The organism is Photobacterium sp. HL06, from assembly GCF_059552575.1.
Window position 1 is genome coordinate 2,076,174 of sequence record NZ_CM183915.1, and the last position, 56,798, is coordinate 2,132,971.

Below are 56,798 nucleotides of genomic sequence, written 5' to 3' on the forward strand. Positions count from 1 at the left end.
CTTCGCCGCATAAGCCACAGCCGATACAGGCGGCGAGGAAGTCTTCCTCGTCCTCAAGGGCTCCTGGCGGGCGTAGCTTATGGTGGTTAATACGCGGGTCACGTGTTAGCGCTGCCTGAGTGTTTCCGGGAACCAATAGCCGGCTCAGGCCATAGGGAAGTGCCGCCAAGACCAACAGGGCCACCGCCCGGCTGATCCGGTAAATAAAAGATCGCCTGTTCATGACTCACCATCCCTATCAGGGGTATTCGTATCGTGATGGGTTTTACGGTAGTGGCGACTGTGGTGGCCAACACCTTGATCCGGCTGATCTTGGATGGTGATAGCAAAGGTCATGGCCTCTTTGGGACAGGTGGCAATACAGGCACTACAGTTATTGCACTCCTGGCCAAAGTCATCCCGCATGGGGTTGAGATCAAATTCGCACACGGCATTACATTTGCCGCAGTCGTTGCAGTTTTCCACCACACGTTGAATGCGAAACAGCCGGTATCGCCCCAGCAGTGAATAGAGAGCCCCCCCAGGGCATACATAACGGCAGAAGCCCCGTTTGGCGACCAACAGGTCAAATAGCAGTGTAATGACAAAAAACACCGTACCGCCACCAAAGCCCCCCAAGGCAATGCTGAAATAGAGTTCCCGGCCAATCACCGCGGGGGGATAAATACTGGCCATCAGCACAGTACCGCTCATCATAGATAAAATTAGCCCTACTGCCAGCACACCGTATTTGAAGCGCTTGTCGAAGCGGCGGTGGCTGATCCTCAGTCCCAATTTTTCCAACCAGACTCCTAAGTTACTGTTTAACTCGTAGATTAAAGTCGCAGGGCAGATCCAGCCACAGAAAAACCGCCCAAATAAAAGGGTAAACAAAACAGGGATCAGTGCGGTCAACACAAAGGGCCAATAAATCTCCAGTCCGGCAGCAACCTGATTTATTACAGCTAACGGATCACTGAGTTTGAGACCAAAAAGCTGCCCTGACCAGGTCGTTCCTTTGATGATATCGAGATCATGTTCAGGGTTTGTGGTAAAAGGGGATGTGAGTGTCTCCATGACGTTATAGAGCAGCTTTTCTGAAGTTGTGAGATGGGTATAGGCATGAGCTGCAACATAATTTTGGTAGATACTTAGCAGTGGTAGCAGTATCAACATCAAAAATACCACGCTTAAGCTGAGCCAACGTAATTTGTTGAGATGCCGCAACATAAAGGAGAGTTGCCTATCAGCACTCTTTCCATCTGGCTTTGCTCGTCTTATTGACTTAGGTGCTTGCTCTGTTGGCTTAGGTTTGGAGGTTTGAGCCATTATGCATCCCTCCCTCTGCTTAAGGTGTGAGCCGGTATGATCCGGATCGCCTGCGGGATCTGGATGCAGCTTCGCTCACATAAGCCACAACCGACACACGCATCGGTGACATGGGGTTGTTCGAGTCGCCCGATCTTAATCGCGACATCCGGCAATGGACAGGCGCGATAACACACGCCACAGGTTTTGCCTTGAAATGAGAGGCACAGCTGCTCATTAACCCGTGCTATTCCCATGTTGACTTGACTGATAATGGGTTCTAGCTCTCGCTTAACAGGCTGGATAGCCCCTGTGGGGCAGGCATCACCACATTTCATGCAAAGTATGCACGCCTTTTCTCGTGGTGTGATATAAGGGGTGCCAAGTGAATCTATCCCGTTTTCTGAGCCAAAAAATTTGATGCAGTTATTCGGGCAGATCTCTGCACATTGGTTACAGCGGATACAACGGCTGATAAATTCAGCTTCATCAAGGGCGCCGGGCGGGCGCAGATAGCGCTGCCGTAGTTGTTGTACTTTATACACTGCCTTGGCAAGCGAAGCCTTAAATAAGGTCCCCGCCGCCAATAACAGAGAAAGCTGTTTCACAAACACTCTGCGTTTCAATCTTTCCCCCTCCCTGTATGGGGCGTCACACTGTGTAGACGAGAATGATTAGCCAGGCAGCCTGTAAAACAAGCGGTGTGGGAGGCAATTATCCTTTGCCTCCCAGTTTCTTATCACCGCAACGAGTGCCGACTACAAACCTTCATAATGATACTCACGAGATTTTCTCAATCCGACAGGCGAGCTTTTTAAAATCTACTTGCCCGGAAACCGGATCCCAACAGCGACTACTGATCCCATTGGCCAGCCACTTGTTTTTCTTTGGATCGGCACTGTCGGCAACCGAGAGGTTCCAAGGACCGAACATATAGCCACGAGGCACACTGTTGCGTGCTGGTTTTACCAGGCTGCCAGCTCCTCCCACTTGTGCTCGGGCTTCTAAAGAGCCGCGCCGAGTAACCACCCGAACCCATTCGCCATCTTTAATACCAAGATCTTTGGCATCATCGGCATGGATTTCGACATACATCTCAGGTACCAGACGGCGGGTAGTCGGGCTGCGGTTGGATTTGGCGGTATGGAAGTGTTCATACACTACGCCCAGTCCCATCCAATAGGGATATTTGTCTTTTGGGACCTTATCCCATGGGATCCCTAAAAACTCCTCATCTGGCAGATCAGGGGTTAAGGCCATGTCTCTTGCCTGGGTGATCAGATCCAGGTTATCAATGGTGAAGTGATCTTTCTTAACCCCGAATTCCATTAGCTTTTGGGTGATTTCTCTACGCTGGCTATAGTCCTGTTTGCACAGCTTCATATGAACTTTGCCGTCTTTGGTACGGAAGTAACCGTAAGGGCGAGTTTCCCACTGTCCTTCCTGCATCATATAACGACGCTGTGTCCCCCCATTCTTGGCCGATTCATAGCTCGGGGCCGGCCATTGGATACCACGCAACTGATTGAGTTGGTCATAAGGGCTGATACCGTCAAGTTTCTCACGTTCTAAAATACCGCTAAGGTCGGCATCAGTTCCCGCAGAGGCACGACATACATCACGGAACACCTCTTCCGCATCATACTCACCATCTGCTGCTCGCTTGTAAGGGAAGATCTTATCGCCATCCAAACCGAGCAGGTGAGCGATCTCCTTACCTTTGTCTATTACCATGTCCATATCGGGACGGCATCCCTTTGGTCCTTGCGCAGCTTTACCAACAACGTTGATACGCCGCTCTGAGCTGATGTAAACCCCTTGTACCTCCCCCCAGGTAGAAGCAGGAAAAATAACATCGGCATAGAGATTGTTAGGTGCATGGCGGTAGATTTCCTGCACCACATTAAAGGTTTTTTTCAAAGCCGGGCGGACGAGATTGTACAGATCCGGTAAATCAATATGGGTGGCATAGACCAAGAACATCGCTTTTACATCACCTTTCAGTGCCCGCTCCATCATACCCACGGCGTAGCCCGGGTTTTCTGAGCTGGCGGCATTATCGAGGTTTTTCTCTGGTACACGCCACATCTTAGCCATGTGGGCACGGTGTTTGAGGTTGTTAATCCCTTCGTTAAACGGCAAACGCCCGGTGAGGCCGCCGGTAAAACGTTCGCCCATTGCGTTGGGCTGACCTGTCATTGAGAAAGGACCACACCCCGGTTTGGCCAGGTTACCGGTCAGGGTGAGCAGGTTAATGATGGAAATGACATTATACTGGCCGTGGACATGTTGGTTATAGCCGATCCCCCACATGATAATAACGCCACCATACCCTTCACCATCCTGTTTACCCTTGCTACGCGCCAAGCGCTTGCGGGTAGCATCGGCAAACATCTTTGCAACATGGCGGATTTTTTCTGGTGAGACATCGTGGTTTTTGCCCCCCATGCGATCTTGTACTTGTTCAGGGCTATAGTCGGCAAGTACACCATCCACATATTCCATCCAGCCGGAGGCATGGGCTTTTAAGAAGTCCCAGTCAATCACATCTTGGTGATCTTTGAGTAGCACGTGAGCAATGGCATTGAGGAAGCTGATATCACCGTTCAAGATAGGAACATGAACGTGGTTCTTATCATTGATATCTGCGTACCCTTTGCTGGTGCCAGTTAAACGGGGATCGACAACAACTGTCGGAATATCATTTTTCTTTTTGTGATCCGCTATCCGCCAGAAAATGATCGGGTGGGACTCTCTGGCATTATGGCCAAAATGCATGACCATGTCGGCCAGTTCGATATCATCATAGGCCAATGGTGGGGTGTCAGAACCCAAAGTGGCAAAGTAACCCGTCACAGCTGAAGTCATGCACATACGCGCATTGGCCTCAATGGTGTTAGAGCCCAGTACCCCTTTCATAAATAAGTTTTCGAGATATTGCCCTTCCATGGTGAGCTGGCCAGAGCCATAGAGGGCAATGGAGTTACCGGAATACTTTTTGGCAAAGTGAGCAACTTTGTGGGCAACCATCTCCGAGGCCTGCTGATAAGGCACACGAACAAAATGTTCCTCGTCAAAAGAGTCTTTGGTTTTACTGATGTATTCAATATCACCATGATCGGGTTTGTTCCACTCCTCCCAAACATCTTTGCGTACATAGGGGTCGCCTTCCATCCGATCGACGTACATTGGCTCGGCAGCCGTCAGTCCCTTGATACACTGCAGGCCATAGTTGGTAGGGTGATCTTTATCGGGGCGCATTGAGACAATTTTGCCATTTTCGGCCTGAATGATAGTACCGCAGCCTACGCCGCAGTATGGGCATTGTGCTAGCGCTGTGGTGCGCGTGGTGCCTGCAGAAGTGGGTGCAGCTTCCAGTTCTGGGTTGCTGGCAACAAATAGACCGGCTCCGGCGGCCGTGCTGGCGATAAAGCCACTGCCTTTGAGAAAGCTGCGACGGGATACTTTATTCCGTTTCATCGTATTGATCCCCTTTACTAATTAAGTGTACGCATATAGCTAATAATGTCGTCGATCTCTTGATCACTCAGGTTAGCCAGGGCTTCAGGCCCTTGAAATGGCAACATACGGGTATTGGAACGCCCTTGTTTTATGGTCTCTCGAATAAAGCCATCGCTGGCTTTACTTAAAAAACCTTGTTTACCAACCGCCGTACCTGAGCCACCCGCCAGGTAACCATCCCCTTTGACGCCATGACAGGTTGCACAAATGTTGTTAAACCATAACTCTCCTTTGCGCGGATCGCCTTGGGCATCTCTTTGCATGTCGACGTCTGCAGAACGATCCGGCAATGTTGCATGGCTGCGCAAGTAGGCAACAATCGACTTGATCCCATTCCGCCCAAGGTGTGCATACGGCGCCATTGCCGTGCCTGCACGGCCGTCACGGAGAGTGCTCATCAGGAATTTATCCGAGGAAATAGATAAGAATTCTGGATTGGTCAGTGATGGGGCAAATCCGGGTTTGCCTATCGCATCTGGTTGGTGACAAAAAACACAATTTTGCTTGTAAAGGGTTTCGCCTTCGGAAATCAAATTGTCATCTGCAGCATTGCTGACAGCACTATAAGAAAAACTGAAAGCGGCGGTGAGTAGTAGTCTGGAAAGCGGCCTGATCCTTCCCATGAATTCCCCCTCATTGAGATTATTGTTATTTGAAACTGCAAAATGAATCCTTCATTTTGTGCTTAAGAATTCATGTCGCCACGAAGCAGGTTGTGATCAGTTTAGTAACAAAAAAACAACACGATCGCATAAATATTCAATAACATGCCGATGAAATTGATTTGGATCAATATTAATCCAAATAGAAAGGGAGGAAGTAATAATGACGGCAGGAGAATTTGAAGGGGGACAAATATTTTTGCTGTTACCTATCTTCATACCCCAGCCCAGCATGGCAATTGCTGCAAGGTATATTATCCTTCTCAAAACGTGCATGCTCGCTATCGAGAAATGCCTCTGGCAGTTGATGAGCAATCCCTTTATGACAGGTTATACAGGTGATTTTCTCCTGTTTAGCCTTTTTGTGTGCTTGTCTGACACCCATCTTGTTGCGGGGAGTGTCCATAAATGTAAACTGATGACAGTTGCGACATTCAAGTGAATCATTCGCCTCCATGGTACTCCAGACGTGTTGGGCGAGCTCAAGCCGTTTGTTGAGAAACTTCTCGCGGGTATCAATCGAACCAAGCACTTTATGCATCAGTTCGTTGGAGGCGCCAATTTTTCGTAACATTTTGCTGGGCCACTCTTTTGGAACATGACAGTCGGGACAGGTTGCCCGAACTCCGCTTCCGTTGGCGAAATGAATCGAGTTTTGGTATTCGGCGTAAACGTTATCACGCATCTCATGGCATGAAATACAAAAACGTTCCGTGTTTGTTAATTCCATACTCCAGTTAAAGCCTCCCCAGAAAATAATACCGCAGCCCATAAAACCAAGGACGGTCAGTAAGGGAGCTTTTGTGCTACAGCCAATGATCCGCTGTTTGATCCAATCCGTGATAGCCAAAAGGTGTTTCATAGCAAGGCCTTAACAGGAAGATAAAAAAATAATCACTGCAACTCACAAGTGTGCTTATCCATACCCTAGGTTATTAATGTATCAGCGTTAGGAGTAATAGCGTTATTTTCATTATAGGAGATGATATTAAGAGAAAAATAATTACTACTTTATTATTTCCACATTTAAACGATGATCCTCAATAATTATTAAGGACTCAATGAAAAAAATAATGATAATTGATTAACCTGTATTCCGGTATATCACTGATTGGCATTTTTAGATTCGTTGATACGTTAGTATCAATAACTATACCTGCACAAACGGCTCACAGTTGAATGCAGGTAATCCAAAGCCTCTGAGAGCATCAATGTAGCAATTTTTTGTGGTTTGCCCTGCTGGAAAGCTGTCAGCAGACAAGCCGTCATCAACCGCACAATGGTTGAATAAAATAGGAGGGGTATCTGCCCTTTGTTGTAATGTTTCAAACAGGATTTGTGAACGGTGGACATGAATAGATGCGCTGACAAGCGTTGCTATTTGAATTCGCTGTTGCCGGAGCAGATCCAAGCTTAACTTTGCGTTGTCGATGGTATTAGTAGCCTGATTTTCTTCAATAATCTTGTTTGGTGCTATGCCTCGTTCAATTAACCAGTATTTCATCTGCTGTGATTCTGTCTTTCCCTGCTTGGCAAGGCCGCCGGTAACAATTATCAGGCTCTCGGGGAACGTCTTTGAAAGCTGTAGGGTGAGTTCAAGCCGTTGAAGCAGAGGAGGGGCCATAGAACCGTCGTCATTGAGTACGTAGCCGAGGGTTATAATGGCATGGGGTTCATGTAGTCTGTTTGCTCCAATGGCTGGAGGTAAGTTGCAAATCGGCTGTGCCAATATCGTCAAGAGAGTTGTTAGCAGGCTCTTTACAGTAGCAGCATATTGGTGATTAAGCTGGTGCAGTCGATTCAGGTAATATCTAACTTGCTGGTCATTTCCGGCATACTGATACCAAACAATCAAATAGGTAAGTACTTGGCATTTTTCTGTTTCAGTTCGGGCCGTACCTAAGCAATGATGAAAACCATCCAACGCCTTTACAATCTCACCCCGGAACGTCTGCATATTGGCAATGGTCATTGGCAAGCCTAAATGGGTCGGTATCTGTGATGTGGCTTCAGCGAGATAATATTCAACCGCTTCTAAGTTTGTCACAAACTCACCATTAAGCGGGTAACACGATCGGTTCGGGCTGTTATAGGCACTAAGAGCCTGCTGCAGGTTTGCTGTTACCATTGCCTACTTATCTATGCGTTTTTTCGATTAAGAAGCAGGATGCTACAGGTGATACATGAATTCAAGTTGTAGTGATACCTAAAGAAAAGTGGTTGAAAGAGATGCTCTAAAACAAAGAAAGGCGATGATATCAACTACTGTTAACGGTACAGAAGCCTATGTTGACAGAAGAAGGAGCAGAGAGTGAATAACCTATTTAAGTAGCATGGTGCGTTTAGCTGGTCTGAACTCGTTACTGATGAGCCTGAGAAAGCCATTGCATTTTATACTGATGTGATAGGTTGGGAAGTGGAGGCGATGCAGATGCCGGAAGGGGTTTATCATGTATTGAAAGCAGGAGGAGATCCGGTAGGCGGCATTATGGCCAAACCGCAAGAGTGTGGTGAAATGCCTAATTATTGGGGAACCTATATTACTGTTGATGATGTCGATGCGACGTTAGCTCAAGCCGAGTCGGCGGGTGGCAAAGCGGTGTATCCGCCAATGGATGTTCCCGGTGTAGGGCGTATGTGTGCGATTTCAGACCCTGGTGGTGCGATTGTCTCAATCATTACTTATGAAGAGAGTGAGTGTGAATAAGAGAAAACCGCCTGTGAGTCCAGGCGGTTTAGGTTAGTAAGTGTTAACTTGGCTGATAGCTAGAAAGTAACTTAAGAGTATTACTCTTCCCACTGTACCAATTTGTCTTTTGGCCAGTGCGCACCCACATCATGGTATTTCTTCTCAAGTAGATGACGTTTGATTTTCAGCGTTGGTGTAAGAATGCCGTTCTCGATACTCCATGGTTCTTTTATCATGAGTACCCCTTTGATCTTGGCGTGAGATTCTAGCTCTTGATTGATAGTCTCAATGACTTGATGGGCTTTACGCTCATAACGTGCAGGATCGAAGTCCGGGAATTCATGCGGAACCGCAAGCAGAATAGGTGCTGGCATACCGGAGCCGACAACACACATCATCTCAATATTACTGAGCTCAAACAGGCGTTTTTCAATCGGTACCGGGGCAACGAATTTACCTTTGGCTGTTTTGAACGTATCGTTTTTACGGCCTTGAATTGAAAGGTAGCCCTCGTCATCAATGGAGCCGATATCACCGGTATGCAGCCAGCCTTCCTCGTCAAACGATGCCTTGCTGGCTTCTTCATTTTTGTAGTAACCGGCGAACATACCGGCACCGCGTACCAGAATCTCCTCATCATCTGCAATTTTGATTTCAACACCGGGACCTGCATTGCCCACCGTGCCGATTTTATCGCTTCGGAAAGGGTGGTTGATGGTACTGTAGGCGAAAGACTCTGTCATTCCCCATGCTTCGGTGATATTCAGGCCTATATTCTCATACCAACGTAGTAGGGCAGGTGAAACCGGTGCTGAGCCACAGCCTAGCATTCGCGATTTATCCAAACCGAGTCCCTTAGCCAGCTTGCGTTTGATAACCCCCGAAATAAACGGGATTTTAAGCAGTATATTCAGCTTGGCTTGCGGCAGTTTTTCAAGAATGCGTTGCTGGAACAGGGTCCAAAGACGTGGAACAGAGATAAACAGGGTCGGCTGGTGCATTTTTACATCATCAATAAACGTATCAAGCGACTCAGGGAAGGCAACCTGCATACCTGCCAGTACGGAAGAGCCTAAAATGTATACTCGTTCGGTGATGTGGGCCAATGGCAAGTATGAAAACAGCCTTTCGCCATCTTCCATGCCGATATGGTCGATGATCCGCTGGGCAGACCAAGCAAAAGCACCGTAGGTCAGCATGGCACCTTTAGGCAACCCTGAAGTCCCTGAAGTGTATACGATAGACATCAAGTCTTCTGGGTTGTGCTTGGGACGCTCCTCGGAAGGTTTGCTGTCAGCAACAAGGGTATCAAATTCAAATTTGCAAGGGGGAGCACTTGGGTATGAGAAAGAAATCGTTGGTAGGTTAGGATGATCGGCTAGCACTGAGTTGATTGCTTTGTCGTCATCAAGTTTACCGATGAGAAGTGCTTTGGACTCACTGTGGGTGATGCAGTGCTCGACAGTTTCAGCACCTGCTGTCGGGAAGATGGGGACACTGATATAGCTACCCAACATTAGTGCTAAATCGGTAATAAACCATTCTGCACAGTTTTTTGACATTAACGCGACACGATCTCCCGGCTTAATTCCCATACTGCGCAGCGCACTGACCAAACGTAATGCTTTATCCGCAACCTGCGCATAGGTAAAGTCAACGAATTTCCGGTCAATAATCTGGCGAAGGTAAACCTCGTCCGGGCGCTCTTCTGCCCACTTTAATATCATTTCATTAGGTAGAGGCTGCGTCATGAGTGTTTCCCTTAAGCGATCCGTGGGCAGAGGTAAAGTCATAGTCTCGTCCTTGTTAATGTTATTGTCTTGTTAAGATAAATGTTTCTCAACTGGTCCGTCAAGTGCCTATTTTTCATTAAACTCCTGTAATTAAGTATGAAAATAGACGGCAAATTGTCAAATAAAAGCTTCTATCTTGAAGAAATTTAAGCACAAAATTTAAACATGTGTATGATTTTTTTGCGCTCGAAAGTATGGAGGGCAACATGTCTTAGCGTAACATATTGTTTTTGTTTCACTATTGGTAAGTTTCGAGAGGATTTGAGCGTTGATGATAAATTGTTATTACTTATGCATCGTAGTGACTGAGAAAATGATGGCATGTAGCTAGTGGGCTGAATTTGTGACGATTTTCGACATTTCCCGTATTTTAGCCTGGGTTTTATCTATTAAGGTTTGAAAAGTAAAAAAAATCAGCAAGAATACTAGTTAACGGGATAGCATTTTGTAATACTGCTAGCAAATCAAAAATCAGAACCGTTACAACATGTCATCGGAAAGCTGTCCGGTGGGATTTTTGTTGATGTAATAAAAAATATAGAGTCAACTCATTATGCCAAAGCGTAGTAAAGAAGATACAGAGATTACCATCCAGAAGATCATGGATGCCGTTGTTGATCAGATCCTAACACTGGGTTATGACAAAATGTCATACACCACCCTGAGCAAACAGACGGGAATTTCACGAACTGGTATTAGCCATCACTTTCCCAAAAAACAAGATTTTGCTAATGCGTTAGACGGTCGTATTTTTCGCCTGTTCGTTGAGATGCTTGATCTAGATAACGGTCTTGATGGGTTTGTGAGTAGCTGGCTGGCTGCGCTTGATAATGAAAAATTCCGTGCGACTCTGCGTTTGCTATTCCACCATATTGCAGCAGCTGAAATTACGAATGAGTTTGCCAAGCATGGTATTGAACGCCTGTATGCAATGTGTAAGGAACGTTTTGGTGAAGGTAGTGAGAAAGAGCTTGAGTGGCTGCTTGGGAAATCATTGATCAGCCTAGTGAAATAATGGTCTTAGTGAATTGCAAAACAGCCTCTGAAGAGTAATGCCGATCAGTTAAGACAGAAATGATCAGTTGAACGATCCTTTTAGGTTGTCAGAATCCGAGTCTATTCATACACTCGGATTTTTTATGCGCGTTTCTCAAGCTCTCGATGTCATCAACTACTGGAAATCAAGGCCACAACGATATGCTAGAAATAAAAATGCCGCTCACCTTAAGTGAACGGCATTAGGTAATATCGACTTTTCAATTCATTAACTTGAAGAATATAACTACAGTGTTTCGACCGTTATTTCATAACTGGTGAATTTGCGGATATTGATCACCCCGGTATCGAAGATCAGGTATTGGCCCTTAATACCGAGCAATGTTCCTTCAACGACAGGCTCTTTATCAAAGTTGTGTGGGCTAATTTTTGTCGGGTACTGGGTGACTGGATACTGGATATTTACCAGCTCCTCATCGAGCCGTTCGACGGCATCCTCCCCGTAGAGCGCTAATAGTTCATTGATCCGTGATTCGATAGCAGGCAGTAAACGCTCCGCTTCTGCTCTCAGGTCAATGTCTTCATTAGCGCCTTTTAGCATTGCACGCCAGTTTGTTTTATCAGCCACCATCTCGGCAAGGGCTATTTCAACCAGCCCAGATAATTGCCGTGTCTTTACTTTTAGTATTGCCAGCGCCTGTGTTGCCCCTTGATCTATCCAACGAGTTGGTAGCTGGGTATGGCGGGTGATACCAACTTTTAAGCCTGATGTATTTGATAGATAGACATAGTGGGGCACCATACAATGCGTATCACCCCATTCAGGCTCTCGACACGTCCCTTTTGCATAGTGGCAAGTCTCTGGTTTCATGATACACATGTCGCAGCGGGCCAGCTTTTTCATGCATGGGTAGCAATGTCCCTGGGAGTAACTTTTCTTTGTTTTCTTTCCGCAGGCATCACAAAAGATATTGCCGGTGTGAGTTAGCTTCAGCACCTTGCCAATCAAAGGGTTTAAAGGCACCAAATCATCGCCGACAGGAAGTTGGTACTCGACCACTTCACCTAGGGTAGATTTCATTTTACTCAGTGTTCCTAACATTGCATCCTCTTGAAGTTGTTATATTTATTTTAGTTATATATTTAAATGGGGCAGGTTTGATAAGCGTTACTGCGGCGGCTCCCACAGCGCTCCTGATTGATTTCAGATAGGTTAACCAAAAATTCTCTCTGTGGATACATACTACTGATGACTATTGTGCTCTTAACACTTCAATAGCCGGGGCTAAGAGCGAAATCGAACGGGGGCCTGCTCTTGTCTTGGGCTCTTTATAGACATGTTGCGGAGTAACACTTCGACATACGTGAATGGTTCCTTATTCTAAGTCTATATCTTCCCAAGCTAGCGCACATAGTTCATCATGACGAAGACCTGTATACAACGCTATAGTCTATAGGTTGATCTCCTGGGGAAGTGCGTGACGAATCAAGCGAGTAAACTCATCCACCTCTAATGGATCAGGTTCTGTTTGTTCTTTTTCAATGGCTTTATATAGCGAAAGGGATTGGTGTCAAAATAACCAGCTCGCATGGCGAACTCGAAGACTTCCTGCAATTGCATCATATAGTGGCTCACAGTGCTGGCTTTACGGGTGGTATAAATATTATTACTTTGCTTTCGGTGGTTGTTTTTTAGTAGATCAGCCTGAAGCTTTTAGGCAGTTGCATGGGTTATGCTGTAGTGTTCTGTCAATGGGTTAGGGGAGTTTGGTTGGGGAATTGGCTATCTTTGGTGTAATGATGAACGGTTGGTGGGGCAGTAACGCAATGCTTAAGCAGTAGTATTGCGTCGCTCTTGAAGGCCTACTTATACCTATTTTTCTATGATTGGTACATAGATCTCCAAAATGGATTCTGGACTTTCTGGGCCCTTAAATCTTTCATCATACTTCTCAAAATCAAACGGTCCCGCTGCGATATATTCAGAATTGGGTAGCCACTCTCGGTATATATAACCAAAGGTTTCTCCCAACTTAGGGCCAATAGCCCCGTGATATTCGAATACAGCGTACTTAGACTTTGGAAGATAGAGTGTTTCCATGCCGTTTGGGGTAATGATGCCTGTTTTACTTTCAACTCCGGCAGTGTATTTCCATATGCCTTTTTGCATAAGCTCTCTGTCATAAGATTGAACCCCATAAGAAACCTTTTGGCCGCTTGTGGTATCAATTTCATGACAACGCTCAAATAGCTTAGGCCAAGTTCTTCCAAACTCGCCTGATTGAGGGGAGGCTATTACTTGAACGCCAGTAACCTGAAGCTCATTTAGCTCGATGATTTTAGGTTTCATAAATTTTCCTTAGTACCATAGAGTGGTTACAAAACATGATTTTATTTCAGCGAGTTTGGGTTGGGAAATGTGTCATGTCACATCTTTGATGTGACAAATGTCAATTTTAGTATGAAATCAACTTAATGGACTATATATCACTGTCTGTATAACGCCACTTCCAAGCTGTTTCTTGTATTCGCTCATGGATTCGTTAAACGACATCATTCTTGAACTCCTTGACGTAGCTGTATTAGGTTACCTAGCTAAACTGGCATGATCTGACTTTAGCATTGAAAAGAAATACTCATCCCACCACACACCGTTATCCCTAGGAAAACATTGTCGGAAATGACCTTCTCTCACCATACCTAACTTTCTCATTAAGCGATACGACGGTAGATTCTCTGGCTGGCAAGTAGCGACTACTCGGTGAAGCTTTAGTTGGGTAAATCCATAATTGAGTATCGCGTTAGCGGCCTCATAACCATAGCCTTGGCCCTGGAACCTTGGGTTGATGATCCAGCCAACTTCATAGGTATGATTGCCAAACCAAGGATAAAACTCAACGTGGCCAATTAATGTTTGGCAGGACTTGTCTATCACTGGGAATGCTTTAGCTTTATCCCCTGAATTGTTCGCTATAAAGTGAACGACTTGGTCAGTTGAGAGTTGGCCGCCACCTAAGTAAAAGGTGGCTACGCCATCTGTCATATACTCAAGCACTGCTTCATAATCAGCTGATTTAAACTTACGAACTTGAAGGCGAGACGTCTCTAGCATCATTTAATTATCTCCCTTTAACCAAACATCTGAGACTAACGTTCAGTACTCAATATCAAACTACTGAAATTAACATGTAACCTTGATGCTAGTTTAGTTCGAAAAACGAAGTTTGATGCGGGGTAAGATGTGACGAAGCCCCAAAGATGGAGATAGTTGGGTGAATTGAATTCGAGACTTACCAAAATGGCCACCACTAAGAACTGCTCCGGAGTGCCACAATCAATGCAATTAGCGCTCTTTGCGTATCTTCCGGCAGCTCATCAATAAGCCTCAGAATTCCTCTGGTACTAATCGAACTTAACTGCTCTTCCATGGAGAGCAACAGCACATCGATATTTCATCATTTTAGGGCGTGATTTTGAGGAGGTCTGGGGCGGTCAAAATGGGGCTATTTGTGCACTTAACACTCTTAGCGGTACAAGGCAGTGTATTATGGCTGGATATGCAATTTGTGATCAGCGAAACAATTTGCAAATTGTTTTTTTGTAAATTCAAAAATAAATACTAATAAATCATCATGTTAACATGGTTTATGATAGTGTGATCTCAAAGGCATACGAGCCTTGATCGTGTAATTAAGTGTTCTGAACTCATATCTTCAAAGGGAGATATAAAGATGACTTACTCTGTTCTTAAAATAAAGTGTGAAGAGTGCAAAAGAAATATTCCAGCGTACAAAGATGGTATAGTGGATATATTAACTGACTACGAGATAACTTGCCCTAAGTGTAAAAAGCAGACAGTTTTCCGTGGTAAACCGGCATCTCTTGAAGCAAAAGCTCCTAAAGGGGCAACTCCAATTTTAAGTCTTGAGAAAGAAATGGCCTGTTGAGTATCTTGCTAAAATGTAAAGGCGGCATAATGCCGCTTTTATGTGGCTTTACGCAGCCACTGAAGTCTTAAGCCCTCTTGGTGATTAGAAGTAAGTGTCGTTGGATAAAGATTAATGGGAGATGAAGAAGTTGATTGGTAGGTTTAACCAGAACTACGACAAATTGTCGAGCGAGATTATTTAAATAAATTGGTACGGAGTCTTTTCTACTACAAGCGCCACTCTGTAATAATAAGTAGAATGGCGCTATGCATGGGCCTTTATTACTGAATATTGATGTACTTGCCGTTGGTCAATAACTCAATAACGATATTTACGTTATCGCTCACTTGTTTTGTTACACGGCCAGGGAACGCTTCCTCTAGCTTATCCAACTTGTCAAATTCAGTATGCCAAATTTTACCCCACTTAGTTTCCGTTGCTCGGTCACAAGCTGTCTTGGTATCAGAATTATAACAATCCCACATTTCCGGATTAGTGGTTTGCGAGTAACCATCGTATCCATACTTACCGTTAATATTAAAGTTAGTTGCTTCTACATAAGCAATAGGTATTCCAGCACAAGCAAAACCAGCGTGATCAGACCATGAGCCTGTCTCTCCTTCTGGATAACCTTCAAGTGCTGGATGGATAATATATTTATCATCCTCACCATTTACATCGATAGAAGCTTGTAACATGGCATCCCGGATTTTTGTCTCTTTATTGTAATTGGATTCGTTGAGCCTTAGAGATTCACAATACGATTTATACTCTGCATAGTCAGAATGGGCAGCATGAACATAAACGATATCTCCGCCTCCAACAGTGTCATAGTTAATCATAGCGATAACGTTATCTAGCTCGTCGTCGATAAGTGCATTTTTGACATAATGCAATGAGCCGTTCAGGCCATTCTCTTCGGCACCAGGGAATAATATACGGACATTATATGGCAGATCGGTTAGTTGGAGTTTTTCAGCAATTGCAATTGCGGCAGCAAGACCTGCGCCATTGTCTGTCGCGCCTAAAGAGCCATGGTCTGATCCTGTGGAGTCATAGTGCGCGGAAAGTACAATCGTTTTATCCTGTGCACCTTTCTTTTCAATAATATAATTGTTAGAAAAAAATGTGGTATCAACGTTATCCACTTTTTTGCTATAGCTAAAAGGCTGAACTGTCACATCGTAACCAAACCCTGTTAGCTTATCGTATATCCACATACCTGTTTCAATTTCTTGTTGTGTACTTGCTTCACGAGCTCCTATACCCTGAGTTTCGTCGGCAATTTCGACCAAGTAACCCATAGCTTTAGCACCATAATCAATCTGTTCGCCAGCGTTATCGTTATCAACTTTTCCATTAGTGCTTTCGTTATCAATATTTGTATTGTTGTTATCACTATTACAACCTGCGAGAGTAAGTGCTATCACTAATGCGGAGTAGCAAAATATTCCATTTTTCATGATCATACCTCTTAATAATATTGGTTATTGGTTATTGGTTATTGGTTATTGGTTATTGGTTATTGGTTATTGGTTATTTTCTGGCTATTATCATCATTATTTTTTATCTAACTGTGATATTCATCTTCTTTTGATTTAAGAGTTATTTTTTATTATTAATGTGTGTAAGGTGTCACTTTTTTGATTGTTTGCTCTATTTTTGGTTTTTTATTTTCTTTGAAAGAATATTCATTGATTATTCAATCTGTGGAAATAATATAAAGAGCAGTAATTAATAAAGGAGTTTTTTATTACTTCATTTACATCAGAGTCAGTCTTTAAGTTGTATGCACTTTGGCAATCAATAGAAATAAAAAAATGACGGACTACCTGATTCTGTTCCGACGTGGGTCATTGAGGGCTTAAGTTAATTCAAGGCAACAATTAGAGGTTAAGGAAGGAGCTGTTGATAGAAAGAGCTAGAGAGGCACACGGCCTCCCTAAGCCCATGGGAACATATCCCCTCTGAGTTTCCGTTATCCACGAGTTGATTTCACCTCACGGACCCACTCACACTTGATTCCAGCCTTCTCATGATGCTTATGGATCGCTTCAGCGTTCGGGGCTTCCAGTACACAATAAATTTTGTTGTCCTTTTCGCTGAACAGGATGTCGTGATGAGTGACCCCGAACTCATCTGGTGGCGCATTCTGTAACTTGTTCAGCTCGTCCGCTGTGAATGGCTCCATAGGATGGGTATCAATGAACTTCGGCATGGTTGTGACCTCATCCCGCCTGGATAATATGCACACATCGATCGCCTTGAGGCGGGAAATGAAAGGCGCTCGATTTTAGCTTCCTTGTTGCCGATTTCCATTACAACAACTATAGAAAGGATAAGTCATATAAGCGACTTGGATCCGTTAATCTCCGCCGTTGCTGGAAAGCGATGTATCGTTGATCCCTTTGGCTTTCAACGTGCGCCTGATTGTGATGAGGGATGCATATCTTTCTGCCAGGTCTGAACTGGAATTCTGTCGGTTACAGTATTGTAAATGTTTGTAAGTTGTGGGTTGTTTATGTTTACTAAGCTTTGCGTGTTGGTATCATTTTTAGCCAATAACAACAACGAGATGGAAAAATAATGATGAAGAAAGTACTACTCGGCAGTGTGATGTTAGTGGCAACCAGCGTGTCGGCCACTCCATTCGAAAAACCAGAAGATGCCATTCACTATCGCCAGTCGGCCTTTTCCATGATAGCAACAAACTTTGGTGACATGGCCGATATGGTAAAAGGCCGTAAAGACTGGGATCAAGCGGTATTCAGCCAGCGTGCGCAATTTATCTCTCAACTGTCGCTAATGCCTGAGGAAGCCTTTAAAGTTCAAGGTTCTGAAAAAGGTGATACAAAAGCTAAACCTGAAATTTGGACTGACTGGAACGGTTTTACAGTGAAGTTGAATAAATTTCAGATAGATATGGCCCAGCTGGCAAAAGTATCTGTTGAGGGCGACGAACGTTCGACCAAGCGCGCGTTTGGGGTGGCGGCGAAAAACTGCAAATCATGCCATAGTGATTATAAATTCCGCTAACCGTCGTTTTCAAACAGTGAATAGCTTTGAAGGTAAAGTCGCCTGGCTTTACCTTTTGTGCATTTTAGCTTGATGAAAATTAAAATAAATAAGCCACAATATCTTGTGCAAAATAGATGTAGATAACACCACCTATAATTGCAAAGATCGCCCAGCCTACTAAACCGTTAATGAGTTTGGGGGCTATGCTTGCCGGAAGTACTTTACTGCCGCTGATCATAGGTTTGATCAGGTTCTCTTTCCTAACCAGGTAGAGAATGACAGCGCCAAGGTGGATTCCTATTGCAGCCAGAAGCAGGTTAAAGTTTATGGCATGGACTTGTGTCAGTAAGCTACTGACTTCGCCACTCACGTACAGGGCAAATGGTCCTTCAGACAAAATGTCATCGTTAGCAAATAAACCCGTAGTCAGTTGCACACTCAGTAAAAGGAAGAACATTAACACCATGTAGCCGCCTGCCGGATTGTGCCCAGGGTGTTGCTTTGTGCTGTTGTCTTTCTGGCGCAAAGATTTAAAGTAGCTAATCACAGTAGACGGCGAGTGAATGAAATGGCGAAATTGGGCTGTCTCACTTCCTATTACTCCCCAAATTAGTCGGCTAAGCAGCAGCGCTAACAGCATGTAGGCAATCGTGAAATGCCAGTCCATCAAGCCTTCAGTTCCGGTATACCATAACCCAACGACAGAGCCAGCCTGTAACCAGTGGTAGCCTCGTACAAAACTATCCCAGATCGGAGTTGGTGTATTCATTGCTTACATCCTGTGTGATTGTTAATTGAGTGTGATTATCTTTACAGAATTAGCAATGCCATACCATGTTAGTTAAGCTATCTTTTCAAACATTTACAATTGAATTAAAGCAGCAGAAGAAAACTAAGCCTGCATGATGCAGGCTTTCTGTTAATAGGATGCCGTTAACGGTTTTCTAGTCGGTTATAGTCCAGTAGCCCGGCTTCAATAGGGTAGTTTTCCTGATATAGCTGGTTGAGCTTGTCACTGAAAGACCAAAAGTCGGCACTGGTGCGACGAACCGCATATTTATCGAGTAGCCCACGGTAGTCTCGTTCGGTCTGGACGCCCTGTATCTGAGCTGCGAGCTGCGGCAGCTGTGATTCCTGCACATGCCAAAAGGCCCCTGGGTAGCTACCAAGCAGGCCTTTCACTAAGGTCATATCATCGTTCGCAAACTGACGGTTCGACTCCTCATTGAACAGGCTTGAAATGTTCTTGTGGGCACTATTTCTCACCAGAGTGAACAGTTGCGGCTGTAAATTATGATTGGTTGGTTCAACCATAATAAAAGTTAGCTCAGGAAACAGGGTTGCTTGTTCGCCTTTTAGCTGGCCGATAGAATTAAGTGCGGCAATTCCCGCAGGAGCTAATTGAGCGTTGGATAGCGCATAGCGGTTTGAATTTGCAGTGCTCAGTTGAACTTGCAATAGATCTAGCAGTTCTTTTTTGGGGTTATCAGTGCTGAAAGTAATGCCTGTTGGTTGGTTAAACGCATTGATATCACCTTGTAAGAACTGGTTAAGCTGCAGGTTTGAGTCTTGGTACCAGTTAGCCAGTTCTTGGCGTCTGATTTCAGTTGGCAATAAAGATAGGAAGTTGGATTCACCCTCCATGCGAAGGAAGTCCATGTACATACGAGTTATAAGCTGGTGGCCAAAGTTGCCATAGACATCAAAACCGGCCACTAGTAAATAATGAATACGCTCGAGCAATGAATAATCAAGTACCCAGGCTGTTTTAGGGTGGTTTCCTACAAGCCCTTTCGCGACAGTCGCACTGTCGAAATGACGGAAGATGGTTAACGTGGCATTGTCGTTGCTGCCGTCTCCGTTCCAAATCAGATCGGTAGTGAGGTGCTCGCCATTTTCGAATGCCTTGTTCATCAACTCATTTTTTGCACGTAGGAAGCGCCCCTGCTGGTTGGCATAAGAGATCCAGTTAGCAAGCGGCAGGGTGTTGCTTTCATTTTCAGCCGGTAGGCGAAGGTTGTGTGCCTGCGAGTCATAGAAGCTGTTAACACTCGGAAGGTTAGCCATATCGGGATCAACGAAGAAAACCCAGAATCTGTCGTTAATTACATTTAAGGCTAGCTGGCCGCGACAAACCGGTCCTTTGATAAAGCCCATAATGGTATTTTGTGCATTATCAATCATAAAGCGGTAACGGGCATTTACCGGCAGCTGACTGAATGACATTAAAGGGTTGGCTGCAAGATCTGGCTCATAACCTGGCAGGGCAGAGACAGTATATTCAGGTTCGAAAAAGAGTTCGTCCAGCCTCGCCATTTTCTCATCGCTTAGGGCATAAGGCATATGGGTTTTATCAACGATGGTTTCGCGCACTTGAATAAACCGGTAGTAAACACGATCAACGCCTGGATCATCAAACGGGCGTCGGGTTGCTATGAGTTCAACTGGCTTGTCTGGTGCGGTTACTGAGCGGACTAATTTAAAGAAGACCGGATGTTCTTCGCCAGAAAAATAAAGGTTCGATACAAATAGGTGTTCATACAGATACCGGCTAACAAGTTGCTCTTTCAACGAATTGCCATTTAAAAATGTTTCCCATTCGCTAATTTTTGCTTTAATGGCTGCAGACGGTGGTTCAACACCCGTCATCGGTGCACCTGCAGCCAGCCACTCCATCAATGTGTCATTCTCGTTCTGCGCAATTTGAGGTAATCCGTAAGGCATCCCCCATTTAGGGTACTCCTGCTCAAATTGGTCCATTTCTTCAATCGTAGGGCATTGCTGGTCCCGATCCAGAGAAAAATCCCAGTTGTCAGGATCGAGGACGGTATTTGTTGGCAATGGGTGAGCTTGTTTGAGCTGAAGCATTCTGGCCATAACTCCAGCCTGAGTATTGGCTTCCGGTGATTGATCTCGCTCGTTCAAAACAGGGGTAAAGCCTTTTTCACGCCATTGAGCTGTTGTTTGAGCATCAATAAACATTCGGGTTGTATTGGCAGCCAGGAGGCGAGTGCCTTCATACACTTTGTCTTTGTTCGCGCCACGATCGACGCCCTCAGCGGAAGATAGCTTAAGCTGGCAAGGTGCGTCGTAACAGGCATGGCAAACGACGCAGCGATTTTCGATGATTGGTTTAACTTCAGTTAAGTAGCGCTGAGCGACAGGGGTTGTAGTCGGTAACATACGTTCTCTAGGCTCAGGCATGCCATAGAGTTGATCATAGTTATAACCGGCATAAACGGCACAACCGGAAAACACGAGAGTGATTAGGATCACTATCACTCGTTTACTGTGTTTTAAAAAGGGTAAGCTCATGAAAAAAATTATAATTAGAAGACATTAGTACATTGTATAGGTTGCCTATTCTGCATAACAAGTTCTTAGTTTAACAATGTTAATTGCTGCATAGCTATTTAGGCCCAGGTGTATAGCGCTTGTAATCAAACAGTTTAGTATTTTCGACACTGTTATGAATCCAATATATACCTACATTGGGATAAAAGATTAAATCCAAGTACGGCTGCTGGTACAGAAGGTAGCTATAAACAATACGCTTAGCTTTAAAATCTTCCCTCATTCTAGCTTCGGTTATCAAGGCCGTTGATTTCTCTTCGTCAAATATATCATTAGGTTGATAAGCCCAGTGAAACATATCCGGCCTGAGTTGAGCCGTGGCGATAAAAGGTGAATCATTTTCAATAATAGATAAGGTGGCTGATCGTATTGACAGCGCATGATATAAGTCAGTGTCTTTCTCTGTAATGAAGGACATATAAGAGTAGTTTAAATCGCCAGATTCATCTTTAGAAATATAGTGGTGTACGATCTTTGATTGAACACCTGAACCATCAAGGTAGTTCATGAACACTTGTGAGGTTGGCTCCCGTGCTAACTCTGTTTGGATAACCGGATCGCTCCGGTAAGCTTTAGCTTTGGAGATAAGGAAGTTTGAAAAAAGCTCCCAATCTTGATACCCAAAGCTGTAAGAAAAATCAGTATTTGGCAGACAGGTGTGGCTTTCATCGACACGGCACCAGGCAATTGAGTAGATCTCGTCACCTTTAAAAGCAAAAATCTTTAAGTGTTGGATGGAAGGAGGGTTTACCTGCTGGGTGTGTTGCTGGTAAGCACGATTAAGCTGTTGGTTCAGATCGTCCAAATCTTGCAGGTTAGTCGCAATAGTAGTCAGCGTGTTACTTCCCAATATCTCTGTATTGGTTAGATAAGGAACTTGTTCTGGGTGTTTATAATGATTTAACCAGAAATAAGTGCCGATACTTACCGCGATAAGTGAAAAAACAAAGGCTAAAAAGAGAAGGGGGTTGATGGCCGGTAGTTTGATTCTATTTTTCGTGTCTGAGTCTAAGGGGGACTCTATTCGCTCAAACTGGGAGATCTGGTAACCTACACGAGGCAGTGTTTCGATTACGTCCCCTTTTCGCCTTTCCTGTAGTTTGACCCGTAGTGCACGTATCACCTGAAATAATGAGGCCTCGGTAACAATTCGATCAGGCCAGCCCGCCTGAAGTAATTCGTTTTTTGTCACAGGGCGGTGGTAATTGGCTATCAGAAAAGCCAGGATATTTTGTTCTGAAAGGTTAAGCTTTTGGGTTGAATCTGGAGATTTGATGATGCCTAGGCTTGGAATGAAGTAAACTTCAGTTCGAAATTTAATCTGTTCATGGCTTGACATTCATACCTCTGATCACTCAAGACAAAGTGCAACTATTCCCTTTAAGAATCAATAGTTCTGAAGGGTATCTATGGTGGTTACTTGTGATTTCACGACGAAAAGTAAGTCTACCATGAAAAATGAAAAAGAGGAGGTTGGAAAGGTAATTCGATAGATATAGGGAGGTTGAAACCTCCCTATGGGGATCTGCAAGATTATTTCTTGAAGATTTCCTGGAACTCACGTTTCATTGGTGGATTACGGCGTGCTTTCTTTAGCTGCTTACACATGTCTTTCACGCAGTTGTGAAGCACTTTATCCAGCATGACTGCTTTGTAGTCCGTGTATTCTTCTTCGGTCATATCATCAGGTTTTTGTGATTCCTGCATTTCACCAAGGAAGTCAACACCTGAATAGCTCTGGCTAAGAGCAATTAGCGCGTGAAACTGCTCAAAGTTATCTAGTACATTCTGTGCACTTGCTGGTAGTTGATTCCATGCTTCGTGAGATGTTGGTTCAGATGCTTTATAAACGTTGATTAGCATGTCCAGTAGTTCTTCTGGTACTTCTTCAAACTCAACAACTTGGCGTAGTTCTGGTGAACAATCATCTAGAGTAAATTTCACTTCTTCAATGATCTGTTCTTCTTTGTTTTCGATTTCAGACATAGCTATTTCCTACAGCATGAATAGTTAAGGAGGGGAATCCTATAGCCCTACGTATAAAAGTCAACTTTTCTCCGCTCAACCATAAGTTAGGCGTACTTCTCCTAGTTAACCTGGATAATATATCTTCTGATCTGCAATGAAATGCCAGTTATGTTTCAAAACTTGCTAGCAAAGTCACGTTCGTTCTTATGTGGTGAAATTATGCTCATATTAACGCTAGGTTAATCGCTCAGCTATGCTATAAATAAAGACAGTACAAATGTTTCTATATCAACAGGATGCTTTCATGGAAGCAATGCGTATCTTACTGGTCGATGATGTTCACTTAGAGCGAATGCAGCTCGCAATGAGGTTGCAGCGCTTAGGTCATATTGTAGAAGCTGTTGGTTCAGGGTATGAAGCAATTGAGAAATATCCGCTGTTTGACCCCGATTTAGTGCTGCTTGATGTCAGTATGCCGGACATGAGTGGTACTGAGGTTGCTGAACAGATTCGACTTAAACACCCCGATTGGGTACCGATTATTTTCCTCAGTGGTCATGATGAGCCTGAAATGATTGCTCAGGCAATCGATATGGGGGGTGATGATTACCTGGTGAAACCTGTTAATAAGATGGTGTTGGTCTCCAAGCTGAAAGCGATGCAGCGTATCGCTCATATGCGACATAAGCTAAAGGAGGCCTCGGTGCAGCTGGAGCTAGCGAATGAGCGCTTGTCGCAACAGGTCAATGAAGATGGCTTAACCAAGTTGGCCAATCGTCGCTATCTTGACCAAAAGCTTGCCGAGTTTATTTCATGGCATGGACGCAATAATTTCTCATTAACGATTATTATGATTGATGTCGATCATTTTAAACCTTTCAATGACTATTATGGTCACCTTGAAGGCGATCGTTGCCTGCAGGCAATGGCTAAAGAACTTAAACAAACATTCAGCCGCGCTGGTGAACTGGCTGCTCGTTATGGCGGTGAAGAGTTTGTGGTATTGCTTAGCCATTGTGATAAGACCAAGGCGGTGAGAGAGTGTGAACGGCTGAAAGCCAGCATTCAGGCGTTGGAAATCCCTCATGCAAAATCAACAACGTCAAATGTGGTGACTGTGAGCCAAGGAATGGTGTCTTGGATCCCGACCGGCCTTGAAACAGTTGAAAATATGTATGAAATTGTTGATAAGGTGCTGTACAAAGCAAAAGAGCAGGGACGTAACCGTTTCGTTGTCGCTGAGTTTACCTAAGTCCTCCTCTTGGCGACCGCTGAAATGGTATGACTTCGCAAGATTGAAAGCTAATTGATTGATTTTCCAACAGTCGGTTCGACCAACGCTTGTTGTTCGGGCAAGGCATGCTAATCTCCCTACAGGTCAGTGCTGATTCCAGTCTTTGCTATCGCAGCAATACCAGAGACTGGAATCAGTATTGGTATCAAATAAAAGGGTGAGGGAAGATCATGGATATTTGCTTTTCGCAGAATGAAGCGCGTGTGGTTGGTTGTTTTCTTGAGAAAGAAGTCACCACTCCGGATCAATACCCATTAACATTGAATGCACTGACGACGGCGTGTAACCAGAAGAGTAATCGAGAACCTGTAATGTCGTTGGATGAAGCGACAGTACTGGATACAATCGAAGAGTTAAAATCTAAACGGGTTATTCAAGAAGTTACCGCGGGGTCTGGCAGTCGGGTAGCGAAGTACCAGCACCGATTCTGCAACACCGAGTTCAGTACTTTGCAGTTTACTAAGCAGGAGAAAGCTGCGATCTGCGTGATGCTGCTACGAGGGCCGCAATCACCGGGTGAGATTCGTACGCGCACCAATCGTCTTTGTGATTTAGCCGATGTGAAAGAAGCTGAAGCGGTGTTAAACGGATTGGCAGAGCATGCCAAAGGTCCTTACGTCGTGAAGTTACCGCGAGAGGCTGGTAAACGAGATTGTCGCTATATGCACTTGTTCAGTGGTGAAATTGATTTAGAAGCGCTTGCAGAGCAAGCTGTTGCTCCCGTTGCTGGTGGCTCGTCACCAACCTCTGCGCGAGTAGCAAAACTCGAAGAAGAGGTTGCTACAATGAAACAAGAAATAGCGGAGCTAAAAGAACTTCTTGAGTCACTGACTTCTTGAATAAAACTAGCCAGCAGTAGAATGCGTAACAGAATAACGGCTCAGCTTTGGCTGGGCTTTTTTATATGATGATGAAAAGTAAAGATAAACCTATCCCTACGATAGAAGTGGCTGAAACAACGAGTAAGAAAACGGTGAAATGGTCGGTCTACTTGATCAGAACAGTCTCAAACCATCTTTACTGTGGGGTGACGACAGACGTCGAGCGCCGGTTGAACGAACATCGAGGTAACAAGAAAGGGGCAAAGTACTTGAAAGGAAAAGGCCCGTTAACCCTCGCATGGGCTGAACTGGTGGGAGATAAAAAAACAGCTATGCGGTTGGAGTATAAAATTAAAAAGTTATCGAAGGCGAAAAAAGAATCAATTGTGAGTGGTTCTTTGAAATTGGATTCCCTGTCGGAATAAAACAATGTTTTAACGGTGGGGGACAGATCACGAAAAACGATAAGCACAAAATAGGCAATCACGTATTATTGGGACAATTGTGAGTCTGATAGGTTGTTTGACAGTGTTCAATAGAGCGTGGTGTCTTGTATTTTCGTTGTTATTTACGTCAGCTACGGCTGAAGCGTCTGAAGTGACAGCTTCCTCGTATCCCGGAGCCCCAAGAGATGCGATGAAGGATAAGTTAGTCGGCATTTATACAACGTTCCAGTTAAAAGATGCCATGATCCGTGGCTGTAATCGACTTGAGAGTAGTATTAGCACCGATGTCAAAGCCGCCTTTGATGATTATGCCAAGGTCGCCCGTGATTATATCTTGGAAGGAAAGAGGTTGTTGAACGAAGAACTACCGGCTGTAGAAGTGATTGAGTGGAAAACATCATTGGCCAATGCTGGGCAGCACTATCAGCAAAAATTCAATCAGCTGCCTTTGGCGGAACTAAAGCAAGAATGCCAGCAACTGGCAAGAGAAATGACCACCATTAACCAGCAAGTTATTGCTTTGAAAAGCCAATAGAAATTGAACTCTTGTCTTATTCTTACTACACTTCAGGCATCTTAAACCCAGGTATTTTGTTATGGCACAGAAAGCCACCATTTATAAGGCCCAGTTCAATGTTGCAGATCTGGACCGTCATGTTTACATTGATAAATCTCACACATTGGCATGCCACCCATCAGAGACGCTTCAGAGATTAATGCTCCGTCTTGTCGCTTGGGGGCTAAATGCAGATGAAGAGCTGCAATTTACCAAAGGGTTGTCTGACACCGATGAGCCAGATCTCTGGACAAAGAGCCTCAGTGATGAAATTGAACTTTGGATCGAGTTAGGTTTACCGGAAGAGAAGCGAATTCGCAAGGCCTCTCACCGTTCTAAGCAAGTCATTATTTTTGCTTACGGCGATAATGCGGCACCAGTATGGTGGCAGCAGAACAAAAGTAAGATCACTCAATATGACAACGTATCGGTAGTGTATATCAGTGATACTACACTCGCTGAGCTTGAAGAAATGATAGAGCGTACTATGCAGCTACAGCTGACTATCGAGGGCGATCAAGGCTGGTTGAGCTCTGGGGACAGTAGTTGCAATATTGTTCCTGATTGGTGGCACCGCGCCTAAACAAGAATGCTAGCGCTAACTCATTTTTCAAAAGGTAATCTCGAACTGAGATTACCTTTTTTTGTCATGTTAGCTTTCGCTAACGTGTAACCATTTTTCGGATCTCTTTTGCCTGCTCTTCGTCACTTAATTCGGATGGTGGAGGGACAACTATCCCTATCTGGCAGGCAGGGCGCTCAGCGAGTTCATTTAGCCATCGCAGAAGGTGCTCTAAACCATCGATGTCGATACCACTCCACTCGTGAATACGTACCCATGGCCAGGTTGCGATATCGGCAATGGTGTATTCGTCACCAGCAAGGTAGGCATGTTTCGCTAGCTGACTGTCCATGACTTCAAACAGGCGGCGTCCTTCGTGTTGATACCTCTCAATTGCTGAAGGTATCGTTTCTGGGAAATAGCGATAGAAAACATTTGCCTGTCCCATCATTGGCCCTACGCCACCCATTTGGAACATAAGCCACTGCATAACCTGTGATCGCTTGTTGGGATCTTCTGGTAGAAATTTACCCGTTTTTTCAGCTAGGTACAGTAAGATTGCACCAGATTCGAAAACGGCGAAATTGTCGTTATCGGTGTCAATAATCGCAGGAATTCGTCCGTTTGGATTAATGGCGATGAATTCCGGTTGTTTTTGTTCTGCTTCCATTAAATCCAGTGCATGAACACGGTATTCAAGTCCCATCTCTTCCAGTGCAATTGAGATCTTGTGGCCATTTGGGGTTGCTGCTGTATATAGTTCGATCATGGTTAACTCCATTTAGCCTTTCATCGACGGGCGTTGGCTAACAAGCTGATACCATCTATTTAGATTAGGCGAGGTATCATCAATATTGATTTCGAGGTTCTTCATAAAATCACACATAATGACAGCGGTAATATCAGCAATGGTGAATTTATCACCCGCGAGATAAGGGGTAACTGCCAGCTGGCTCTCTAGGGTTGGTAAGAATTCGATCAAACGCTGGCGGGATTCTTCCCCCCATTCTGATATACAGCGTTCGCGATCCTTGTAGATGCCGGAGATATTGCGAAATGCTTGCATTGCGACCAATAGCCCACGCAGTTCAACAAGGCGCTGCCACATTTCAACTTGTGCTTTTTCAAGTGCCGTATCACCAAAGAGCGAGTGTTCGGTCGGGTATGCTTCATCAAAGTAGCGGCAAATAGCGATAGACTCACAAATGGTTGTTCCGTCATCCAGTTCAAGTACCGGGATCTGCCCATTTAAACTTTTTGCTTTAAAGTCATCGCTTAGGTTTTCGCCACCACGGAGATCCACCTGCTGGCGTTCAACCTCGATTCCTTTTTCGGCTAAAAAGACACTGACACGACGGGCACTTGGTGCAGGCCCCAATTCGTAGATTCTCATGGAATTCCCGTTATATGAATGACTGTTAAGTTTAAAATCTAAGCAATAACGGAACGATCAGCCAGGTATATTTTGAGCTCTTTTCCAAAAAGGCTATAAAAGTGTAGGCAAGGCGAGGCAATATACCTTGATTGATGATGCAATATCGGGGCTACTGATGACGCTAGAGGCTCAGGAAATGTCAGGCTCCCGCTGAGCAGGAGCCTGATAGCATCGCTGGGATTAGTTATCTGAGGCGTTTAGGCCTTGCTGCCAAAAAGCGACTTCCATTCGTGTTGCCGTTTTGAATATTTCGCACAGGCGTTGCCCACGCAGGCTGTTTAAGGGAATTTCAGCCAGCATATCATCAAGACGCTCAATGGTTTCCTCTACACCTGACTGGAACTCTTCGCCACTATATAGCTCAATCCAGCTACGGTAGGGGTTGTCTTCAAGCTGTGTCTCCGCCGAGTTGATGAGCTGAGTGCCAATAACAGCATAGCCAATTGCACAAGGTGCAAGCGCAGCAAAGAGATCGACACGATCCCCGGCCATGCCGGTATCCAGTACATAGCGGGTATAACTTACCGTACCGAAATCTTCAGGCTCGCCTTCCATATCAGATTCGGTTAGCCCCCATTTTGAACAATACTCAATATGGTGGGTCATTTCGGTATCTAGTAACGCGGTTAGACTAGGCAGCGGCTCGCGCATTTCTGCCAGGGTACGAGATTTAAAAATTGCCAGCGCATAGGCGCGGGCATAATGCTTCAGGAATAAAAAATCCTGCTTCAGGTAGTGAAGGTAGGCGCTCTTGTTCAATTCACCGGTTGCCAGCTGGGTAACAAAGCTGTGCTCCGTGTAATCTTGCCAGTCCTGCTGGCAAGCTTTGATTAAGTCTTGATGGTTCACGTCAGTTCCTTGATAAATCTTATGAAGGCAGGGATCAGTATGTCAGCACGTAATCTTTGGCCTGAGGCAGCGATTTGATGATGTTGTGCTTTTTCATGAATTCGGCGTATTCATCGTAACGCTTCAATTCAACGGCACCAGGACGAAGGGCAAAACGGGTAAGGGTATCTTCCCAGGCATTACGGTTCAGCTCGTTGTTTAATGTATCGGGCGAATACGCGACAAACTCCTGCCATGCTTTTTCCGGGTGGTTAATCAGGTATACGGTCGCCTTCTCGATAGCACTGTTGAACTTTGTAACCGTTTCTGGATTGTACTTGTGCTTGTTGGCGACAAAAATCAATTCGTCATAAGGAGGTACACCGTGCTCTTCCGGGTAAAATGCGGTTGCTTTGTAGCCCTCAAGCTCTAGCTGGTTTAGCTCAAAGTTTCTCAAGCCCCCCCAGATAGCATCCACTTTTCCTGAAGCGAGTGACGAAGACAGCGCCCAGCCAACATTGATGATTTTTACGTTGTCCATGCTGACATTGGCAGAATCAAGCATCGTACCGATGGTAGCATCCTCGCTGCCGCCAATGGCGACACCAATTTGTTTGTCTTTGAGATCGGCCAGGCTTTTGATCCCAGACTTATCTAGTACGATCAAAGAGTTTAACGGGCCTGAAATCAGGGTGGCAGAGCGAACTACCGGCAGCCCAGCTGCAGTGCTCGAAATTAGGGTGCTTTGATAAGACACAGCCATATCAATTTTACCTGCGGCAACTAGTTTGTCTGGAATGCTTGGATCAGCTGGCTCCTGAATATCAATGTCGAGCCCTTGTTCGGCAAACCAGCCTTTTTCCTGGGCCAGAATGATAGGGCCGTGGTTTGGGTTGACGAACCAGTCCAGCATTAGGGTCACTTTCTCTGCGGCCGCACTGAATGAAGCGGCGGATAGGGAAAGGGCAGCAAAGCCATGTAGTAAGTGCTTTTTCATTAATGATTCCTGTTAGTCTCTTGTTATCGTTATTGTCTATAGAGCCTGAGGTAGCAGGCTCTGTTGGGGGGAAGTGTTATTTGCTTTGCCAGGGGATTGCTTTTTTTAGCAATACATCAGCAATGAAATAGAGGCTGACAGAAAACAGTGCCAGGATGAAAAGGGCGGCAAACATTTCGTCAACAAACATGCGGGCATTCGCTTGTAGCATTAAATAGCCAAGACCTTCACTTGATCCTACCCACTCGCCAATAACCGCGCCGATAGGAGCAACAACCACGGCTACTCTAATACCGGATGCCAAGGCGGGCAGGGCGGCAGGTAGCCTAATTTGCCATAGTAGCTGCCAGCGTGTTGCACCCATGGTTTTAGCAAGATCCAGGTAACCCGCAGGCGTCTGGCGAAGACCGTCATAACAACATGTCGTCACTGGGAAGAAGATGATCAGGGCGGCCATTACGACTTTTGACGCGATACCATAGCCAAGCCAAAGCATCAGAATTGGTGCGATTGCAAACACCGGAATTGCTTGGCTGGTGATTAGAATAGGCAACAGCCAGCGTCGCAGTGGGGCAAACAGCAACATTTGCAATGCGAAAAACAGCCCCATAAACAGTCCAAGTAACAGTCCAAGAATGACCTCTGAGCTAGTAACAAGAGTATGGTGCCATAGGACATCATATCGCTCGATGAGCTTGCTAAATACGGCGAGAGGACTAGGCAGTATGAATGGTGGCATGTCAAAGAACACGACTGCCGTCTGCCATAATCCCAAAATCACACAAAAGCTAATGAGGATGCGCAATGCACTCCTTGGTAGCCCTCGGTGTTTCTGTTGAAGCACTCGTTGAAGCTGGAATGATGCCTTCATGTTGTCGGATGTTTGAAGATCAGCCATAGTCCTGCTCCAGTTGCTCGATAATGGTTTGCTGATGAGCCGCCATTTGGGCATCAAATTGCCGAGGTGGTGTCGTGTCTGGCACGCCAAGGTTAAGGAGCTTGGCTGGCTTTCCCGACATAATGTAGATGTTATGTCCTAGGCGCAGTGCTTCTTGGGGATCATGGGTGATCAGCAATACTGTACAGCCTTTGAGTAACTCAGACGAAAGCGTCTGAAGTTTATGGCGTGTAACCGCATCCAGTGCCGAGAAGGGTTCGTCCATCAGAACCAACGGTTTATCCTGCATCAGGGTCCTGGCAAGCGCCACACGCTGCCGCATCCCACCAGATAGCTGATCCGGCGAGGCCGATGCGTATTCTTCAAGTCCTACAGCTTGAAGAAGCTTCATTGCTTTGTCAGTCTGCTGCGGGTTTGGTTTGGTACCGAAGCGCTGGCTGAGGCAGACATTGTCAAGAACAGATAGCCATGGCAACAGCAGATCTTGTTGTGCCATATAGGCAATGCGCTCAGACAGAGATTTGTTGTCTGAGGTGACAAGCTTGCCATGCCAGCTGGCACGGTCTTCGAGAAGGCCTGCAAGGTGGCGTAGCAAGGTCGTCTTACCACAGCCACTTTTACCGAGCAGGCAAGTCCATTGGCCTGCAGGCAAGGTTAAGTCAAGATCAACAAACAGCGCTTCTCTGGCATCTTTGAATGTGAGCGAGGCATGCTGTAGGCATACCTCGACAGCGGCTGGCTGCTTGGTTATTGATGACGTTAGCATATCCATGGCACTTATTCTGGTTGGTAGTGACCAGCAAAGAAATGATGAACAGGGCCATGGCCAGAGCCAATCTCAAGTTCATCAGCCTGACTGATTGCCTGGGTGATATAAGATTTTGCATGTTGGACAGCGGTGGCCATTTCAAACCCTTGTGCAAGGAAAGAGGCTGTTGCGGCTGACAGTGTACAACCAGTACCGTGGGTATTTGGGGTGGCAATCCGAGGCGTAGTCATCCGGATCACATCGTCTGCTAGGATCAGTAGGTCGGTACTGTTGCTATCTTGTTCTAGGTGGCCGCCTTTAAGTAGTACAGACTGCGAGCCAATTTGGCGAAGGCCCTCAATCATGCTGGTCATTTCTTTTTCATTTTGCGGAATAGTGGCACCAAGCAAAGCGGCGGCTTCTGGTAGGTTAGGGGTGATAACGTCAGCCATAGGCAATAGGTCGGATTTTAAAGTGGAGATAGCCTCTTCCTGTAGCAGGAGATCACCACTGGTTGCTACCATGACAGGATCAACAACGAGGTGCTTAGGTTGGTATTGGCGTAGTTTGGCGGCAACTGTCCGGATAATACTGGCATCACTTAGCATGCCAATTTTAACAGCCTTGATATCCAAATCTGAGAATACGGCATCAAGCTGCTGGGCGACAAATTCAGGCGCAACATTTAATATGCCTGAAACGCCCTGTGTATTTTGTGCTGTCAACGCTGTGATGACGGAGCAAGCATAGCCCCCTGTTGCAGAGATGGCTTTAATGTCGGCCTGAATACCTGCACCGCCACCGCTGTCGGAGCCTGCAATCGTTAGTGTGATTGGTGTTTTTGATGGAATGGCCATAACTACCCCTAAAGTTACGCGCAGGGTAGCAGGTGTCAGAGAATAGGCGCTTAGTAAGGCCATCTGAAGACACGATTGCTAGTTCCCTACGCCATTATTAAATGGATCAGGTTCAACGGGTCCCACCGAAGTGGTCTCAGCCAAAGGCTCCCCGACTAACTCACTAAATCATTGTAAATTCTGTTCAATTTGACAGCAGTTAATGTTGCTATCAATTGGTCAGCTATTCTAACCATGTTTTTTGCCATTGGGCAAACAAGAAAGTAAAAAAATCTGGTTGGTGGTAGGATTTTTGCTAAAAACGAGTAGATTTTATGTTCACTGAAAAAAGATTAAGGGCGTATCATAATTAGCTTTATCATTACATTTAAAGAGGTGATGTATGGAAAGTTCACAGAATACAAAGCATGAGAAAATTAATTATGTGGAGTTCCCGGCCACAAACTTAGAAGCAACGAAACAATTTTTTAATCAAGCATTTGGTTGGAGTTTTGTTGATTATGGTGACGACTATTCGGCATTCTCCAATCAAGGATTAGATGGTGGCTTCTTTCAATCGACATTAAGCTCGTCAACGGAAAATGGTGCAGCGCTTATTGTGCTTTATAGCCAAGATCTAGAGTCAACATTATCAAAAGTTGAAGCCTCCGGTGGTTGCGTTGTTCGGCCAATATTTTCATTTCCAGGAGGACGGCGTTTTCATTTCAAAGAGCCTAGCGGAAATGAGCTGGCAGTATGGTCTGATAAGTGATAAGTGATAAGTGATAAGTCATGATTACGCCCCGCGCGAAGCCGTACGGGGCTTGGTAAGAAGTCTAGTTTGACTGGCATGAAAATGAGTCCATGCCAGCCATTCAAGGTTAATGCTCTGGTGTGTATTGTGCTGAATCCTGACATGAAAATTGTTGTGATGGGACTTGTATGGAGGTATTTCGGTTGTATTCAAGCCAATATTTATCAGGTGATAAAATATTATTTGGATCAAAAGCAGCCTTCAATTTGCTAAGCAACGCTAGGTTATTCTCATCAATAAACGGTTTCACCGTATCAAACATGCCTGAGCCGCTACGATATGGGCAATAACCCGCGGAGATCAATGCATGATCCAGCTCTTGGTGAAATTCGGTCGCTTTATCAATTTCTGCCTGGGATTTCCCGAAACGAATGTTTGCAATGAGCACGACAGCGCGTTCACTGACATTTGTCATACTGTAACGCTCATCATATCCAAACTTGTGAAATGTTTTCTTGCAAATACTCAACATCTCTTTGATATCAGCCTGCGAGAAACTACTGACAGCGCATATCCAGCGAAAACATGCTGGGAACTCTGACGTTTTCATTTCTGAGTTCGCTTCACGATGGTCAAGCAATGTTTTAATCGCCTCATCAGAGGGGATGCCCTTTTTGAGGTCAATAACCAGCTGCAGCCCTGCGAGCGCAGGTGACTTGATATATTGATTCAGTTTGCTGAGAATACTCCAGCGAAAATCATCCAGCATGATCACTTTTGCGTTGGGAATCGCATGTTTGATTGTTTGTTTAAAGTACTTGAAACGTGCTTTTACGATACCCTTTGGCCCCGATAACGAAGTGGTGAGTACCCAAGCTCCCGCTGCTTTTATTGCTTGTTCACCCATTGCACGAGTCATACTGACGGTATGCACGCCGCTGGTAACAACACCTTCAAGCTTTAATTTGGCAATCGTCGCGACCATATCTGGCGCGTCGGATTCTTCCTTACATAGCACTATCACTGTTGCTTGGTATGCTGGTTTGGGCTGTAACGCGATGGTCATTTCGAGTACGATGCCAAGGTTGGACTGTGAAAATAAGCCAGAGAGAACCGGGCCGATCCCATACGGATAAAGATGTTTAGCCCTGCTTGTGCCAAACATGCCCATGCCAGTTGTGATCACTTCACCTGTTGGTAGCAATACACGCATTGATAGTATATTGCCGAAACGATCACAATAATCAGTATGTCCAAAACCTCGTTCCAGGAGGTTACCAACTACGCTGGTGTGCAGTCCTGCCGCCGTAATATCGAGTTGTAGCGATGAGCTATTGTCCACAAGTGCATGGTAAAGCTGTGATTGGGTTATGCCTGGCTGAACACGCACATAGGCATGCTCATCATTGATTTCGTTAACCTGAGATAAACGGCTGAGGTTTACAATGACTTGCTGAGATTTTGTTCCCTGCGCTGTGCCATAGCCCCAATTCCTTCCTTGTGCGACTGGATGAATTTCAAATTTGTATCTGTTGGCTGCTTTAATGACGGCAATAAGCTGCTCTTCAGTTTCTGGCCAGACTACAGCTGAGGGAACTTTGGTACTTCCATTTAAAGCGAAACCAAACTCCTGTAGCTCTTTGGGATCTTGAGTGATTTGGTGGTGTAAAAAGATCTCGGAAAGAGCTGTGAGCAAAGAAAAATCCATAGCCAATGTCCCTATTGGTGATTAATGCGATTTGAAGCATCGTTTAATATCAGCTTATTTAACAACGAGTTAATCGTTATATATTGCAGCAAAAAGAGGGAGGAATTGTTAAAAAAAGATGCTTATGTGAACTGCGTTGAATAATTGATTGTTAACTATGAGTTCGTCATGGTTCAGGCTTAATCTGCGGAATGTTTAACGATAGGGTAATAGAGAATAATGATCACTTTTTACCTTTTAAGCCTGCTGAACAGAGTTGTTCATAGGTACTGACTAACTGGAACGTTTATGCAATATGACCGCCTATCGAACCATCTTTGCCTTACAGAAGAAGAAAAGATCACTGCTTATAATATCCGATACCAAGCTTATACAACGGTTGGATATAACCCGGTATGTACCCGTGGCTTATTTACCGATACTTACGACGAGAAGCCAAATAATATTTCTTTCTTGCTTAAAGATAACGGTAAGCCTATTGCAACAGTTAGAGCGAGCATATTGCATCGTCCTTTGGGATGGGTGGATATACCGTGTAAGGCAGGGTTTGAACCTGAGTTTGCCGAATTAGAAAAAGAATATGACACCATCATTGAGATGGGGAGGTTAGCGGTAATCCCTGAGCTTCGGGGCCTTGAATCAGTGGCGCCACTAGCCCTGTTTAGTAATATCTATATGATTGATGAACGCTTTGGCAGAACAGCAATAGTGTGTGGTTCGAGTAAAAAGCACAAACGGTTTTACGAACGATTAGGTATGAAGAGCTTATGTGGTTTTGCCCCACGACCAAATACAGCAATAGATCTAACCTTGATGGCAAAATGCCTTGATTTAAAAGAATTTATTGATAGTGGATATCTGGATGAAAAAACGATTAGACGGCTTATACCAAGGTTTCCAGAGGATCTGCTAGAACAAGCCATGTCCGAGACAATGGCAAGTTAATTTGAAATCAAACAAAGGCGCGAAGTAGCGCCTTTGTTGTATTGTTTTGACTGGAAAAAGAGATCACATCTTTTTGCAGTAAGCTGCGATGATCACCATGTTGGTACCGGCCGCTTTACCTGTAATGTGTAGAGGGTTATCTGTTAAACGGATGCCACGAACAGCTGTCCCTTGCTTAACCACTAGGCTGGAGCCTTTTACTGGAAGATCTTTGATGATGGTGACGTTGTCACCAGCTTGCAGTGGGGTGCCGTTTACATCTAGTGTTTGAATAGAATCTAAAGCTTCAAGTGCGATGCCTTTTTCAGCCCATTCAATCATATCTTCTTCCATGTACAGCATATCTAGCAGATCTTGTGCCCATGTTTCTGAAGAAAGGCGCTTCAACATACGGTAAGCCATGACCTGAACGGCAGGAACCTGGCTCCACATGCTATCGTTCAGGCAGCGCCAGTGATTCTGATCCATTGTATCGGCATCTTCAATTTGACTACGACAAGTACCACAAACCATAACACAGCTACCTGCAGTTGTGTCTGGAGAAGCAGGTACTTCATACACGCTTAAATTGTCTTCAGATGAACATAGTTCACATTTTGCGTCAGAGCGCTGCTTAACGATATTTTCAATAGTCATAAGGATTTGTCCGTAGATTTGTTGTGGCGACATTATGCCAGTATTTCTTGATAAGGAAAGAAATCCTGCTTTGGATCACACTGAAGCCGTTCATAGATGTTCAAAACAGTATAGTAAATGAACATTATTGGCACTTACAGCTTATAGTTGATTGAATGATAAATAACTGATGGTTATGGATTGTGGCATTAGAAAGGAACTGTTTTAAGGGGAAGATATTCTATTACCTGCCTACTTATAAAATATTTTTGATAGGCAAAGAGGCTAATTTATCAACAGTTATAGATAAAACGCACGCTTTGTTGGAGGAAATTTGGATTAATGTAACAAAAGGGCTAAAATCATAACTGTTTTAATAAGTATTATAAGATTATACCAAGGATTTGTGATGAAAAAGGCTGTGTTTTTGCTGTCTGCGCTGGCGTTAGTTGGGTGTGATGAAGATGATGTTAAGGATTTAGCAGAAGGTAACACAAAAGTATTCACGGTAACTGGGGCACGTCTCACCAGCTCAATTGGTACTTTGCAACCTGGTTATTACGATATTAACCAGATTACAGCTCAAATGGGAAGCTCTTCTCCTGAAAAACTACCTGTAGCATCTAAGACTATACTTGAGAATTTAGGAATTGATGTCGAGGGTGAAACATGCGGTAGAATAGATAATGCAAATAATATTTGCTTTGAAAGTGGTAATGCGAACAGTTGTATACCTAACGAAATTGATATGCTGGGCCTAGCGGTTTATACCATTGATCTCGATAAAGTTAAGATGGCGGCTTCGGGAGGCTTTTATCCGAAACTGGCAGCTGAAGTTGGTGGCCTGTATGTTGATATCGCCTACCAGGAAGTTAATTGTTCTTCATTATAGGCGCGGAAAATAACTACTTGCATAAATCCGGTAAAGCTGGATATGTGATAATGACTAACCGGATTTGTTTGGCAGATCCGGCTTTTTATCTTCTGATATAAATAACTGAATTATTAAAACTCGACCTATTTAACTGATACAAAGTATATTTCTTAGCATTATAGCGAAATAGTACGAATTCACTCGCATAACAATCTTTCCTCCATGTTTGGCTTTATAGTCAGCTGATACATTGCTTTTATTTTTACTCTGCCAAGGATTGTGCATGATAAGGATGAGGCATCTATTCGCCACAATGAGCTTGTGCCTGGTGTTATTAAGCCAGGGCGTAGCCAGCGAGATCGATAATTATGTTGTGGGTGGCACACCTGTTAAGCCAACAGATGATCAAAGTTGGATGGCTTCGATCCGTCTTACAGCCAACCAACTTAGCCATAGTTGTGGTGGTACGGTAGTCAACCAGCACTGGGTGCTAACTGCTGCCCATTGCGTTGTACATGAAGTAGGTTCTGGTCAGTACCAGGTTACGGCTCCAAGCCAGTTGAGCGTCATGGTAGGTACTAGCAATAGTACCGTTGAAGATGTTGCGACACTTTATGCAATCTCTCATGTTGTGGTTCATCCGAAGTATTCCCCCCAGGCTATTGTTCAAAAATCAGTACAGCCAGATGGCTCTACTCTCACGGAAGTTGTTAGCACTGCATTGGATAACGATATTGCGTTACTAAGGGTAGATCGCCCTTTTGCAAACAACATTACGCCAGTTAGGTTGGCCAGTGACAAAGATGCCGATGATCTGGATCAGCAGCTAGGTTTGCAGTGGTCAGATAAGGAGCGGCCAGAAAATACCAAAGTTTCAGGCTGGGGATCGACGCAAACAAGTGGGGTGGGGATATCAGAAAGGTTAATGGAGGCAAAATTATCATTTGTTCCGATGGAAGAGTGTTTCAATCGGTTAGAGCTCGGTAATGAGGTTCACTATATTCTCGATAGCCCGTTTAATCGCACTAAGGTTTGTGCCTTACCACCATATGTGATTTTTGATAGTGACGGAGAGTCGAAAGAGTTTGGCCCCAATGCGTGTAAAGGTGACAGCGGGGGACCGTTAAGAGCGAAGAATGAAGAGGATCATTGGGTTCAATTTGGCATAGTGAGCGGCGGGCCGCTGGGCAAACTTGTGTGCGGATCGCTAGTACGACCGACATTCTATACACGTGTAGGGACATACTATTCTTGGGTTGAATCAAACGTGGGGACAATACCGGATCAGCCTGTTACCAAGCCTGATTTTATCATAGAAACAGAAGCGGATACTGATGGCTCTGAAAACGCAGGTGGTACTGGAGGTGATAGTGATGTCGGAGCCGGTAATGGGAAAGAAGATGAGGTGGATACAAGCAAATGCAATTCGAATGCCAGTGGGATCTCCCATATTAACTGTAATATGAATACAGCCAGTGGTGGAGCGAGTACTTGGTACGGCTTGCTCTCGTTGGTGCTTTTAGTTTTTTGGAAACGTAAAAAGCAGCAATAATTCCTGATATTGCTCTAACACTATAAAGCCACCTTGTGTCTAAGGTGGCTTTGAAATTAGAGAATCGAATTCTTAACGACGGAAGGTGACGTCTTCGCTACCATCATCTAAGTTGATTTGTGTTGTTGCCGGTTGAGTCTGGGCAACAACATGGCCATGGCGAATTGAATAGCGAACGGGCACCTGACGGCGAACCGCATCAAATCCATTATCAGCAGGCAGAATAAGCAAGCTTCCCGGTTTTCCTTCTTCAATACCATATCGGTCTTGAATGTTCAGTGTATGGGCAGAGTTGGTACTGATCAGATCCAATGAGTCATTGATCTGATCATACCCCATCACCTGGCAGACATGCAGCCCCATATGCAGTACCTGCATCATGTTCGCAGTTCCTAGTGGATACCATGGGTCAAAGACATCATCGTGACCGAAACAGACATTAATGTCTGATGCCAGCATTTCCTTCACGCGGGTGATACCCCTACGCTTAGGATAATCGTCAAAGCGGCCTTGCAGGTGAATGTTAACCAGTGGGTTGGCAACGAAGCTAATACCGGACATTTTTAGCAGGCGGAACAAACGAGAAGCATAAGCACCATTGTAGGAGTGCATGGCGGTTGTGTGGCTTGCTGTTACCCTGTCACCCATATTAAACTTATGGGCTAGCGCTGCGAGAGTTTCGACAAAACGAGATTGTTCGTCATCGATTTCATCACAATGAACATCAATAAGACGGTCGTACTTTCTTGCTAGTTCAAACACATAGTGTAAAGACTCAACGCCGTACTCGCGGGTGAATTCAAAGTGGGGGATTGCACCGATAACATCGGCACCAAGCTTTACCGCTTCTTCGAGCAATTCTTTACCGTTCGGGTAGGAAAGAATACCTTCTTGGGGGAAGGCCACGATCTGGATATCAACCCAGTTTTTCATTTCTTCTTTCACTTCCAGCATCGCCTTCAGTGCTACCAGAGTAGGATCTGAAACGTCAACGTGGGTACGTACATGCTGGACACCGTTCGCAATTTGCCATTTTAACGTCTGTTTTGCGCGACGCTTTACGTCTTCAACCGATAGCATTGATTTACGCTCGGCCCAACGTTCGATCCCTTCGAATAAGGTGCCTGAGATGTTCCAACTTGGCTCACCTGCCGTTTGTGTTGTGTCTAGGTGAACATGAGGTTCGCAAAAAGGAGCGATGGCCATACCGCCTTCACCATCGAGAACATCGCCGGTATAGCTCATAACTTCGTCCATTAGAGCTATTTTTTTGAACTGACCGCTTTCGATCAGGATCTGATGCAGGCCTTCCTTGCCTTGAAGAGTAACATTTTGAATCAGCATATCTGAGGTTTGCATCTTAATTAATCCTTATGCTTTGGCTGTTGCAGCATTGGCTTCACGATTTAGAAGAGGGTTTAGCACTAGGTAGCTGATTGCACCACCAAGTACGGCATTCAGAGGAACGATACCTGGAAGAAGGTGACCTGCTGCCACACCAACCGCGACGCCGATAATGGCTGCCCAGTTGACAGTTTTAAATTCAGCGTTAGCGAAATCTTTGTAACGATGACGGTTTTTTAAGAAATCTGCAATAATAATCCCCCCGATTGGTGGAATTGCTGCCGAGAGAAAGGTTAACCATCCAACGAAGTTATTGTATAGCCACAGTGCACATAGCGTACCTATGACACCGTTTGCCATGGACAAGTATTTGCTCGATATACCCGTTACATTCGAGAAGCCAAGGCCTGATGCGTAAAGGGCGTTGTCATTGGTCGTCCAGATGTTTAAGCCCAATACAATGACGGCTGGAATGAGCAGCCCTTGAGCAATCATGACTTCTGAGATATCTGACTGGCCTGTTGCTGCGGCACCTGCGGCACCAAAGATAAACATCAATGAGTTACCGATGAAAAAAGCAATCATAGTAACAAATACCGCTCCCATGGGTTTCTTGCCAAAGCGAACGAAGTCAGCCGTTAACGTGCCTGCAGATACGAAAGATCCCACGACTAAAGCCAGTGCTGTCGAGAACTCAATTGGATTTTCAGGGGTAATGGCTTTAAGCCCGTTAATACCACCGGCGCTGCCGACAGCTTCAAAGACTGAGTATCCACCTAGCAGTGCAATGGCTGGAACAGCGATAGCGGAGAGAACCATCAGTGCTGAGATGCCGAAGTATACGGTTGCAGTCATTAACAAGCCGGAAACGGCAATCAGAATGTTGGTATCAATGCCGGTTGCCTTGTGAACAGGAATGGCGAACATTGCAACGCCGACACCAAACCAACCAACTTGTGTACCACCAAGAAGAAGGGAAGGAAGCCAAGAGCCTTTAGAACCAAAGGAAAATCGAGCAAGAAGGTGAGTAGAGAGGCCAGAAGAGGCACCGATATAGCCGAGAAATGAAGTGTAAATACCGAGGATTAAATTACCAATAAGGACTGCTAGAAAGAAATCATCATAGGAGAGGCTTGTCCCGAGCGTTCCTCCTGTCCACATACTGGCTGAAAAAAAGGTTAACCCCAGCATTACCATTGTCAGAGATACAACACCTTTACGTGCCGGTTGCGGCACGGGCCCAAGACTGTAGTTATTATCACCTGCCATTATACACCTCGAAACAACGTCAATAAAAAATAATAAGTAGCCATCTTTTAGGCAAACGGCGCGTATTCTAGTGGTTAAAGTAAGGGTGTCAATTGATATTTTATCAACATTGTGTTCTTTTATCATTTTTTTGGTTTTTTAATTTAAAAATCAATTATTTAATATTTCTATATGGTTTGGGGGTTGGTCAGTAAAACGATTGCCTTGGCTGTTTTTGTTGCGTATGGTTGCTGAATGTATTTATAACATATGTAAATGCTCTAAATGGTAGGGTACTGAAGGTAGTGCCGCTTCTTATGCTGCTGTACGCTGAGTGCTGCTCGTAAAAGGCACACTTATTTACAGAATAACTCGCTTTATGTTCTTTTTTATTGGGTAGATTGGTATTGATGGTGAATGTGCTAAAAATTACAGTTTAGATGAAGCTTTCAACGGAGCAGATACTAGCAGTTGGCTTGGGGATAAGTTGTTTATCCACAGAAGCTGTGAATAACTCTGTGGGAAATGCTGTAAGGCTAATAGCCATGCTGACTTCACCAAAGTCAATACTGTGTTTTATGAAAAAGTCATGTAATCTCAGATAGATTGATTTAGTTCAATATCAAAAAATTGCCAGTAAATGATTAAATAAATGTGCTTAGGAGAGTTCTTTCTCGAGCCAGCAGGCGAAATCCAAAAGCACTGTATGTTTGCTACTGAAGTCTATCATCATGGTGCAGATCACTGGCATTACTGATTTGGCTTGAAAAGGAAAGCCAATCATTCTGTTGCAGAATTTATCGAATAAAGCACTATAGCGTTGGGTAGTGTGACATTGAATGTAGGCGATAGTACCTTTAATAATATGAATACTTAGATTGACTCTTCCCCATGAGAAATGGCCCTCTAGTTGGTGGGTAAAGGTTGGGGATTGACCATAATTCCAGTCCCAGCTTGAGATAAGGTGCAACTTTTCTCCCACCCCTTTAAATTCTGGGAGCGGATTTATATTAATCTGGTTGACTTTAACAGCGGAGCCATAACACTCGCTAAAGGCTCCAATGAGTGCTTGTTGTAAAGTGCCGTGAGTGACAGCGGTGCTTAATTCACATAAGTTTGAGTAGTTGTCGGTGATGTTTAGGGATGTCGTGACTCTCTCATTATTCATATATTCATCAACAGTTGATAAGTTGGTACTTACTTTTATCGCAGAATGAATAACTGTACTTCCGTTAAGCGTTTTAGTTGCCGTATTTGAAATTTTTCTGTTGCCGGTAATAAGCTCTAGTTGTTTATTGATACCAGCATTGATCTGTAGGGATGTGAGAGCCTTTTCCAAGATTACCTTTATCTCACCGGACCCTACATGCTTAGCACTTCCAATAAGTGAGAAGTTTGTATGGCTAGGATCTTGATAAATTGCTCCTCCTGGTGTTTGGCGTCGAATGATACTGACACTGTTTTTATGTGCGTGCCTAATATTGCAGGCGCGCCATGGGTTTTGGTCTCTTCCAATACTGATAGATTGACGGTTTTGCCATATGAGCATTATTATCTTATTGCTCAGTACATTGTCGAAAATGACTTCTTCAACGGCTTGGTTAAACCACGGATTTTTAGACTGTGATAGAGTGGCCAGTAGTTCCATCTTAGTGTCTTATTTTTTGGACAAGCCTGCCATTCTACGGTATAAGGCGTTGGTTGCATATTGCTTTATGCTTAAACAGTGATCGAAACTATTCTTGGTTAGAGATAACTATGCCTATTTGTAACGAAAGGCTTTATCGCATGTTCCGATGTTATATTTAGCTTTCGAATAGATATTATTGCTACGTTATGGAATTGAATTGATGATTAACTCGAATGATACAGGTATGAGTGCTCATTTAGTTCAAAGTATAATATTTAATAAATATATTTACGTGAGAGATAATTAAGGCAAGGGTTGGTTGTATATATCATAGCCAGTTAAATGTTCAGAGAAGGCTTTATGATATTCGTTATTGAACTTAATCTTAATATTGATAATAATGAGAATGGTTTTTGTTTTGGTGTTGTTTTGTGTCCCAGATTCTTGTTGTTGATGATGATGTTCAGCTGTGTGAACTGCTTGAGGAAGTGCTGATTGAAGAAGGCTATGATGTGCATTGTGAGCACTGTGGCGAAACAGCCCTTACGTACATGCAGAATAATGCAGTCGATCTTGTATTGCTTGATGTTATGTTACCAAATATTGATGGGTTGCAGGTTGCTCGTCGTATTTGCCAGCGTTTCGCAACGCCGATATTGATGTTGACGGCGCTAGGTGATGAGCCGTCTATGCTTGAAGGGTTACAGGCAGGGGCTGATCATTACTTAGCTAAACCATTTAGGGTGCCCGAACTTTTAGCCAGAATAACCGTGATATTACGGCGGGTTGGTTTGGAACGTCAGAGACAGAGTATGAGTCATTGCCAGTCGGGTCTGATACATCATATTTCTCGGTTACCTTTAACGGGGACAGAGTCTGAGCTGCTTGAATATTTGATTAAACACAATGGTGTTGTTGTGTCAAAAGCCGAGTTGCAAAAAGAGGTAATAAAGAAGGAGCTTAGTCCGTTCGATCGTAACTTGGATATGCATATAAGTAATATTCGTCGTAAGATGGTACAGTCTGGGTTGTCAAAACAGCATATTAAAACAGTGCGCGGGAGAGGGTATAGCTTTCTTGAGTCTGCAGGCGTAGCCTAAACATAGATTTGAAAGTAGTGGCGCTTAAAGCGCCACTGTTTGATTTTACTTGCTGTATGAACTAGCGATATTATCGATTCGCTGGTTCGCACGCATTGCTTCTTGGTAAGCCGCGTCAGAAGCAGCACGTGCATCGTTAACTGCACCTGCCATTTGGTCTTGCTGACTTTGCAGAGCACCTACCTGATCAGAGAGCATATCAACTTTATTGGTGAGTTGCTGCATCTGATCAACTTCATCAGAGCTTGAACAGCCAATAAGTGTCGCACTCAGAATAATACCGGTAAGGATAGATAATGAACGGTTCATTTTTCTTTCTTCTCCTTTGTTTGCCACTACAGACCGAGTGTTAAATGTTATCAGTCGGCAGAATTAGTATGGCATATGCTGCTCAAATTTCTTCTTCTTCACCTATTTATCACTAAAAAAGATCTCTCAAAATCGAGAAAACCCGCCTGGGCGGGTATAAAAACCTAGGTTTTAAATTTTATCAGGATTCGGATAATAGGCGATCAATAGCCTCGATGATAATTGCCGGATTCAAAGTATGCTGAACTTTATCAACTAAAGTACCGTCCGGTTGTAGGAAATAGAAATATGAACTGTGGTCTACTGCATACTCAAGGGCAGAGTCTTTTAACTCTGTTCGCATATAAAGCACACCATATTTTTCTGCTAGTGCTTTCGTTTGCTGTTCTGTTCCGGTCATTCCAATAATATTTTTGTGGAAATATTGTGCGTATTCAGCGCTTTTTTCCGGTGTATCTCGCTGCGGATCTAAAGTAATAAAAATCGGCCAGAGCTTTTCTAGTTGTTCATTATCTAGTTCTTGGAGCGCGGCGGAAAGTACGGCTAGTGATGTTGGGCATACATCTGGACAATGGGTATAGCCAAAATAGATCACTCGAATACGTGGATCTTCTTTGTCATAGAGGTCGATGGCTTGCTGGCCACTTTCAAGAATATTTAATGGGTAACTGGCGGTGGCTGCTGCCGGATCTTTTGAATCAACAATGTAGCGTGTAAGCAACCCCGCAGCCAGGGCTAGGGCAAGTATAATCCATTGAAATTTCACTTGATCATCCTTAATGAAATGTTTAAAGGTGTTATTTGTCCTGAATTAGAGAGGGGTTTGATGTTCCCTTGCCAGGTCATTTCGTTTGATGTACAAAACGGAAGTATTAGGTTACCAGAAAACAGACCGTCTGCCGTTCGAGCTAATTTTAGCTGATAAACGCCCATCATCATTTCCTGACCTTCAAGAGAGAGTATCAAACTATCAGTTTCTACAGGTAGCTCGGGCCATGAAACACTGATTTCGGTGCTTTGCATCGGCCGGATGACATCATTGCTGAGCGCTACTGATGCATTATGTTGCTTGCACGGTTGAACGCCGAGCTGACAATAATCAGTCGGCAATTGTGGCTTGTTTGCCTGTTCTTTGCTTAGCCCCATGAGCTGGAAGCCACCCAAACCGACGGCAACTGCGAGCAGAATATTGGTTATCGGCTGCCATTTCTTATGTTTCAGCATTCACATTAGAACCGAACTTGTAATAATTTTGTGAATAATATCACTAATGTATACGAATCAAGTGGCTGGAAGAGAATTTTTGTGAGGAATATAGGTAAAAATGGGATGTTTGGCTTATTTTTGTCCACCTTGCCCTGGGAGAACAGGGCAAGGTGCAAAGGGGGTTATTTTTCTGCGATCTTTTCTAATCCCCAGACAATACCGATGCCCACTAACATTGCTGCGATAGAGTAACCGAGTAGAGCGGGTTGGCCTGTTATCTGCTCAAAATTGAGTGGAGATAGGTTTTGTTCTAGCAGCGGAACTTGCTGACCACTTGAGTTAGTTCTCCAGGTCAGGGTTTCTTTCCACGGCCAGATTTTACTTAGCGTACCAATCATGAGGCCAGTCAGGAAGGTCAGGGCGATGTCACGATGGTGACGTAGTACCCATGACAGAACATGGGAGAAGCTCAGAAGACCAATTACACAACCCGAGGCAAAAGTTGCAAGGGTAAGAACATCCATTGATTTTGCGGCAGCCAGGATAGGAGCGTACATTCCCAGTAGCAGAAGAATAAAGCTACCTGAAATACCGGGCAGGATCATTGCACAAATGGCGATAGAACCAGCAATCAGTATGTTCAGTGAGGTAGGTTCTAGGGTTAGAGGGTGCAAAACCGTGATGCCATAGGCAAATATTGCACCTGCAAGCACGGAAAGAAAGCGATTAGCTTTCCAATCCCCAATCTGCTTGAACATATGGTTCACTGATACAATGATGAGCCCGAAGAAAAAAGACCAAAGAGGGATCGGGTGGGTATGCAGCATCCAGGTGATGAAGCGAGCCAGGGTAAAAATGCTGGTGAGGATCCCAGATAACAACAGGATCAGAAACGTACCGTTGATATGCTCGAAAGCGCCCTTGAATCCCTTGTCTCGCCAAATACCGATAAGGCTTGGATTAACGCGGCGAATACTTTCTAGCAAGGTATCGTAAATACCTGTAATGAAGGCAATCGTACCACCTGACACACCGGGAACTACATCAGCAGCCCCCATTGCCATACCCTTTAAAAAGGTTAAAACTTTACTCATATTTTTCCGTAATGAACATTGATTGAATAGCAGAATTTGCCGCCATTATAACCTGACAGCGTGAAAAAAAAGTGTTTTTTTGTCGTTAGGCAGTATATGAATCAATATCTGATTAATCACCACAGAACTATATTAAGATGAAAATTATATCAATATTATTAATGAGTTGATTATGTGGAGGCCTTTTGGGTGAGTCTGGCCCGAGAAGGGCCCAGTTAAGATAATAGAGTCACTGAACAGGTGGCCTTTCAATTACACCTTTTTTTTACCTTAACCTACATACCCTGCCTCAACGAGATGAAATTCTATTTAGTGTATATAAGAGATAATGACTTATAAAATCATAAAATTCGGAGTTGTCGGAGGTGTTGGTTTTGCTGTTGACGTTACTGCCATGGCCTTTTTTTCTTTGTTTATGCCAATCATCCTAGCAAGAGCCGCTGCTTTTTGGATCGCTGCATCATCAACGTGGTGGTGTAACCGCAGGTTTACTTTCAAAGGTGCCGATCGTTGTGAGCCACTAAGGCAATGGCTGAGGTTTTTACTCAGTGCCTGTGTCGGCTTTGTACCAAACTGGGGGTGCTACTGGTTGTTAATTGAGTTGGTCGATAGCGGGTGGATCATGCAACTAGCTGGTGAAACAGGTATTTTTCTCTGGCCGCTGGTTGCGATGATCCCTGGTATCCTATTAGGTATGGTGGCAAATTTTAGTCTTGCAGCTCGCTGGGTGTTTCGTCCGGCTGTAGGATGATTTCTGCCGTACAACCCCCGGCATCATTATTGCTGTGGTTAAGCTGCCAACCATATTTTCGACAAATATCGCTGGAAATTAATAACCCGAGCCCAAACCCTTCTACCCCGCGGGGCTTGCTACCAAGCCCAATACCACTGTCAATGACCTTAATTGCATCAGGGCTGATCTCTAGGACAACCTTACCTTCATCGGTACAGGCAAATGCATTTTTGACTAGATTACCGAGCAGGATTTTCAGTGTGGTTTCAGGAGCCTTGACGACTGTATTTCCTGCCATAACTACGTTCCAGCTTACAGGCTTCCCTTCCAGCAGGTGGTTATGCTCAGACATGATGCTGTGCATTTCATCACGAGTCAGCGTCCGTGGGCTTAGGCTCGCGATATTTTCATTGCGAGTTAGGGAGAGTAGTGTTGTGACAAAGTCATTCATTTCATTGCTTGCGTGCAATAATCGCCCCCGTTGTTTTTCGATAAACGTCGGGTCATTAGACTGACCAAGTAACGAGATAGCCCCCTTCATTACCATCAATGGGGTACGAAGCTCATGGCTGGCATAGCGGTTAAATGAGCGTTCGCGATCAACTAGCTGATGAATGCGCTCAGCATAGAGATTGAAGCTAGAGACTAACTGCAGAAGCTCTTTAGAAACAATCCCATCTGGTGTCTGAATAGGGGATAGATCCGTGGGCGAACGATTTTCGAGTTCATCGGCAAGCTGAGATAGCGGATTTGTTAGTCGGCTTGAAATTCGTAGAACGACAAATAAGCTAATCAGGATTAATATGAATGAAATGATCAGCTGCTTTGCCTGGCTCCAAAAAATCTGTTCTTCACTTGTTTCGTAGATATCATCAAAATAAAGGAAATATACGATCTGCTGTTTGTTCTGAATGCCCATTTCAGACTTCATGATGAAGTATTCAGTGTCATCCGACTGACTCCTCTTCAGTTCAACAGCCTTATCTTCAGGCAAGGTGTCGGGAAGGATAAGGTGCGAAGGCAATTGCTCTTTACCTATATAGGCATGGCTGAAAGGAGGTATTGAAATGTTCAAGACATCATTATCGTTGAATGCTTCTTTAGCGATTTCTTTTGCATGATGAAGCCGATTATTGGCGTTCAGCTGCTCGAAATCCTCAAGCGTTGCTTCGAGTAACGTGAAGTGAATGGTGATAATCGCAAAAGCAACAATGGAAAAATAGGTGAAAGTCAGCTGCTTGGCGCTTTTAACGTTTTTACCTGCAGTCACGAGTTTTCCTCTGTAATTAATTGATAACCGACTTTGGGAACAGTTTTGATATAGGCATGTTTGAAAGGCTTATCAATTTGATTCCTCAGCTGGTAAATATGGCTTCGCAGCACATTCCCTTCTGGCTCATCGTCTCCCCAAAGTGTTGAGATTAGCTCCTCTTTGGCGACCACCTTGGGAGCTCGTACCATCAGCAGTTTTAAGATAGTGAAGAGGGTTGGATTGAGGGAAAAGGAGCAGTCACTTCGGTTAACTATATGGCTACTGAGATCGAGTTCGAGTTCACCGAAAATTAGTGTATTGGTTGCAGTATCGCCTGAACGGCGACGGGTCAGTGCTTTAATTCTTGCTTCGAGAATTTCAAGGTCAAACGGCTTGACCAGATAATCATCGGCGCCCTGAGAAAAGCCTTCTAAGGTATCTTCTTTAGTATCGCGGGCCGTCAACATAAGAATTGGCGTATCGATGCCTTGCTCTCTTAGCTTTTGACATACCGTGTAGCCATCCATACGAGGCAGCATGACATCGAGAATAATCAGATCGTAGTAATTCTCGCAGCCAAGATCATAGCCTTGCTGGCCATTGCTGGCGTAATCCAATGTGTAACCTTTGATCTCAAAAAAATCAAAAATGATCCCGGCAATGTCCTGATGATCTTCGACGAGTAGTAATTTCATGAAGGTGTATTTCCGCTTGAAAGAAACTGCACGCCTATGATGGCATAAATTAATGTGAAAAAAATGTCGATGACCTTTTTATGACATAGCTGCCCATAAAATCCCTAATAGGAAATAGGACTATGTACAGAGGGTAAAATGTCATCTATTACTTTGCTATCCCGTCACCGGGAACGACAGTTCAACAACCAAGGAGGGGAGCCATTTCTGTCTGTTGTTGTTCCCCTGTATAACGAAGAAGCCGTACTCGAAGCCTGCCACCTGCGTCTTTGTAAGGTGCTGGATAGCCTGCAGCAAATGTGTGAAATCGTCTATGTGGATGATGGAAGCTCAGATCGCAGCTGGGATCTGGCATGCCTGCTGACAAGTTCGGTCCACCAGATTCGGACAATGCGCCTCAGTCGTAATTTTGGAAAAGAAGCAGCTATGAGTGCGGGCTTGCAGTCAGCAAAAGGCATGGCCGTTGTGCTGCTGGATGCCGATTTACAAGACCCGCCTGAGCTGATCCCCGCGATGGTCGAGCAGTGGCAAAGTGGTTTCGATGTCGTCGATATGAAACGTAAGCAACGTCATGGGGAGAGTTGGTTTAAGCGTACTACCGCATCGTTATTTTATAAGTTGATTAACCGCTTAAGTGATCTTCCTATTCCGGAAAATGTAGGTGACTTCAGGTTGATGGATCGTCGAGTCGTCGATGAAATCAACAAGCTGCCAGAGCGAACCCGCTTTATGAAAGGGCTTTTTACTTGGCCGGGTTTTCGTCGGACAACTATTTTGTTCGATCGTGAACCGCGCCATGCAGGCCAAACCAAGTGGAACTACACCCAGCTCGTACATTTGGCCTTCGAAGGGATCACCTCATTTAGCACCCGTCCTCTACGACTGGCCACAGGAGCTGGTTTACTCACTTCACTAGCTGCCGTAGCAATGGCTTTGGTGGTTTTTGCCAAGACCCTGATTTGGGGGGATCCGGTGGCAGGCTATCCGACTACGATCATGATTATCCTGTTGCTGGGAGGGGTTCAGCTGCTATCAATTGGTCTTATGGGGGAGTATGTGGGCAGGTTGTTCATCGAAGCGAAACAGCGGCCATTATTTGTAGTTATGGATAACAACGTACAAGAAACTGTCGAAATAAATGAAGAAGTGAAAGCATGATCCAGGTATTTAAGAAACTATCCCTTACTCAGTATGCAATAGGGTTGGTGAGTCTCTCTGTTATGACCCGCTTGCTTACCCTCGGCATTTATCCATTGATGGACACGACAGAAGCACGCTATGGCGAGATGGCTCGAATTATGTTTGAGACCGGAAACTGGATTACGCCGATGTTTGACTACGATGTCCCTTTTTGGGGCAAGCCACCACTGTTTACCTGGTTGAGTGCGGCGGGGTTTGAACTTTTTGGTGTGAATGAGTTTGCCGCCCGTGTCCCCCATCTTTTCGTGGGGGGGATTATACTATTCCTCACTTGGTTATTGGCTGCCAAAGCACGGGGAAGCCGAGATGAAGCCTGGTTAGCGACAGCCGTCCTCGCGACTTCTGCCGCGTTTATCGTTATCTCTGGTGCTGTCATGACAGATACGGCGCTCACTCTGGGGATTGCCTTGAGTATGGTGAGTTTCTGGTTATCCTGGCAGCAGAAATCAAAGCTGTGGGGATATCTGTTTTTTGTTGGCCTTGCGATCGGTATGCTGGCGAAAGGGCCGCTCACATTGGTGCTGGTAGGGATCAGCTTAGTGTTGTGGCTTGCTCAGGATAAGCGCTGGAAGAAGCTACCGACTTGTTTACCATGGAAAGGTGGGATTGCGTTGTTTATGCTTTTGTCACTGCCATGGTACTTACTCGCAGAGTGGAAAAGCCCAGGTTTTTTGAATTACTTCATTATCGGTGAGCACATTAAGCGGTTCGTGGTAAGCGGTTGGGAAGGGGATCTTTACGGCACGGCGCATAAGGAAATTCGTGGCACAATTTGGCTTTATTGGATCTTAGCGGCACTGCCTTGGACCCCGGTTCTGTTCTGTCAGGTGTGGCGATTGATGCGCTCAGGGGAAGAAGGTGTGCAATCGGAAGATGGTTACCTTGGGTTTCTCTGGTGTTGGATGTTGTCACCACTGATTTTATTTACGCTTTCGGGAAATATTCTCGCTAGCTATGTCATGCCAGGCTTACCTGCTTTAGCTCTGCTTGTTGCAGGCTATCATAGTCAACAGCGGTTATCTGAAAACGTGTATAAGTTAGGTTTGATAACGCCAGTATTGGTTATTCTGGTTGCTGTTTTATTAAAATACAATCTCACAGGCAAAGAGGCGGAGAAAAGTTTAATGGCTCAGTGGGCACTGCAGCCTGAAACGAGTCAAAGTGAGTTGCTATATCTAAATAAGCGTCCTTTCTCTGCGCAGTTTTATTCAAGCGGTAAGGCAAAAGAAGTAGAAGAGCCATTAAGCGAAATTATTCAGCGTAGTGAATCGGAGATGTTTCTTGTGGTAGAGAAAAAGCACATACCACAGGGCTTTTTATGGGACAAAAGCCGTTGTGATATACGCGGAGAGTCGGAGAACCGCGAGCTTGTATATTGTAAATCACTCAACTAGATCATACCTAGACTGCGAATATTATTGCCAAGTACGTGGTTAAAGTGACGAACACTAAACCAATATTGATTTAAAAGTGGCCGTGTGCCACTTTTTTTCTAAGGTAAGATAAGCGGGAACACCGTTGAAAATGTGCAGTGCCCAGCAAAGCTGAACCATTTGTTTTGATTAATATATCTAATGGCTTGACGGTATGAATGATTGCTGTGAAAGTATAGCTATATTCAACCCTGTGAGTATGTAGGGTGAGCAATAATGGTGTTGTCACTCGCTTAGAATAGTTCTCTGAATAGATAAAATAATAATGAGTGAGTGGTAACCGCTGTGGAATACAATCAAAGGATGATACGGCCATGATACCTAGAGACGCGACACTCCGTGTTGTCAGACCTACCGATAATCTGCACCAAGTTACCGCAATGTATAGTAAAGCCCTCGGCTTCGAGTTGCTGAGGCAGTTTAAAGATCATGAAGGCTTCGATGGGGTGGTTTTAGGCCACCAAAAGCATGCATATCATTTAGAGTTTATTCATCAGCAGGGAGCTACCGTGGGAAAGGCTCCTACCCAAGATAACTTGTTGGTATTTTATATTGACTGTAGCCGGGTATGGGAGCGCGCTTGCCGGAATATGATTGATGCCGATTTTAGGGTAGTTGAGTCCAATAATCCCTATTGGGAGCATGTTGGTAAAACATTTGAAGATATCGATGGTTACCGGGTAGTGCTGCAGAACCGTGATTGGGACTGCTAGTTCCAATTTGTAAACTAAAAAGCTCAGATCTTGGTCTGAGCTTTTTTATTGCCATTTAACCACTGGGCTTAGTGTTGCTTGGCGAGGTTTTCGTAAGCCGATTTAAACATCAGGGCAAAACCATCCTGAGATAGTTCTTTGGCGGTCATTTCGGCAGCGCTGAGACGTCGATAACATTCACCTAAGGCTGCAATCGCAATATCAAGCTCTTGAGTACTGAGTTGTTGATTGTGCATCTTGGTTCTCTTCCTGAATAAGACAGAAACGTTATTAATACATGTCGAATTGACGGGATCGTCTTTATCTAAGTCAACCGTACAATAATCAGTATGAATGCATACTGAACGACGTGTAATTAGGTTTTGTTGTTGTAATAAACTCGCTTAGGTTATTGATCTTAAATGGTGCTTTTGTCAGGAAAGTGTCAAATGAAAGGAATAATTGGTGAGCGGTAGTTTGGTTTTGCAGGCAGGTGCTGAGCAATGATTATATATGCGTTCAAAACCATGCCTGCGGTTTATTGTTGGGTGGCGTTTCTAGAGTTTAATACCTTTTATCTAGCTCCATTAGCTTATGAATGAACTCTTGGATCTGGGCTTCGTTGTTATTGTGAAATTCCGTTGTTGTTTGATTAATAACAGTGTCAGGATCTTCATTCGCGGTATGGAAGTGATAAGTATTATGGAAGTTGATATCTAGGCTGACATTATTATCAGCGAGATTGACATAGTATCCATCTTGGTTTTCGGTGCAAGTAACGTCCTCTAACTGAATGCCTGTTTCTGTTGCTGTTCCCTGGGTTTTGATCTTTTCGTACACACTAAGCAAGGTGCGTACATCAACGCTATTTTTCATTACTACCTCCATCCGATCCCATGTTGCTGATGAAGAAAAACATTAGATTCACTTATAAATTTAGGTCTTGCACAGGCGGCTGCAAGTCTAGTTGCCTGAATGTTAATTAAGATCAACATTTGTGTCTGATATAGCTCACATTTCTGTTTGAAAATTGGAAGATGAACATTGATATATTTGAAGATTTCATCGTGACCTTTCGAGAGGTAAGTGATAGTTTGAAGTTATGAACAGCCACTAAATGGAATTAATCCGATGTTTAAGCAGCTTACCGAAGCACAACTTGACCCTATATTGTCGCTTTCTATTGCCTACCGGGAAGATGAGCGCGCAGATAAGATGGACTTAGGTATTGGGGTGTACCGGAATAGCCAAGGTGAAACGCCGATCATGAAAGCGGTTCAGCAGGCACAACTGCAGGTGTTGGAGGAGCAAACAACCAAGGCTTACGTTGGCTTGGCGGGAAATGAAGTGTTTAACCAGTCGATGATGGATCTACTGTTAACGGATACTTCAGCATATTCCCGCGCAGCAGCTATTCAGACTCCCGGTGCCAGTGGGGCACTGCGCATGCTGGCAGACTTGATGTTTATTGCCCAGCCAGAAACAACGGTGTGGATATCAAACCCGAGCTACGTCAACCATAAGCCGGTTATGGAAGCCGCAGGACTGAAAGTGAGGTACTACCCTTACTTTGATCCGGCGACTAAGCAGGTTGATAGCCATGCAATGCTAACCGAGTTAGCAAAAGCCGGACCGAAGGATGTTGTATTACTTCACGGTTGTTGCCATAACCCGACAGGGGCCGATATCTCCTTCTCCGATTGGCAAGCCATTACAGAGCTGGCGAATAAGAATGGTTTTATGCCTTTCGTTGATATTGCCTACCAGGGGTTTGGTGACGGGCTAGAGCAAGATGCAGCAGGTTTGAAGCACATGGCTGATAACACCGAAGAGATGATTATTGCGACCTCATGTTCTAAGAATTTTGGTTTATACCGAGAACGTACCGGTGCTGCTATTGTGATCAGCGACAGTTTAAAAGAAGCACAAAAAGCGAAAGGTCGTATTATGAACCTTGCGCGTTCCACCTATACAATGCCGCCTGATCATGGTGCTGCATTAGTGGCGACGATTTTAAGTGATCCGTCCCTGACCCAAATTTGGAAGCAAGAGTTGGATGAAATGCTTGGCCGCCTATTGAATTTGAGGGCGGGTCTGACTAAAGCTGTTCGCGCACAAGGGTCAGATGCTTTCAATTTTATTGAGCAGCACAAGGGGATGTTCTCAGTTACAGGACTGAGCCCGGCTCAAATCGGCCGGTTACGTGATGAGTTTGCAATATATGCTGTAGGGGATGGCCGTATTAATATTGCTGGTCTGCAGGAGCAGCAGTTGGACTACCTGGCCAATGCCCTGGTCACCGTATCGCGTTAATGTAAGCCATGGTGAATGAATGATAAATGGGGGGTTAGCTTGCTCCCCATTTTTCCAGCATTTCTCGTAATTCTTGCGACTGATAGGGCTTGCAGAGAATATCGTCCATACCTGCGGCAATACACTCCTGACGTTCTGCTGATGTCGTACCTGCCGTTAACGCTATTATAGGCTTCTGATAGCCGAATTCCCGCAGTTTCTTCGTTGCGCAGTACCCATCCATCACTGGCATCCTGCAGTCCATCAAGATCACATCAAAAGCTTGGTTGTTTAATATATCGAGCGCTTCTTGGCCATTGTCTACAATCGTAGGCTTGAGTCCCACTTTGTTTAACATCAGCTCGATAAGCATTTGGTTGGTTTTGAGATCTTCAACAACCAATACATTGAGGTTATCAATGTGATGTTGATTTTTTTGGACCTTTGGGTAACTACTACCTATGAATTCATGAGCAATTAGCGGCAGGGTTACCGTAAACGTTGCCCCTTTTCCAGCTTTACTATCAACTTGAATACTGCCTTTCATTTGCTTGGCCAGTTGTTTGCAAATAGCAAGACCAAGCCCTGTGCCTTCATGGACACGTTTGCTGGATATATCTACTTGGCTGAAAGGCTTGAATAATTTGAACTGTTGTTCTGTTGCTATACCACACCCGGAATCAGAAACAGAAAACACCAGTTCATCCTCTTGCCAGTCGAGCCGGGCACAAACATGGCCTTTGGCGGTAAATTTAATTGCATTACCGAGGAGGTTGACAAAGATTTGCTTGATCCGATCTACATCACCAATTAGCCAGTTAGGGACAGAGTCGTTACAGGAAATAGTAAAGTTTAACTGCTTTTCAGATGCACGAAGCTGAAAAATATCATTGAGCATCGTTACCATTTTGTGGCAATCAAATGGTTTTTCTGTTAGCTCTAGCATACCTGCATTGATTTTACTGTAGTCAAGCAGATCATTGATAATAGCTCTTAGGAGCTCACCAGAATGATTAAGTGTATTAAGCAGTTTCTGTTGGTGCTGGGTAAGCCTTGTGTCTTCGAGCAATTCCGCCGAACCCAATACACCATTTAGTGGTGTTCTCAACTCATGATTTATCATGGCCAGAAAATCGCGCGTAGCCAATTCAGAGGCCTCGGCTTGTTTTCTTGCCGCGACGGCCTCTTCAAAGCCAAGTTGTCTGTCTATTGAGGCGCGAAGCATCTCACTAAATAGTGTCATATGCTTTTTAATTGCCTGCAGCCATGTGCCTGTTGCTTTAATGCGGACAGCAAAAAAACCGGTGACTGCATGATTAATATCCAGTGAGAACCATAAAATCCCTTCACGGCTATCCCAGTATGTCATCGAATCTGAACATAATTGCTGTGGACGAAGCCATTCTTGTCGACGTCCAGAGGCGTAGCGTGTATTAATTCCGACATCAGGCTTGCAAAATATTTCAATACAGCATGCTATAAC

The 56,798-nt window shown here is 44.6% G+C and carries 56 protein-coding genes, 1 pseudogene and 1 riboswitch (2 of these 58 cut by a window edge); of the genes and pseudogenes, 19 read left to right on the top strand and 38 right to left on the bottom strand.

Going from position 1 to position 56,798, the window contains the following annotated elements; translation table 11 throughout:
• From AC51G0_RS27120 to AC51G0_RS27150, 7 genes are all read right to left on the bottom strand, one after another.
• Positions 1-223, bottom strand: partial view of a 4Fe-4S dicluster domain-containing protein gene (locus tag AC51G0_RS27120; RefSeq protein WP_496302671.1) — the 5' portion only. It extends 407 nt beyond the left edge of the window; only the first 223 of its 630 coding nucleotides appear in the window; it begins with the start codon at positions 221-223; its stop codon lies off the left edge, out of view.
• Entirely contained in the window at positions 220-1,155 is a 936-nt protein-coding gene (locus AC51G0_RS27125; protein ID WP_496302672.1) for a 4Fe-4S binding protein, read from the bottom strand. The genes AC51G0_RS27120 and AC51G0_RS27125 overlap by 4 nt, the downstream gene beginning before the upstream one ends.
• Before the next feature lie 152 nt (positions 1,156-1,307).
• On the bottom strand, positions 1,308-1,895 hold the full coding sequence (locus AC51G0_RS27130) for a 4Fe-4S dicluster domain-containing protein (RefSeq protein WP_496302673.1): 588 nt from the start codon (positions 1,893-1,895) through the stop codon (positions 1,308-1,310).
• Between the two features lie 172 nt (positions 1,896-2,067).
• Positions 2,068-4,767 carry a molybdopterin-dependent oxidoreductase gene (locus AC51G0_RS27135; protein ID WP_496302674.1) on the bottom strand — a complete coding sequence of 900 codons (2,700 nt, stop codon included), beginning with the start codon at positions 4,765-4,767 and terminating at the stop codon, positions 2,068-2,070.
• Positions 4,768-4,784: 17 nt separating this feature from the next.
• Positions 4,785-5,432: a c-type cytochrome gene (locus AC51G0_RS27140; protein WP_496302675.1), complete on the bottom strand. Its 648-nt coding sequence runs from the start codon at positions 5,430-5,432 to the stop codon at positions 4,785-4,787.
• Positions 5,433-5,676: 244 nt separating this feature from the next.
• Positions 5,677-6,333 carry a NapC/NirT family cytochrome c gene (locus AC51G0_RS27145; RefSeq protein WP_496302676.1) on the bottom strand — a complete coding sequence of 219 codons (657 nt, stop codon included), beginning with the start codon at positions 6,331-6,333 and terminating at the stop codon, positions 5,677-5,679.
• 288 nt (positions 6,334-6,621) lie between these two features.
• Entirely contained in the window at positions 6,622-7,599 is a 978-nt protein-coding gene (locus AC51G0_RS27150) for a YdcF family protein (protein ID WP_496302677.1), read from the bottom strand.
• A gap of 255 nt (positions 7,600-7,854) precedes the next feature.
• Between AC51G0_RS27150 and AC51G0_RS27155 the strand changes: the two genes are divergently transcribed.
• A complete protein-coding gene (locus AC51G0_RS27155; RefSeq protein ID WP_496304224.1) occupies positions 7,855-8,178 on the top strand; it encodes a VOC family protein in 324 nt (107 codons plus the stop codon).
• An 80-nt stretch (positions 8,179-8,258) separates the two neighbouring features.
• Here AC51G0_RS27155 and AC51G0_RS27160 read toward each other — a convergent pair whose 3' ends face one another.
• Positions 8,259-9,887: an AMP-binding protein gene (locus AC51G0_RS27160; RefSeq protein ID WP_496304225.1), complete on the bottom strand. Its 1,629-nt coding sequence runs from the start codon at positions 9,885-9,887 to the stop codon at positions 8,259-8,261.
• A 619-nt stretch (positions 9,888-10,506) separates the two neighbouring features.
• Here AC51G0_RS27160 and AC51G0_RS27165 point away from each other — a divergent pair.
• Positions 10,507-10,968 carry a TetR/AcrR family transcriptional regulator gene (locus tag AC51G0_RS27165; protein ID WP_496302678.1) on the top strand — a complete coding sequence of 154 codons (462 nt, stop codon included), beginning with the start codon at positions 10,507-10,509 and terminating at the stop codon, positions 10,966-10,968.
• Positions 10,969-11,235: 267 nt separating this feature from the next.
• Here AC51G0_RS27165 and AC51G0_RS27170 read toward each other — a convergent pair whose 3' ends face one another.
• From AC51G0_RS27170 to AC51G0_RS27180, 3 genes are all read right to left on the bottom strand, one after another.
• On the bottom strand, positions 11,236-12,051 hold the full coding sequence (locus AC51G0_RS27170; protein ID WP_496302679.1) for a DUF2797 domain-containing protein: 816 nt from the start codon (positions 12,049-12,051) through the stop codon (positions 11,236-11,238).
• Between the two features lie 771 nt (positions 12,052-12,822).
• Entirely contained in the window at positions 12,823-13,299 is a 477-nt protein-coding gene (locus AC51G0_RS27175; protein ID WP_496302680.1) for a GyrI-like domain-containing protein, read from the bottom strand.
• A gap of 237 nt (positions 13,300-13,536) precedes the next feature.
• Positions 13,537-14,064 (bottom strand): GNAT family N-acetyltransferase, encoded by a 528-nt coding sequence (locus tag AC51G0_RS27180; protein WP_496302681.1) that lies wholly within the window; start codon positions 14,062-14,064, stop codon positions 13,537-13,539.
• Between the two features lie 616 nt (positions 14,065-14,680).
• On the opposite strand from AC51G0_RS27180, the gene AC51G0_RS27185 reads away from it, so the two are divergent.
• Positions 14,681-14,896, top strand: coding sequence for a hypothetical protein (locus tag AC51G0_RS27185; RefSeq protein ID WP_496302683.1), 216 nt, complete (start codon positions 14,681-14,683; stop codon positions 14,894-14,896).
• Between the two features lie 263 nt (positions 14,897-15,159).
• Here the strand turns inward: AC51G0_RS27185 and AC51G0_RS27190 are convergent, their stop codons facing one another.
• Together AC51G0_RS27190 and AC51G0_RS27195 are read right to left on the bottom strand one after the other, a co-directional pair.
• Positions 15,160-16,341, bottom strand: coding sequence for a M28 family metallopeptidase (locus AC51G0_RS27190; RefSeq protein WP_496302684.1), 1,182 nt, complete (start codon positions 16,339-16,341; stop codon positions 15,160-15,162).
• A gap of 515 nt (positions 16,342-16,856) precedes the next feature.
• Positions 16,857-17,132 (bottom strand): nickel-binding protein, encoded by a 276-nt coding sequence (locus AC51G0_RS27195; RefSeq protein WP_496302685.1) that lies wholly within the window; start codon positions 17,130-17,132, stop codon positions 16,857-16,859.
• A 332-nt stretch (positions 17,133-17,464) separates the two neighbouring features.
• Between AC51G0_RS27195 and AC51G0_RS27200 the strand changes: the two genes are divergently transcribed.
• Positions 17,465-17,914 (top strand): c-type cytochrome, encoded by a 450-nt coding sequence (locus AC51G0_RS27200; protein WP_496302686.1) that lies wholly within the window; start codon positions 17,465-17,467, stop codon positions 17,912-17,914.
• Positions 17,915-17,993: 79 nt separating this feature from the next.
• Here AC51G0_RS27200 and AC51G0_RS27205 read toward each other — a convergent pair whose 3' ends face one another.
• From AC51G0_RS27205 to AC51G0_RS27220, 4 genes are all read right to left on the bottom strand, one after another.
• The gene (locus tag AC51G0_RS27205) at positions 17,994-18,665 is read right to left on the bottom strand and encodes a cytochrome b/b6 domain-containing protein (RefSeq protein WP_496302687.1); all 672 of its coding nucleotides are present in this window, start codon (positions 18,663-18,665) and stop codon (positions 17,994-17,996) included.
• A gap of 164 nt (positions 18,666-18,829) precedes the next feature.
• Positions 18,830-21,211 (bottom strand): fatty acid cis/trans isomerase, encoded by a 2,382-nt coding sequence (locus AC51G0_RS27210; RefSeq protein ID WP_496302688.1) that lies wholly within the window; start codon positions 21,209-21,211, stop codon positions 18,830-18,832.
• 94 nt (positions 21,212-21,305) lie between these two features.
• Positions 21,306-22,589, bottom strand: coding sequence for a winged helix-turn-helix domain-containing protein (locus AC51G0_RS27215; protein WP_496302689.1), 1,284 nt, complete (start codon positions 22,587-22,589; stop codon positions 21,306-21,308).
• A 194-nt stretch (positions 22,590-22,783) separates the two neighbouring features.
• Complete coding sequence (locus tag AC51G0_RS27220; protein ID WP_496302690.1) at positions 22,784-23,236, bottom strand: DUF3069 domain-containing protein; 453 nt, start codon at positions 23,234-23,236, stop codon at positions 22,784-22,786.
• A gap of 295 nt (positions 23,237-23,531) precedes the next feature.
• On the opposite strand from AC51G0_RS27220, the gene AC51G0_RS27225 reads away from it, so the two are divergent.
• From AC51G0_RS27225 to AC51G0_RS27245, 5 genes are all read left to right on the top strand, one after another.
• Positions 23,532-24,470, top strand: a complete 939-nt coding sequence (locus tag AC51G0_RS27225; protein WP_496304226.1) for a GGDEF domain-containing response regulator — start codon at positions 23,532-23,534, stop codon at positions 24,468-24,470.
• A gap of 212 nt (positions 24,471-24,682) precedes the next feature.
• Positions 24,683-25,351 carry a YceH family protein gene (locus tag AC51G0_RS27230; RefSeq protein ID WP_496302691.1) on the top strand — a complete coding sequence of 223 codons (669 nt, stop codon included), beginning with the start codon at positions 24,683-24,685 and terminating at the stop codon, positions 25,349-25,351.
• A gap of 65 nt (positions 25,352-25,416) precedes the next feature.
• Positions 25,417-25,758 carry a GIY-YIG nuclease family protein gene (locus AC51G0_RS27235; protein ID WP_496302692.1) on the top strand — a complete coding sequence of 114 codons (342 nt, stop codon included), beginning with the start codon at positions 25,417-25,419 and terminating at the stop codon, positions 25,756-25,758.
• A gap of 211 nt (positions 25,759-25,969) precedes the next feature.
• Positions 25,970-26,314: a hypothetical protein gene (locus AC51G0_RS27240; RefSeq protein WP_496302693.1), complete on the top strand. Its 345-nt coding sequence runs from the start codon at positions 25,970-25,972 to the stop codon at positions 26,312-26,314.
• A gap of 61 nt (positions 26,315-26,375) precedes the next feature.
• Positions 26,376-26,918, top strand: a complete 543-nt coding sequence (locus AC51G0_RS27245; RefSeq protein ID WP_496302694.1) for a YaeQ family protein — start codon at positions 26,376-26,378, stop codon at positions 26,916-26,918.
• A gap of 79 nt (positions 26,919-26,997) precedes the next feature.
• Here AC51G0_RS27245 and AC51G0_RS27250 read toward each other — a convergent pair whose 3' ends face one another.
• The 7 genes and pseudogenes from AC51G0_RS27250 to thiD all read right to left on the bottom strand — a co-directional run bounded on the left by AC51G0_RS27250 (position 26,998) and on the right by thiD (position 32,660).
• Positions 26,998-27,666, bottom strand: coding sequence for a glutathione S-transferase family protein (locus AC51G0_RS27250; protein ID WP_496302695.1), 669 nt, complete (start codon positions 27,664-27,666; stop codon positions 26,998-27,000).
• Positions 27,667-27,678: 12 nt separating this feature from the next.
• Positions 27,679-28,290 (bottom strand): glutathione S-transferase, encoded by a 612-nt coding sequence (locus AC51G0_RS27255; protein WP_496302696.1) that lies wholly within the window; start codon positions 28,288-28,290, stop codon positions 27,679-27,681.
• Between the two features lie 222 nt (positions 28,291-28,512).
• Positions 28,513-29,181 (bottom strand): thiaminase II, encoded by a 669-nt coding sequence (tenA, locus tag AC51G0_RS27260; protein ID WP_496302697.1) that lies wholly within the window; start codon positions 29,179-29,181, stop codon positions 28,513-28,515.
• A gap of 34 nt (positions 29,182-29,215) precedes the next feature.
• Positions 29,216-30,157 (bottom strand): ABC transporter substrate-binding protein, encoded by a 942-nt coding sequence (locus AC51G0_RS27265; RefSeq protein WP_496302698.1) that lies wholly within the window; start codon positions 30,155-30,157, stop codon positions 29,216-29,218.
• A gap of 76 nt (positions 30,158-30,233) precedes the next feature.
• Positions 30,234-30,959: pseudogene (locus AC51G0_RS27270) on the bottom strand (ABC transporter permease); the annotation flags it as partial.
• Positions 30,960-31,047: 88 nt separating this feature from the next.
• Positions 31,048-31,821, bottom strand: coding sequence for an ABC transporter ATP-binding protein (locus AC51G0_RS27275; protein WP_496304227.1), 774 nt, complete (start codon positions 31,819-31,821; stop codon positions 31,048-31,050).
• A gap of 11 nt (positions 31,822-31,832) precedes the next feature.
• Positions 31,833-32,660, bottom strand: a complete 828-nt coding sequence (gene thiD / locus AC51G0_RS27280; RefSeq protein WP_496304228.1) for a bifunctional hydroxymethylpyrimidine kinase/phosphomethylpyrimidine kinase — start codon at positions 32,658-32,660, stop codon at positions 31,833-31,835.
• Between the two features lie 66 nt (positions 32,661-32,726).
• Positions 32,727-32,824: riboswitch (TPP riboswitch) on the bottom strand.
• Positions 32,825-33,042: 218 nt separating this feature from the next.
• Here thiD and AC51G0_RS27285 point away from each other — a divergent pair.
• Positions 33,043-33,411, top strand: a complete 369-nt coding sequence (locus AC51G0_RS27285; RefSeq protein ID WP_496302699.1) for a VOC family protein — start codon at positions 33,043-33,045, stop codon at positions 33,409-33,411.
• A 109-nt stretch (positions 33,412-33,520) separates the two neighbouring features.
• Here the strand turns inward: AC51G0_RS27285 and AC51G0_RS27290 are convergent, their stop codons facing one another.
• Positions 33,521-35,101 carry an FAD-binding oxidoreductase gene (locus AC51G0_RS27290; RefSeq protein ID WP_496302700.1) on the bottom strand — a complete coding sequence of 527 codons (1,581 nt, stop codon included), beginning with the start codon at positions 35,099-35,101 and terminating at the stop codon, positions 33,521-33,523.
• Between the two features lie 288 nt (positions 35,102-35,389).
• Here AC51G0_RS27290 and AC51G0_RS27295 point away from each other — a divergent pair, with 288 nt between their 5' ends.
• Positions 35,390-36,046: an N-acyl amino acid synthase FeeM domain-containing protein gene (locus tag AC51G0_RS27295; protein ID WP_496302701.1), complete on the top strand. Its 657-nt coding sequence runs from the start codon at positions 35,390-35,392 to the stop codon at positions 36,044-36,046.
• 63 nt (positions 36,047-36,109) lie between these two features.
• Here AC51G0_RS27295 and AC51G0_RS27300 read toward each other — a convergent pair whose 3' ends face one another.
• Positions 36,110-36,682, bottom strand: coding sequence for a PhnA domain-containing protein (locus AC51G0_RS27300; protein WP_496302702.1), 573 nt, complete (start codon positions 36,680-36,682; stop codon positions 36,110-36,112).
• 388 nt (positions 36,683-37,070) lie between these two features.
• On the opposite strand from AC51G0_RS27300, the gene AC51G0_RS27305 reads away from it, so the two are divergent.
• Entirely contained in the window at positions 37,071-37,553 is a 483-nt protein-coding gene (locus tag AC51G0_RS27305; RefSeq protein WP_496302704.1) for a hypothetical protein, read from the top strand.
• A gap of 265 nt (positions 37,554-37,818) precedes the next feature.
• Entirely contained in the window at positions 37,819-39,087 is a 1,269-nt protein-coding gene (locus tag AC51G0_RS27310) for a S1 family peptidase (protein WP_496302705.1), read from the top strand.
• A gap of 72 nt (positions 39,088-39,159) precedes the next feature.
• Here the strand turns inward: AC51G0_RS27310 and AC51G0_RS27315 are convergent, their stop codons facing one another.
• The 3 genes from AC51G0_RS27315 to AC51G0_RS27325 all read right to left on the bottom strand — a co-directional run bounded on the left by AC51G0_RS27315 (position 39,160) and on the right by AC51G0_RS27325 (position 43,327).
• Complete coding sequence (locus AC51G0_RS27315) at positions 39,160-40,446, bottom strand: cytosine deaminase (RefSeq protein WP_496302706.1); 1,287 nt, start codon at positions 40,444-40,446, stop codon at positions 39,160-39,162.
• A 12-nt stretch (positions 40,447-40,458) separates the two neighbouring features.
• Positions 40,459-41,700 carry a cytosine permease gene (gene codB / locus AC51G0_RS27320; RefSeq protein WP_496302707.1) on the bottom strand — a complete coding sequence of 414 codons (1,242 nt, stop codon included), beginning with the start codon at positions 41,698-41,700 and terminating at the stop codon, positions 40,459-40,461.
• A 637-nt stretch (positions 41,701-42,337) separates the two neighbouring features.
• Positions 42,338-43,327, bottom strand: coding sequence for a lipoyl protein ligase domain-containing protein (locus tag AC51G0_RS27325; protein WP_496302708.1), 990 nt, complete (start codon positions 43,325-43,327; stop codon positions 42,338-42,340).
• 413 nt (positions 43,328-43,740) lie between these two features.
• On the opposite strand from AC51G0_RS27325, the gene AC51G0_RS27330 reads away from it, so the two are divergent.
• Positions 43,741-44,409 carry a response regulator transcription factor gene (locus AC51G0_RS27330; protein WP_496302709.1) on the top strand — a complete coding sequence of 223 codons (669 nt, stop codon included), beginning with the start codon at positions 43,741-43,743 and terminating at the stop codon, positions 44,407-44,409.
• 45 nt (positions 44,410-44,454) lie between these two features.
• On the opposite strand, the gene AC51G0_RS27335 is transcribed toward AC51G0_RS27330, so the two are convergent.
• The 4 genes from AC51G0_RS27335 to AC51G0_RS27350 all read right to left on the bottom strand — a co-directional run bounded on the left by AC51G0_RS27335 (position 44,455) and on the right by AC51G0_RS27350 (position 47,018).
• Positions 44,455-44,718 carry an Lpp/OprI family alanine-zipper lipoprotein gene (locus AC51G0_RS27335; RefSeq protein ID WP_036821101.1) on the bottom strand — a complete coding sequence of 88 codons (264 nt, stop codon included), beginning with the start codon at positions 44,716-44,718 and terminating at the stop codon, positions 44,455-44,457.
• A gap of 181 nt (positions 44,719-44,899) precedes the next feature.
• Positions 44,900-45,484, bottom strand: a complete 585-nt coding sequence (locus tag AC51G0_RS27340) for an SCO family protein (protein ID WP_496302710.1) — start codon at positions 45,482-45,484, stop codon at positions 44,900-44,902.
• Positions 45,481-45,942, bottom strand: coding sequence for a hypothetical protein (locus AC51G0_RS27345; RefSeq protein WP_496302711.1), 462 nt, complete (start codon positions 45,940-45,942; stop codon positions 45,481-45,483). Before AC51G0_RS27345 ends, AC51G0_RS27340 begins: the two co-directional genes overlap by 4 nt.
• 164 nt (positions 45,943-46,106) lie before the next feature.
• Positions 46,107-47,018, bottom strand: a complete 912-nt coding sequence (locus AC51G0_RS27350) for a polyprenyl-phosphate transporter (RefSeq protein WP_496302712.1) — start codon at positions 47,016-47,018, stop codon at positions 46,107-46,109.
• A gap of 328 nt (positions 47,019-47,346) precedes the next feature.
• On the opposite strand from AC51G0_RS27350, the gene AC51G0_RS27355 reads away from it, so the two are divergent.
• Positions 47,347-47,769, top strand: a complete 423-nt coding sequence (locus AC51G0_RS27355) for a GtrA family protein (protein ID WP_496302713.1) — start codon at positions 47,347-47,349, stop codon at positions 47,767-47,769.
• Here the strand turns inward: AC51G0_RS27355 and AC51G0_RS27360 are convergent.
• Both AC51G0_RS27360 and AC51G0_RS27365 read right to left on the bottom strand, forming a co-directional pair.
• Positions 47,726-49,021, bottom strand: a complete 1,296-nt coding sequence (locus tag AC51G0_RS27360) for a sensor histidine kinase (protein WP_496302714.1) — start codon at positions 49,019-49,021, stop codon at positions 47,726-47,728. The genes AC51G0_RS27355 and AC51G0_RS27360 overlap by 44 nt on opposite strands.
• Positions 49,018-49,698: a response regulator transcription factor gene (locus AC51G0_RS27365; RefSeq protein ID WP_496302715.1), complete on the bottom strand. Its 681-nt coding sequence runs from the start codon at positions 49,696-49,698 to the stop codon at positions 49,018-49,020. The genes AC51G0_RS27360 and AC51G0_RS27365 overlap by 4 nt, the downstream gene beginning before the upstream one ends.
• A 138-nt stretch (positions 49,699-49,836) precedes the next feature.
• Here AC51G0_RS27365 and AC51G0_RS27370 point away from each other — a divergent pair, with 138 nt between their 5' ends.
• The 3 genes from AC51G0_RS27370 (at position 49,837) to AC51G0_RS27380 (ending at position 53,044) form a co-directional block, all read left to right on the top strand.
• Positions 49,837-50,856 (top strand): glycosyltransferase family 2 protein, encoded by a 1,020-nt coding sequence (locus AC51G0_RS27370; protein WP_496302716.1) that lies wholly within the window; start codon positions 49,837-49,839, stop codon positions 50,854-50,856.
• Positions 50,853-52,292 (top strand): ArnT family glycosyltransferase, encoded by a 1,440-nt coding sequence (locus AC51G0_RS27375; RefSeq protein ID WP_496302717.1) that lies wholly within the window; start codon positions 50,853-50,855, stop codon positions 52,290-52,292. Before AC51G0_RS27370 ends, AC51G0_RS27375 begins: the two co-directional genes overlap by 4 nt.
• A 353-nt stretch (positions 52,293-52,645) precedes the next feature.
• Positions 52,646-53,044, top strand: coding sequence for a VOC family protein (locus AC51G0_RS27380; protein ID WP_496302718.1), 399 nt, complete (start codon positions 52,646-52,648; stop codon positions 53,042-53,044).
• Positions 53,045-53,112: 68 nt separating this feature from the next.
• On the opposite strand, the gene AC51G0_RS27385 is transcribed toward AC51G0_RS27380, so the two are convergent.
• Both AC51G0_RS27385 and AC51G0_RS27390 read right to left on the bottom strand, forming a co-directional pair.
• Positions 53,113-53,280, bottom strand: a complete 168-nt coding sequence (locus tag AC51G0_RS27385; protein WP_496302719.1) for a hypothetical protein — start codon at positions 53,278-53,280, stop codon at positions 53,113-53,115.
• A gap of 307 nt (positions 53,281-53,587) precedes the next feature.
• Positions 53,588-53,899, bottom strand: coding sequence for a DUF3081 family protein (locus AC51G0_RS27390; RefSeq protein WP_496302720.1), 312 nt, complete (start codon positions 53,897-53,899; stop codon positions 53,588-53,590).
• Between the two features lie 255 nt (positions 53,900-54,154).
• Here AC51G0_RS27390 and AC51G0_RS27395 point away from each other — a divergent pair, with 255 nt between their 5' ends.
• Positions 54,155-55,336 carry an amino acid aminotransferase gene (locus AC51G0_RS27395; protein WP_496302721.1) on the top strand — a complete coding sequence of 394 codons (1,182 nt, stop codon included), beginning with the start codon at positions 54,155-54,157 and terminating at the stop codon, positions 55,334-55,336.
• A 34-nt stretch (positions 55,337-55,370) separates the two neighbouring features.
• Here the strand turns inward: AC51G0_RS27395 and AC51G0_RS27400 are convergent, their stop codons facing one another.
• Positions 55,371-56,798, bottom strand: the 3' portion of a protein-coding gene (locus tag AC51G0_RS27400; RefSeq protein ID WP_496302722.1) for an ATP-binding protein. Its footprint extends 297 nt past the window's final position; 1,428 of the gene's 1,725 nt are visible here — the last part of the coding sequence; the start codon falls outside the window, past its right edge; its stop codon occupies positions 55,371-55,373.

What these genes read in the sequence shown, in the direction of transcription:
- AC51G0_RS27125 (WP_496302672.1), bottom strand. Translation starts at nt 1,155, where the DNA reads ATGTTGATACTGCTACCACTGCTAAGTATCTACCAAAATTATGTTGCA.
- AC51G0_RS27135 (WP_496302674.1), bottom strand. Translation starts at nt 4,767, where the DNA reads ATGAAACGGAATAAAGTATCCCGTCGCAGCTTTCTCAAAGGCAGTGGC.
- AC51G0_RS27140 (WP_496302675.1), bottom strand. Translation starts at nt 5,432, where the DNA reads ATGGGAAGGATCAGGCCGCTTTCCAGACTACTACTCACCGCCGCTTTC.
- AC51G0_RS27145 (WP_496302676.1), bottom strand. Translation starts at nt 6,333, where the DNA reads ATGAAACACCTTTTGGCTATCACGGATTGGATCAAACAGCGGATCATT.
- AC51G0_RS27150 (WP_496302677.1), bottom strand. Translation starts at nt 7,599, where the DNA reads ATGGTAACAGCAAACCTGCAGCAGGCTCTTAGTGCCTATAACAGCCCG.
- AC51G0_RS27160 (WP_496304225.1), bottom strand. Translation starts at nt 9,887, where the DNA reads ATGATATTAAAGTGGGCAGAAGAGCGCCCGGACGAGGTTTACCTTCGC.
- AC51G0_RS27165 (WP_496302678.1), top strand. Translation starts at nt 10,507, where the DNA reads ATGCCAAAGCGTAGTAAAGAAGATACAGAGATTACCATCCAGAAGATC.
- AC51G0_RS27170 (WP_496302679.1), bottom strand. Translation starts at nt 12,051, where the DNA reads ATGTTAGGAACACTGAGTAAAATGAAATCTACCCTAGGTGAAGTGGTC.
- AC51G0_RS27175 (WP_496302680.1), bottom strand. Translation starts at nt 13,299, where the DNA reads ATGAAACCTAAAATCATCGAGCTAAATGAGCTTCAGGTTACTGGCGTT.
- AC51G0_RS27180 (WP_496302681.1), bottom strand. Translation starts at nt 14,064, where the DNA reads ATGATGCTAGAGACGTCTCGCCTTCAAGTTCGTAAGTTTAAATCAGCT.
- AC51G0_RS27185 (WP_496302683.1), top strand. Translation starts at nt 14,681, where the DNA reads ATGACTTACTCTGTTCTTAAAATAAAGTGTGAAGAGTGCAAAAGAAAT.
- AC51G0_RS27190 (WP_496302684.1), bottom strand. Translation starts at nt 16,341, where the DNA reads ATGAAAAATGGAATATTTTGCTACTCCGCATTAGTGATAGCACTTACT.
- AC51G0_RS27200 (WP_496302686.1), top strand. Translation starts at nt 17,465, where the DNA reads ATGATGAAGAAAGTACTACTCGGCAGTGTGATGTTAGTGGCAACCAGC.
- AC51G0_RS27205 (WP_496302687.1), bottom strand. Translation starts at nt 18,665, where the DNA reads ATGAATACACCAACTCCGATCTGGGATAGTTTTGTACGAGGCTACCAC.
- AC51G0_RS27210 (WP_496302688.1), bottom strand. Translation starts at nt 21,211, where the DNA reads ATGAGCTTACCCTTTTTAAAACACAGTAAACGAGTGATAGTGATCCTA.
- AC51G0_RS27215 (WP_496302689.1), bottom strand. Translation starts at nt 22,589, where the DNA reads ATGTCAAGCCATGAACAGATTAAATTTCGAACTGAAGTTTACTTCATT.
- AC51G0_RS27220 (WP_496302690.1), bottom strand. Translation starts at nt 23,236, where the DNA reads ATGTCTGAAATCGAAAACAAAGAAGAACAGATCATTGAAGAAGTGAAA.
- AC51G0_RS27225 (WP_496304226.1), top strand. Translation starts at nt 23,532, where the DNA reads ATGCGTATCTTACTGGTCGATGATGTTCACTTAGAGCGAATGCAGCTC.
- AC51G0_RS27230 (WP_496302691.1), top strand. Translation starts at nt 24,683, where the DNA reads ATGGATATTTGCTTTTCGCAGAATGAAGCGCGTGTGGTTGGTTGTTTT.
- AC51G0_RS27235 (WP_496302692.1), top strand. Translation starts at nt 25,417, where the DNA reads ATGATGATGAAAAGTAAAGATAAACCTATCCCTACGATAGAAGTGGCT.
- AC51G0_RS27240 (WP_496302693.1), top strand. Translation starts at nt 25,970, where the DNA reads ATGAAGGATAAGTTAGTCGGCATTTATACAACGTTCCAGTTAAAAGAT.
- AC51G0_RS27245 (WP_496302694.1), top strand. Translation starts at nt 26,376, where the DNA reads ATGGCACAGAAAGCCACCATTTATAAGGCCCAGTTCAATGTTGCAGAT.
- AC51G0_RS27250 (WP_496302695.1), bottom strand. Translation starts at nt 27,666, where the DNA reads ATGATCGAACTATATACAGCAGCAACCCCAAATGGCCACAAGATCTCA.
- AC51G0_RS27255 (WP_496302696.1), bottom strand. Translation starts at nt 28,290, where the DNA reads ATGAGAATCTACGAATTGGGGCCTGCACCAAGTGCCCGTCGTGTCAGT.
- AC51G0_RS27265 (WP_496302698.1), bottom strand. Translation starts at nt 30,157, where the DNA reads ATGAAAAAGCACTTACTACATGGCTTTGCTGCCCTTTCCCTATCCGCC.
- AC51G0_RS27275 (WP_496304227.1), bottom strand. Translation starts at nt 31,821, where the DNA reads ATGCTAACGTCATCAATAACCAAGCAGCCAGCCGCTGTCGAGGTATGC.
- thiD (WP_496304228.1), bottom strand. Translation starts at nt 32,660, where the DNA reads ATGGCCATTCCATCAAAAACACCAATCACACTAACGATTGCAGGCTCC.
- AC51G0_RS27285 (WP_496302699.1), top strand. Translation starts at nt 33,043, where the DNA reads ATGGAAAGTTCACAGAATACAAAGCATGAGAAAATTAATTATGTGGAG.
- AC51G0_RS27290 (WP_496302700.1), bottom strand. Translation starts at nt 35,101, where the DNA reads ATGGATTTTTCTTTGCTCACAGCTCTTTCCGAGATCTTTTTACACCAC.
- AC51G0_RS27295 (WP_496302701.1), top strand. Translation starts at nt 35,390, where the DNA reads ATGCAATATGACCGCCTATCGAACCATCTTTGCCTTACAGAAGAAGAA.
- AC51G0_RS27300 (WP_496302702.1), bottom strand. Translation starts at nt 36,682, where the DNA reads ATGACTATTGAAAATATCGTTAAGCAGCGCTCTGACGCAAAATGTGAA.
- AC51G0_RS27305 (WP_496302704.1), top strand. Translation starts at nt 37,071, where the DNA reads ATGAAAAAGGCTGTGTTTTTGCTGTCTGCGCTGGCGTTAGTTGGGTGT.
- AC51G0_RS27310 (WP_496302705.1), top strand. Translation starts at nt 37,819, where the DNA reads ATGATAAGGATGAGGCATCTATTCGCCACAATGAGCTTGTGCCTGGTG.
- AC51G0_RS27315 (WP_496302706.1), bottom strand. Translation starts at nt 40,446, where the DNA reads ATGCAAACCTCAGATATGCTGATTCAAAATGTTACTCTTCAAGGCAAG.
- codB (WP_496302707.1), bottom strand. Translation starts at nt 41,700, where the DNA reads ATGGCAGGTGATAATAACTACAGTCTTGGGCCCGTGCCGCAACCGGCA.
- AC51G0_RS27325 (WP_496302708.1), bottom strand. Translation starts at nt 43,327, where the DNA reads ATGGAACTACTGGCCACTCTATCACAGTCTAAAAATCCGTGGTTTAAC.
- AC51G0_RS27335 (WP_036821101.1), bottom strand. Translation starts at nt 44,718, where the DNA reads ATGAACCGTTCATTATCTATCCTTACCGGTATTATTCTGAGTGCGACA.
- AC51G0_RS27345 (WP_496302711.1), bottom strand. Translation starts at nt 45,942, where the DNA reads ATGCTGAAACATAAGAAATGGCAGCCGATAACCAATATTCTGCTCGCA.
- AC51G0_RS27350 (WP_496302712.1), bottom strand. Translation starts at nt 47,018, where the DNA reads ATGAGTAAAGTTTTAACCTTTTTAAAGGGTATGGCAATGGGGGCTGCT.
- AC51G0_RS27355 (WP_496302713.1), top strand. Translation starts at nt 47,347, where the DNA reads ATGACTTATAAAATCATAAAATTCGGAGTTGTCGGAGGTGTTGGTTTT.
- AC51G0_RS27365 (WP_496302715.1), bottom strand. Translation starts at nt 49,698, where the DNA reads ATGAAATTACTACTCGTCGAAGATCATCAGGACATTGCCGGGATCATT.
- AC51G0_RS27370 (WP_496302716.1), top strand. Translation starts at nt 49,837, where the DNA reads ATGTCATCTATTACTTTGCTATCCCGTCACCGGGAACGACAGTTCAAC.
- AC51G0_RS27375 (WP_496302717.1), top strand. Translation starts at nt 50,853, where the DNA reads ATGATCCAGGTATTTAAGAAACTATCCCTTACTCAGTATGCAATAGGG.
- AC51G0_RS27380 (WP_496302718.1), top strand. Translation starts at nt 52,646, where the DNA reads ATGATACCTAGAGACGCGACACTCCGTGTTGTCAGACCTACCGATAAT.
- AC51G0_RS27385 (WP_496302719.1), bottom strand. Translation starts at nt 53,280, where the DNA reads ATGCACAATCAACAACTCAGTACTCAAGAGCTTGATATTGCGATTGCA.
- AC51G0_RS27390 (WP_496302720.1), bottom strand. Translation starts at nt 53,899, where the DNA reads ATGAAAAATAGCGTTGATGTACGCACCTTGCTTAGTGTGTACGAAAAG.
- AC51G0_RS27395 (WP_496302721.1), top strand. Translation starts at nt 54,155, where the DNA reads ATGTTTAAGCAGCTTACCGAAGCACAACTTGACCCTATATTGTCGCTT.